The organism is Neisseria subflava, from assembly GCF_003044645.1.
GTDB classification, from domain to species: Bacteria; Pseudomonadota; Gammaproteobacteria; order Burkholderiales; family Neisseriaceae; genus Neisseria; species Neisseria subflava_B.
Window position 1 is genome coordinate 1 of sequence record NZ_POXL01000002.1, and the last position, 57,671, is coordinate 57,671.

The 57,671-nt window shown below is 48.0% G+C and carries 57 protein-coding genes (1 of these 57 running past the window's edge); 27 read left to right on the forward strand and 30 right to left on the reverse strand.

Annotated features, from left to right (window positions below; genetic code table 11):
• Positions 1-390 precede the first annotated feature (390 nt).
• Both DBY97_RS01860 and coaBC read left to right on the forward strand, forming a co-directional pair.
• Complete coding sequence (locus DBY97_RS01860) at positions 391-1,620, forward strand: tetratricopeptide repeat protein (RefSeq protein ID WP_107857242.1); 1,230 nt, start codon at positions 391-393, stop codon at positions 1,618-1,620.
• A 44-nt stretch (positions 1,621-1,664) separates the two neighbouring features.
• Positions 1,665-2,843, forward strand: coding sequence for a bifunctional phosphopantothenoylcysteine decarboxylase/phosphopantothenate--cysteine ligase CoaBC (coaBC, locus tag DBY97_RS01865; RefSeq protein WP_107857243.1), 1,179 nt, complete (start codon positions 1,665-1,667; stop codon positions 2,841-2,843).
• 56 nt (positions 2,844-2,899) lie between these two features.
• On the opposite strand, the gene era is transcribed toward coaBC, so the two are convergent.
• Both era and rnc read right to left on the reverse strand, forming a co-directional pair.
• Entirely contained in the window at positions 2,900-3,829 is a 930-nt protein-coding gene (gene era, locus DBY97_RS01870; RefSeq protein WP_003679342.1) for a GTPase Era, read from the reverse strand.
• Positions 3,830-3,893: 64 nt separating this feature from the next.
• Positions 3,894-4,613: a ribonuclease III gene (gene rnc / locus DBY97_RS01875; protein WP_107857244.1), complete on the reverse strand. Its 720-nt coding sequence runs from the start codon at positions 4,611-4,613 to the stop codon at positions 3,894-3,896.
• Positions 4,614-4,866: 253 nt separating this feature from the next.
• On the opposite strand from rnc, the gene DBY97_RS01880 reads away from it, so the two are divergent.
• From DBY97_RS01880 to nusB, 3 genes are all read left to right on the forward strand, one after another.
• Positions 4,867-5,190, forward strand: a complete 324-nt coding sequence (locus tag DBY97_RS01880; RefSeq protein ID WP_107857458.1) for a DUF2185 domain-containing protein — start codon at positions 4,867-4,869, stop codon at positions 5,188-5,190.
• Between the two features lie 93 nt (positions 5,191-5,283).
• Positions 5,284-5,763, forward strand: a complete 480-nt coding sequence (gene ribH / locus DBY97_RS01885) for a 6,7-dimethyl-8-ribityllumazine synthase (RefSeq protein WP_107697201.1) — start codon at positions 5,284-5,286, stop codon at positions 5,761-5,763.
• A 121-nt stretch (positions 5,764-5,884) separates the two neighbouring features.
• Positions 5,885-6,313, forward strand: a complete 429-nt coding sequence (gene nusB, locus DBY97_RS01890) for a transcription antitermination factor NusB (protein ID WP_003679347.1) — start codon at positions 5,885-5,887, stop codon at positions 6,311-6,313.
• A 108-nt stretch (positions 6,314-6,421) separates the two neighbouring features.
• Here the strand turns inward: nusB and DBY97_RS01895 are convergent, their stop codons facing one another.
• Positions 6,422-6,850, reverse strand: a complete 429-nt coding sequence (locus DBY97_RS01895) for a type IV pilin protein (RefSeq protein ID WP_107857245.1) — start codon at positions 6,848-6,850, stop codon at positions 6,422-6,424.
• A 289-nt stretch (positions 6,851-7,139) separates the two neighbouring features.
• Between DBY97_RS01895 and DBY97_RS01900 the strand changes: the two genes are divergently transcribed.
• From DBY97_RS01900 to nagZ, 10 genes are all read left to right on the forward strand, one after another.
• The gene (locus DBY97_RS01900) at positions 7,140-8,321 is read left to right on the forward strand and encodes an efflux RND transporter periplasmic adaptor subunit (RefSeq protein ID WP_107857246.1); all 1,182 of its coding nucleotides are present in this window, start codon (positions 7,140-7,142) and stop codon (positions 8,319-8,321) included.
• 81 nt (positions 8,322-8,402) lie between these two features.
• Positions 8,403-10,340 carry a MacB family efflux pump subunit gene (locus DBY97_RS01905; RefSeq protein WP_107857247.1) on the forward strand — a complete coding sequence of 646 codons (1,938 nt, stop codon included), beginning with the start codon at positions 8,403-8,405 and terminating at the stop codon, positions 10,338-10,340.
• A gap of 63 nt (positions 10,341-10,403) precedes the next feature.
• The gene (locus tag DBY97_RS01910) at positions 10,404-11,786 is read left to right on the forward strand and encodes a TolC family protein (RefSeq protein ID WP_107857248.1); all 1,383 of its coding nucleotides are present in this window, start codon (positions 10,404-10,406) and stop codon (positions 11,784-11,786) included.
• A 112-nt stretch (positions 11,787-11,898) separates the two neighbouring features.
• Positions 11,899-12,765 (forward strand): DUF808 domain-containing protein, encoded by an 867-nt coding sequence (locus tag DBY97_RS01915; RefSeq protein ID WP_107857249.1) that lies wholly within the window; start codon positions 11,899-11,901, stop codon positions 12,763-12,765.
• A gap of 55 nt (positions 12,766-12,820) precedes the next feature.
• Positions 12,821-14,368 (forward strand): apolipoprotein N-acyltransferase, encoded by a 1,548-nt coding sequence (gene lnt / locus DBY97_RS01920; protein ID WP_107857250.1) that lies wholly within the window; start codon positions 12,821-12,823, stop codon positions 14,366-14,368.
• A 278-nt stretch (positions 14,369-14,646) separates the two neighbouring features.
• Positions 14,647-15,510: an RNA polymerase sigma factor RpoH gene (gene rpoH / locus DBY97_RS01925; protein ID WP_004519690.1), complete on the forward strand. Its 864-nt coding sequence runs from the start codon at positions 14,647-14,649 to the stop codon at positions 15,508-15,510.
• Between the two features lie 147 nt (positions 15,511-15,657).
• Positions 15,658-16,911, forward strand: a complete 1,254-nt coding sequence (gene hemA, locus DBY97_RS01930) for a glutamyl-tRNA reductase (RefSeq protein WP_107857251.1) — start codon at positions 15,658-15,660, stop codon at positions 16,909-16,911.
• A 245-nt stretch (positions 16,912-17,156) separates the two neighbouring features.
• The gene (locus DBY97_RS01935) at positions 17,157-18,656 is read left to right on the forward strand and encodes a DegQ family serine endoprotease (protein ID WP_107857252.1); all 1,500 of its coding nucleotides are present in this window, start codon (positions 17,157-17,159) and stop codon (positions 18,654-18,656) included.
• Positions 18,657-18,789: 133 nt separating this feature from the next.
• Complete coding sequence (locus DBY97_RS01940; RefSeq protein ID WP_107857253.1) at positions 18,790-20,310, forward strand: Na+/H+ antiporter NhaC family protein; 1,521 nt, start codon at positions 18,790-18,792, stop codon at positions 20,308-20,310.
• A 97-nt stretch (positions 20,311-20,407) separates the two neighbouring features.
• Positions 20,408-21,493 (forward strand): beta-N-acetylhexosaminidase, encoded by a 1,086-nt coding sequence (gene nagZ, locus DBY97_RS01945; RefSeq protein WP_107857254.1) that lies wholly within the window; start codon positions 20,408-20,410, stop codon positions 21,491-21,493.
• A gap of 78 nt (positions 21,494-21,571) precedes the next feature.
• Here nagZ and DBY97_RS01950 read toward each other — a convergent pair whose 3' ends face one another.
• Positions 21,572-22,318 (reverse strand): amino acid ABC transporter permease, encoded by a 747-nt coding sequence (locus DBY97_RS01950; protein WP_107857255.1) that lies wholly within the window; start codon positions 22,316-22,318, stop codon positions 21,572-21,574.
• 327 nt (positions 22,319-22,645) lie between these two features.
• Between DBY97_RS01950 and yegQ the strand changes: the two genes are divergently transcribed.
• Positions 22,646-24,001, forward strand: a complete 1,356-nt coding sequence (gene yegQ, locus DBY97_RS01955) for a tRNA 5-hydroxyuridine modification protein YegQ (RefSeq protein ID WP_107857256.1) — start codon at positions 22,646-22,648, stop codon at positions 23,999-24,001.
• A 63-nt stretch (positions 24,002-24,064) separates the two neighbouring features.
• Here yegQ and hemC read toward each other — a convergent pair whose 3' ends face one another.
• Entirely contained in the window at positions 24,065-25,000 is a 936-nt protein-coding gene (hemC, locus tag DBY97_RS01960; RefSeq protein ID WP_107857459.1) for a hydroxymethylbilane synthase, read from the reverse strand.
• A 118-nt stretch (positions 25,001-25,118) separates the two neighbouring features.
• On the opposite strand from hemC, the gene ybeY reads away from it, so the two are divergent.
• The 5 genes from ybeY (at position 25,119) to DBY97_RS01985 (ending at position 28,999) form a co-directional block, all read left to right on the forward strand.
• Entirely contained in the window at positions 25,119-25,634 is a 516-nt protein-coding gene (gene ybeY / locus DBY97_RS01965; protein ID WP_107857257.1) for an rRNA maturation RNase YbeY, read from the forward strand.
• A 1-nt stretch (position 25,635) separates the two neighbouring features.
• A complete protein-coding gene (locus tag DBY97_RS01970; protein ID WP_107737831.1) occupies positions 25,636-26,478 on the forward strand; it encodes an HlyC/CorC family transporter in 843 nt (280 codons plus the stop codon).
• A complete protein-coding gene (locus tag DBY97_RS01975; RefSeq protein WP_049322796.1) occupies positions 26,475-27,212 on the forward strand; it encodes a methionine ABC transporter ATP-binding protein in 738 nt (245 codons plus the stop codon). The genes DBY97_RS01970 and DBY97_RS01975 overlap by 4 nt, the downstream gene beginning before the upstream one ends.
• Position 27,213: 1 nt before the next feature.
• A complete protein-coding gene (locus DBY97_RS01980; RefSeq protein WP_004519678.1) occupies positions 27,214-27,900 on the forward strand; it encodes a methionine ABC transporter permease in 687 nt (228 codons plus the stop codon).
• 187 nt (positions 27,901-28,087) lie between these two features.
• Positions 28,088-28,999, forward strand: coding sequence for a MetQ/NlpA family ABC transporter substrate-binding protein (locus DBY97_RS01985; RefSeq protein ID WP_070826622.1), 912 nt, complete (start codon positions 28,088-28,090; stop codon positions 28,997-28,999).
• A gap of 596 nt (positions 29,000-29,595) precedes the next feature.
• Here the strand turns inward: DBY97_RS01985 and DBY97_RS01990 are convergent.
• From DBY97_RS01990 to DBY97_RS02040, 10 genes are all read right to left on the reverse strand, one after another.
• Entirely contained in the window at positions 29,596-30,615 is a 1,020-nt protein-coding gene (locus tag DBY97_RS01990; protein ID WP_107857258.1) for an FAD:protein FMN transferase, read from the reverse strand.
• 118 nt (positions 30,616-30,733) lie between these two features.
• A complete protein-coding gene (locus tag DBY97_RS01995; RefSeq protein ID WP_070695420.1) occupies positions 30,734-31,228 on the reverse strand; it encodes a nitrous oxide reductase accessory protein NosL in 495 nt (164 codons plus the stop codon).
• Positions 31,225-32,055 carry an ABC transporter permease gene (locus DBY97_RS02000; RefSeq protein WP_070606811.1) on the reverse strand — a complete coding sequence of 277 codons (831 nt, stop codon included), beginning with the start codon at positions 32,053-32,055 and terminating at the stop codon, positions 31,225-31,227. The genes DBY97_RS01995 and DBY97_RS02000 overlap by 4 nt, the downstream gene beginning before the upstream one ends.
• Complete coding sequence (locus DBY97_RS02005) at positions 32,052-32,951, reverse strand: ABC transporter ATP-binding protein (protein WP_070826624.1); 900 nt, start codon at positions 32,949-32,951, stop codon at positions 32,052-32,054. The genes DBY97_RS02000 and DBY97_RS02005 overlap by 4 nt, the downstream gene beginning before the upstream one ends.
• Before the next feature lie 56 nt (positions 32,952-33,007).
• A complete protein-coding gene (locus DBY97_RS02010; protein ID WP_371460289.1) occupies positions 33,008-34,387 on the reverse strand; it encodes a nitrous oxide reductase family maturation protein NosD in 1,380 nt (459 codons plus the stop codon).
• Between the two features lie 198 nt (positions 34,388-34,585).
• Positions 34,586-36,553, reverse strand: coding sequence for a TAT-dependent nitrous-oxide reductase (gene nosZ / locus DBY97_RS02015; protein WP_036493194.1), 1,968 nt, complete (start codon positions 36,551-36,553; stop codon positions 34,586-34,588).
• 107 nt (positions 36,554-36,660) lie between these two features.
• Positions 36,661-38,934: a NosR/NirI family protein gene (locus DBY97_RS02020; protein WP_234394513.1), complete on the reverse strand. Its 2,274-nt coding sequence runs from the start codon at positions 38,932-38,934 to the stop codon at positions 36,661-36,663.
• 488 nt (positions 38,935-39,422) lie between these two features.
• Positions 39,423-40,508 carry a trimeric porin PorB gene (gene porB / locus DBY97_RS02025; protein WP_107857259.1) on the reverse strand — a complete coding sequence of 362 codons (1,086 nt, stop codon included), beginning with the start codon at positions 40,506-40,508 and terminating at the stop codon, positions 39,423-39,425.
• 313 nt (positions 40,509-40,821) lie between these two features.
• Positions 40,822-41,667 carry a tRNA pseudouridine(38-40) synthase TruA gene (gene truA, locus DBY97_RS02035; RefSeq protein WP_107857260.1) on the reverse strand — a complete coding sequence of 282 codons (846 nt, stop codon included), beginning with the start codon at positions 41,665-41,667 and terminating at the stop codon, positions 40,822-40,824.
• A 226-nt stretch (positions 41,668-41,893) separates the two neighbouring features.
• Positions 41,894-43,879, reverse strand: coding sequence for a FimV/HubP family polar landmark protein (locus DBY97_RS02040; protein WP_107857261.1), 1,986 nt, complete (start codon positions 43,877-43,879; stop codon positions 41,894-41,896).
• A 353-nt stretch (positions 43,880-44,232) separates the two neighbouring features.
• On the opposite strand from DBY97_RS02040, the gene DBY97_RS02045 reads away from it, so the two are divergent.
• The 6 genes from DBY97_RS02045 to dtd all read left to right on the forward strand — a co-directional run bounded on the left by DBY97_RS02045 (position 44,233) and on the right by dtd (position 47,629).
• Positions 44,233-44,766: a septation protein A gene (locus DBY97_RS02045; protein ID WP_107857262.1), complete on the forward strand. Its 534-nt coding sequence runs from the start codon at positions 44,233-44,235 to the stop codon at positions 44,764-44,766.
• The gene (locus DBY97_RS02050) at positions 44,766-45,056 is read left to right on the forward strand and encodes a YciI family protein (RefSeq protein WP_107857263.1); all 291 of its coding nucleotides are present in this window, start codon (positions 44,766-44,768) and stop codon (positions 45,054-45,056) included. The genes DBY97_RS02045 and DBY97_RS02050 overlap by 1 nt, the downstream gene beginning before the upstream one ends.
• Positions 45,053-45,325: a BolA family protein gene (locus DBY97_RS02055; protein WP_107857264.1), complete on the forward strand. Its 273-nt coding sequence runs from the start codon at positions 45,053-45,055 to the stop codon at positions 45,323-45,325. Before DBY97_RS02050 ends, DBY97_RS02055 begins: the two co-directional genes overlap by 4 nt.
• Before the next feature lie 69 nt (positions 45,326-45,394).
• Entirely contained in the window at positions 45,395-46,264 is an 870-nt protein-coding gene (locus DBY97_RS02060; protein ID WP_107857265.1) for a peptidylprolyl isomerase, read from the forward strand.
• A 44-nt stretch (positions 46,265-46,308) separates the two neighbouring features.
• The gene (locus DBY97_RS02065; RefSeq protein ID WP_107857266.1) at positions 46,309-47,073 is read left to right on the forward strand and encodes a peptidylprolyl isomerase; all 765 of its coding nucleotides are present in this window, start codon (positions 46,309-46,311) and stop codon (positions 47,071-47,073) included.
• 94 nt (positions 47,074-47,167) lie between these two features.
• Positions 47,168-47,629: a D-aminoacyl-tRNA deacylase gene (gene dtd, locus DBY97_RS02070; RefSeq protein ID WP_049331178.1), complete on the forward strand. Its 462-nt coding sequence runs from the start codon at positions 47,168-47,170 to the stop codon at positions 47,627-47,629.
• A 59-nt stretch (positions 47,630-47,688) separates the two neighbouring features.
• Here dtd and DBY97_RS02075 read toward each other — a convergent pair whose 3' ends face one another.
• From DBY97_RS02075 to hisC, 15 genes are all read right to left on the reverse strand, one after another.
• Positions 47,689-48,207: a gluconokinase, GntK/IdnK-type gene (locus DBY97_RS02075; RefSeq protein ID WP_107857267.1), complete on the reverse strand. Its 519-nt coding sequence runs from the start codon at positions 48,205-48,207 to the stop codon at positions 47,689-47,691.
• A 90-nt stretch (positions 48,208-48,297) separates the two neighbouring features.
• The gene (locus DBY97_RS02080) at positions 48,298-49,683 is read right to left on the reverse strand and encodes a GntP family permease (RefSeq protein WP_107857268.1); all 1,386 of its coding nucleotides are present in this window, start codon (positions 49,681-49,683) and stop codon (positions 48,298-48,300) included.
• A gap of 293 nt (positions 49,684-49,976) precedes the next feature.
• Entirely contained in the window at positions 49,977-50,198 is a 222-nt protein-coding gene (locus tag DBY97_RS02085; protein ID WP_107857269.1) for a hypothetical protein, read from the reverse strand.
• Between the two features lie 43 nt (positions 50,199-50,241).
• The gene (gene tatC, locus DBY97_RS02090) at positions 50,242-51,018 is read right to left on the reverse strand and encodes a twin-arginine translocase subunit TatC (protein WP_049331173.1); all 777 of its coding nucleotides are present in this window, start codon (positions 51,016-51,018) and stop codon (positions 50,242-50,244) included.
• Positions 51,019-51,033: 15 nt separating this feature from the next.
• The gene (gene tatB / locus DBY97_RS02095) at positions 51,034-51,696 is read right to left on the reverse strand and encodes a Sec-independent protein translocase protein TatB (protein ID WP_107857270.1); all 663 of its coding nucleotides are present in this window, start codon (positions 51,694-51,696) and stop codon (positions 51,034-51,036) included.
• Between the two features lie 3 nt (positions 51,697-51,699).
• Positions 51,700-51,903, reverse strand: coding sequence for a Sec-independent protein translocase subunit TatA (gene tatA / locus DBY97_RS02100; protein ID WP_003679438.1), 204 nt, complete (start codon positions 51,901-51,903; stop codon positions 51,700-51,702).
• A 41-nt stretch (positions 51,904-51,944) separates the two neighbouring features.
• Positions 51,945-52,268: a histidine triad nucleotide-binding protein gene (locus tag DBY97_RS02105; RefSeq protein ID WP_049329536.1), complete on the reverse strand. Its 324-nt coding sequence runs from the start codon at positions 52,266-52,268 to the stop codon at positions 51,945-51,947.
• Positions 52,269-52,385: 117 nt separating this feature from the next.
• Positions 52,386-52,709, reverse strand: coding sequence for a phosphoribosyl-ATP diphosphatase (locus DBY97_RS02110; RefSeq protein WP_003679440.1), 324 nt, complete (start codon positions 52,707-52,709; stop codon positions 52,386-52,388).
• Positions 52,710-52,741: 32 nt separating this feature from the next.
• Positions 52,742-53,149 carry a phosphoribosyl-AMP cyclohydrolase gene (gene hisI / locus DBY97_RS02115; RefSeq protein WP_371459853.1) on the reverse strand — a complete coding sequence of 136 codons (408 nt, stop codon included), beginning with the start codon at positions 53,147-53,149 and terminating at the stop codon, positions 52,742-52,744.
• Between the two features lie 44 nt (positions 53,150-53,193).
• Entirely contained in the window at positions 53,194-53,961 is a 768-nt protein-coding gene (gene hisF / locus DBY97_RS02120; RefSeq protein ID WP_003748652.1) for an imidazole glycerol phosphate synthase subunit HisF, read from the reverse strand.
• 40 nt (positions 53,962-54,001) lie between these two features.
• Positions 54,002-54,319 (reverse strand): hypothetical protein, encoded by a 318-nt coding sequence (locus tag DBY97_RS02125; RefSeq protein ID WP_004519651.1) that lies wholly within the window; start codon positions 54,317-54,319, stop codon positions 54,002-54,004.
• A 177-nt stretch (positions 54,320-54,496) separates the two neighbouring features.
• Positions 54,497-55,234 carry a 1-(5-phosphoribosyl)-5-[(5-phosphoribosylamino)methylideneamino]imidazole-4-carboxamide isomerase gene (hisA, locus tag DBY97_RS02130; protein WP_107857271.1) on the reverse strand — a complete coding sequence of 246 codons (738 nt, stop codon included), beginning with the start codon at positions 55,232-55,234 and terminating at the stop codon, positions 54,497-54,499.
• 73 nt (positions 55,235-55,307) lie between these two features.
• Positions 55,308-55,952, reverse strand: coding sequence for an imidazole glycerol phosphate synthase subunit HisH (gene hisH, locus DBY97_RS02135; protein ID WP_070826637.1), 645 nt, complete (start codon positions 55,950-55,952; stop codon positions 55,308-55,310).
• A gap of 168 nt (positions 55,953-56,120) precedes the next feature.
• Positions 56,121-57,077 (reverse strand): imidazoleglycerol-phosphate dehydratase HisB, encoded by a 957-nt coding sequence (hisB, locus tag DBY97_RS02140; RefSeq protein ID WP_107857272.1) that lies wholly within the window; start codon positions 57,075-57,077, stop codon positions 56,121-56,123.
• Positions 57,078-57,096: 19 nt separating this feature from the next.
• Positions 57,097-57,671, reverse strand: partial view of a histidinol-phosphate transaminase gene (hisC, locus tag DBY97_RS02145; RefSeq protein ID WP_107857273.1) — the 3' portion only. It continues 511 nt past the right edge of the window; only the last 575 of its 1,086 coding nucleotides appear in the window; its start codon lies beyond the right edge, outside the window; it ends in the stop codon at positions 57,097-57,099.

Genomic DNA, 57,671 nt, shown 5'->3' on the forward strand with positions numbered 1-57,671 from the left:
GCGAATCGAATTATACAGTACATTTAGCAAATGTCAACTAAAATTATCGAAAATTTTAACTAACTGTGTTATACTGTCTGCTTCGTTTTCTTCACCGCGTCAGCAGCGAAGAACCGAACTATACGCCTCACAACAAAACCAGTCAACACCCAATTTCAAAAAAATTAAAAATTTTTCACAACTATCTGTATTTAAATAATTTAAAATTTATTGAATTTTATCGTTCGATAGATAAAACAGATATCCTAAGATAAATAGTCCTGCGGCTTTGCTCTTAATTTGCCACATTCAGCATTCTTATCTCTATATTACTGGCGCTTTAGCCCTATCTACTCTTACAATCTCTACTTTCTCCAATAAAACAATCATAAATTTAGAATAGTCCCTATTATGAGTAACGAAAAGATTCAACAAAAATTTGAACAAGCATATCACTCTTTTATCGAAGAGGAAAATTACGAGGAAGCGCTAAAACGTGCCGAGATTCTTTGCCTTCTCAATCCCCAATCTGTCGAATTTCATCATAAAGTTGCTTATGCCTATCTGAAGCAATTGAAATGGGAAAAAGCCATTGAGGCTGAAATGAAAACGCTAGAGCTGGATAGCACCTATATTCCTGCTTTGGATTTACTTGCCCATGCTTACGGCGCTCTAGATAACTGGGAAAAAACCGGGTTTTACGGTCATCAGGCTTTGGTTCTAAAAGATAAAGCCATCCCAGACCTAGAACATGAAATCACTCCAACACCAGCTCCAAAAAACGGCAAACGGATTATCTCCTTTTCTTTATTTGGCAATAATTCCAAATATATTGAGCCTGCCGTATTAAATACCCAGCTTGCGCCTGTGCTTTTCCCCGGTTGGACATGTCGTTTTTATGTCGACGATTCTGTATCGGCTAAAGCTATTCAACGATTTAGAAATAACGGAGCAGAAGTGATTAAGGTTGGCGCACCGTTGGACAACTGGCCGGGTACGATGTGGCGCTTTCTTGCTATTAATGATCCCGAGGTTGAATACGTTATTTTCCGTGATGCGGATTCTATTATTTGCTATCGTGATGCTGCAGCCGTATCCGAATGGATAAAAAGTGGCACCCTATTCCACACTATTCGCGACTCAGGCTCGCATACTGCCCTGATTCTTGCGGGTATGTGGGGGGCTAAAGCGGGTGCAGTCCCAGATATGCAGGAAAGAATTCAAAACTTTGTCGATGAGGGCTACCCTTCCAGACATTTTGCCGACCAAGATTTTCTAGAAAAAGAATTGTGGGCCTATATCCGTCAGAATCTGTTTGCACATGACAGATTATTTGATTTCTGTAATGCACACGAAATTCCCGGCGAGTTCTACTCTAATTATCAAATCGCTTTCAGTGAAGGGGTTACCAGCTTTAACGCAACGACTGATTATGAAGACGGCAGTCTGGCAAGATGGACGCTGTACTCCAGTGCTTCTCCTTTGGTCAATCCGGACTACTCGCTCAATGTTGTTCCTGAATTTAAAGTCTGCAGTTATGTGGCTGAAGTGAAAAACGGGGTGGTTTCAGCATTCTTACCGAAGAGATATGGCAATGCGATTAAAGCAAAACTGGCCAGAATCAACATCGAACAAATCTAATCTGATTTGATTCATATATATCTCATTTAATGAACCCGTTATTTATGAGCAAACACATTCTCCTCGGCATTACCGGCGGTATTGCGGCGTATAAATCTTGTGAACTGGTTAGACTACTGAAAAAGCAAGGACATTCTGTATCAGTGGTGATGACGGATTCTGCGACAGAATTTATCTCCCCACTGACTTTCCAAGCTTTAACCGGCAACCCTGTTTTATCGGATACCTATTCAGGTGCTTCCAATAATGGCATGGCGCACATCAATCTGACGCGTGAAGCCGACGCATTTCTTATTGCGCCTGCAACTGCTAATACGATTGCCAAAATTGCCAACGGAGTGGCTGATAATCTACTGACCAACTTGGCTGCAGCCAGAAAATGTCCTTTGGCCGTTGCGCCTGCAATGAATGTCGAAATGTGGAACAACCCTGCCAATCTGCGCAATATTGAGCAACTGGTTTCAGACGGCATTACCGTGTTTTACCCAAACAGTGGCGAACAGGCTTGTGGCGAAACAGGTACAGGTAGAATGGTCGAAGCGGTCGATCTGGCAGATTTGCTAGAGGATTTATGGACACCCAAGCTGCTGAGTGACAAAAAGGTTCTGATTACAGCCGGCGCAACGTTTGAAGCCATCGATCCTGTCCGCGGCATTACCAATATTTCCAGCGGACAAATGGGCATGGCTTTAGCGCGTGCGTGCCGTGCTGCCGGAGCGAAAGTTACGCTGATTTACGGTCAAATTCAGACGGCCTTGCCCGCAGGCTTAACTCATTCTGAACAGGCTGTCAGCGCAGAAGCCATGTATCAGGCAGTTCACCACCATATCCATGAACAGGATGTCTTTATTTCCGTTGCAGCCGTTGCAGACTATAAAGTCAAAAACAGCAGCAACGAGAAACTGAAGAAAAACGGCAATCAGCCTCCGGTTATCGAGCTGACGGAAAATCCGGATATTCTCGCATCCGTTGCCGCCCTGCCTTCCCCACCATTCTGCGTCGGCTTTGCAGCGGAAAGCCATCAAGTTTTAGAGTTTGCTCGGGCAAAACGTTTGCGCAAAAATGTACCGATGCTGGTGGCCAACCAAGTTTCCGTTTCCATGGGTAAGCCAACCAATCAAATCACCATTATTGATGACCTTGACGAAACCTCATTTCCGGAAACATCGAAACGCCAAGCAGCAGATGAAATTGTCAAACGCCTGGCTGAATTGTTGGTTTGATCAAACAAAAGGCCGTCTGAAAATTTTTCAGACGGCCTTTGTTCAAACACATCAAATCATAAACCCAATTCGCGCAGAAAACGAATATCATCTGCCCAACCGGATTTTACTTTCACCCAAATCTTCAAAAAGACTTTGGTATCAAACAATTTTTCCATATCAAGGCGGGCTTCAGTAGAAATTTTCTTCAACTTCTCCCCACCCTTGCCAATCAAAATCGCCTTTTGACTGTCTTTATCGACCAACACCGCGATATAAATGCGGAACAGTCCGCTTTCCTCTTCCTCAAACTGCTCCACTTCAACATTCATCGCATACGGTAACTCTTCGCCCAAATAGCGGAACAATTTTTCGCGCACAATCTCCATCGCCAGGAATCGGCTGGATTTATCCGTCACCATATCTTCCGGATACATCGGGATACTTTCCGGCAGATACGGCTTGAGCAGTTCCAGCAAATTGGCAATACGCAGGCCATGTTTCGCGCTGACTGCCTCGCTGGCAGTAAATTCAAACTCTTGGCGCACTTCATTGATAAATGCCTCAAGCGCAAACTTGTCTTTGGCTTTATCTTTATCGATTTTATTGACCACCAATACCACAGGCGTATGCTTAGGCAACTGCTTCAACACCACGCGGTCGGCATCAGTAAAGCGCATGGCTTCCACCACAAAAACCACCACGTCCACGCCGCTCAACGCTTCGGTTACGTTTTGATTAAGACGGTCATTCAAGGCATTGCGATGATTGGTTTGAAAACCCGGCGTATCGACAAACACAAATTGTGCCGTGTCGTCGGTGTAAATACCGGTTACACGGTTGCGCGTGGTTTGTGCTTTTTTACTGGTAATACTGATTTTCTGACCAATTAAATGGTTCATCAACGTGGATTTGCCGACATTCGGGCGACCCACGATGGCCACAAAGCCGCAACGATAATCCGTCGGGTGTTGCGACTCGTTTTGCAAAAAGGTTTCGATATCCATTTATATATGACTTTCTTGATTGTTTCAGACGGCCTTTGCATTTTCTCAAAGGCCGTCTGAAATATTATTTTTTAGATTTTTTCAAAGGAAACTTCTGTTCCAACCACTCTAAGGCTTCACATGCCGCTTTTTGCTCGGCCACTTTCCGACTGCTGCCGCGTGCATTGCAGATGAAACCGAGTTCGCCCAAATCGCAGGAAATCACAAACATCGCATCAGCCGTCTGCTCCGCCTGCTCTTCGATTCGGTATTTCGGCAAGGCAAAGCGGCGTGCCTGCAAGGCTTCCTGCAAAGCGGTTTTACTGTCTTTCTTGCCGATATTCAAATCTGCACGTTTCACGCGTTCTGCAAACAAATGGCGAACCACTTTTTCCGCTGCAGAAAAATCCGCGTCAAAGCTGACTGCCGCAAACATCGCCTCCATTGCGTCGGCCAAAATCGAAGGCCGTCTGAAACCGCCGCTCTTCAACTCTCCGGCACCCAAATACAAACCGTCACCGACATTCATTTCCAACGCGATTTCAGCCAACACGCCTTCATTCACCAAAGCCGCGCGCATCCGCGACAGCTCACCTTCCGACAATTTCGGAAACGCATCATACAACATCCGCGCCACTGAATAGTTCAAAATCGAATCGCCGACAAATTCAAAACGCTCATTGTGTTTGGCATTGTAGCTGCGGTGGGTCAAAGCCTGCTGGAGCAGATCCATATTGCGGAACTCATAGCCCAGACGCTTTTGAATCGCTCGATGCGCCTGCTGTTTGAGCAAATCAGGTTTCATTCCATACTTTCAAAAAACAGCCGGAAAGCACGCCTCATCCACAGTGAAACAAAATAAAAAGGCTACACCGGCAACTTTTTTATTTTGGCTCATTGTTTCTTGCGTCCCTCAAGCCGATAAACAATCAAAAACCGTCATGTTCAAACCTGACGGCACTTGCCGACATTGTACCATCAAACCGCCCCTGCACACATCCGTGCGGAAAAGCGGCGAATCGTGTAAAATCATGCCAAATCATCTCTTTGTCAACTCCATGAACAAATTTGCCCAAGCATTGGCCGCAGCGCTCGACCGCTGCATCATCACCAACACCGTCGCCGAACAAGGCGAGCCTGTCGGCTTCCTCTACCGCGAAGCCCCCGTATTTGAAAACGACAGCGGCTGGCGTATTTTCAGCGGCGACGAAACCGACGAATACACCGACAATCCCGACAACTTCAGTATTGTCAGCCTCTCCGCCATTACCGCAGACAATCCAGACATTGCGCCCCTGCTGACTCAGGCAGAAGGCAGCGCGTGGGAATTGAACGAAGACGGCGAGTTCCAAGCCGTTGCCGATTGGCAGCCGCAAGAATAATCCATCCCCATTTCGTTTCAGACGGTCTTCTTTATAACAAGGCCGTCTGAAACCGAGCCGAATCCCTATTTCACCAATATTGAAGGAATCATCATGAACATTATCGAACCACGCCTCGATGGCACCAACTTGCGCATCGGCATCGTTCAAGCCCGCTTCACCAACGAAATCGGCAGCGAAATGGTCAAAGTTTGCTGCCGCACCTTAAAAGAATTGGGTGTATCCGAAGACAACATCACGCTTGCCACCGTTCCCGGCGCGCTTGAAGTGCCTATCGCGCTGATGAACCTCGCTTCATCCGAACAATTCGATGCCCTGGTTGCCATTGGCGTTGTCATTCGTGGCGAAACCTACCACTTTGAATTAGTATCCAATGAGTCCGGCGCAGGTGTCAGTCGCGTTGCCCTCGACTACAACATCCCTATCGCCAACGCCATCCTGACGACTGAAAACGACGAACAAGCCGTTGCACGCATCGAAGAAAAAGCCTCTGATGCCGCCAAAGTTGCCGTAGAATGTGCCAACTTGGTCAACCATCTTTTGTCAGAACAATACGAAGACGACGAAGAATAAACTTCTCCCCGTATTGAATACCGCATATTTTCAGACGGCCTCTCAATCATGACATTGAGGCCGTCTGAATCATTCAATATTCAGCCGACAACCATCGGCACTCTCTTCACAAGGAATACCCATGAAAAGCCCACGCCGCCGCGCACGCGAGCTTGCAGTACAAGCTATTTATCAAGCAGGCATCAACAAAACTGCCGCTCCCGAAATCGCCAAAAACATCCACGAACTGTCCCAAACATCCAATATGGATGAAGAGCTGTTCAATAAACTGTTTTTCGGCGCACAAACCCATGCCGCAGAATACATGGAAAAAATCAGCCCCCTGCTCGACCGCGACGAAAAAGACCTCAGTCCTATCGAACGCGCCGTTTTGCTGGTTGCCTGCCATGAGCTGAGCACCATGCCTGAGACCCCCTACCCTGTTATCATCAACGAAGCCATCGAAGTCACCAAAACTTTCGGCGGCACCGATGGCCATAAATTCGTTAACGGCATCCTCGACCAACTGGCTTCCCGCATCCGCCCTGACGAACCGCGCCGCAAAGGCTAAGATTGACTTCGCATCAGGTCGGGATTACCGATCTTTGCCCTGTTTAGGCTCATCTGCTTATACAGCCAAACCATCAAAAAGGCCGTCTGAATTTCAGACGGCCTTTGTTTATTTCTCATCTGTGAGCGTTTCATAGCCGGGACAGTTTTGTTTATTGCTGTTTTTTGCCCAGGTAATACCGCTGTCGTTGTAATAAACGGTACAGGTTTCATTTGCGTTAGTTTCTTGGTTGGGTTCTGCCTTCAAAATATAACCTGAATCGGAAGGATTAGGCGCAGAAGCCGTATCTTTGGAAAAACTAATATCGAAATATTGATTCTGCTGCAAATTTCCATCAGGAAACCCTACAAATGTACTTTTTTGAGTATAGTAGCGTTCAAGTTGTTGGGCATTATGCAGCATCTGTGTGCGGACGGATGCGAGACGCGTTTGGCGGATGTAGTTTTGATAAGACGGATATGCGATGGTAGCAAGAATGGCTGCAATCAAAACGACTATCAGCAGCTCGATAAGCGTGAAGCCTTGTTGATGTTTCATTGTATTTATGTCGTAAATAATTAGAATAAGACATGAATATTATAGTCGTTTTCTTGCGGCTTAAATGTTCAGATTCGGAGGGAGTTTGGGAATTTATGTAAATGAGGTGCAAGTTCTGAAAAATGTTTACTGCCCTTTATTTTTTATTTCAATAAGTTAAACTTCAATTTAAGCCGACCGTCTCTTGGTCAGCCTTGGTCTTTACAGTAAAATCCAGTTGTTTTTTTGTTTCTATCAATACATTTGTTGCTTGTCTGCGACGTTATTTTATTGAATTGGTTCTTTTTATATGTCTAAAGTTTTCAAGTGGGCGGCCGGTACGGCTGTTATCGTGGCTGCGGCTTTCGGCGGCTGGTCTTTGATGAAGCCTGAGCCTCAGTCTTCTTTTATTACGGAAGTGGTCAAACGCGGCGATATCCGTCAAACCGTGTCGGCAACCGGAGAAATCTCACCTTCCAATTTGGTATCCGTAGGCGCGGAAGCTTCAGGTCAGATTAAAAAACTGTATGTGAAACTGGGCCAACAAGTGAAAAAAGGCGATCTGATTGCGGAAATCAACTCAACCAATCAGATCAATACCTTAAATACCGAAAAATCCAAACTGGAAACCTATCAGGCAAAATTGGTTTCTGCCGAAATCGCGCTTTCCAGTGCGGAGAAAAAATATAAACGCGAACTTGCCTTATGGAAAGAACAGGCAACTTCCAAGGAAAACTTGGAATCTGCACAAGACTCTTTAGCCGCAGCCAAAGCGAATGTCGCCGAACTGAAGGCCTCCATCAAACAATCAAAAATCTCCATCAATACAGCCGAATCCGAACTGGGCCACACGCGGATTACCGCCACCATGGACGGCACTGTGGTCGCCATTCCTGTTGAAGAAGGCCAATCCGTCAATGCGGCTCAATCTACGCCGACCATTATCCAGCTGGCTAATCTGGAAACCATGTTAAACAAAATGCAGATTGCCGAGGGCGACATCACGAAAGTCAAAGCCGGTCAGGATATTTCGTTCACCATTTTGTCCGAGCCGGACACCCCGATTAAAGCGAAATTAGACAGTGTCGACCCCGGCTTGACCACCATGTCTTTGGGCAGCTACACCAGCAGCACGGACACGACTTCCAATGCGATTTACTACTATGCCCGCGCACTTGTACCGAATCCAGAAGGCAAACTTTCTATCGGCATGACCACTCAAAACACGATCGAAATCAACGGCGTGAAGAATGTCTTACTGGTACCGACACTAACTGTGAAAAAGCATAACGGTAAATCCTATGTCAGCATTTTGGGTGCAGACAATAAAGCGGTAGAACGCGAAGTGACCGTCGGTTTGAAAGACAGTATGAATACCGAAATCAAAAGCGGCTTGAAAGAAGGCGAAAAAGTGATTGTTTCTGAAATGAGCGCAGATGAAAAGAATAAGAGCAGCGAACGCGCGATGATGGGCGGCGGCCCTCCTCGCTGATTGATTAAGGCCGTCTGAAAGATTTGGCTGTGTTTCAGACGGCCTTAGTTCCTGTATTTCTATTTTTCGCCCGGAAAGATTATGAGTTTAATCGAATGTAAGAATATCAACCGTTTTTTCGGTAGCGGTGAAAACCGTGTGCACGTATTGAAAGATGTCAGCCTTTCTATTGAGAAAGGCGACTTTGTGGCGATTATCGGCCAGTCTGGCTCAGGCAAATCGACGCTGATGAATATCTTGGGCTGTCTGGATACCGCTACCTCCGGCTCTTATCAAATCGACGGCATCGAAACATCGCAAATGCAGCCGGATGAGCTGGCGGCTTTGCGCCGTGAGCGTTTCGGCTTTATTTTCCAGCGTTACAACCTGCTAAGCTCGCTGACCGCCCGGGACAACGTCGCCCTGCCTGCCGTGTATATGGGCATGGACAGCAAAGAGCGCGCGGAACGTGCGGAAAAACTGTTGGGCGATTTGGGTTTGCAAAATAAAGAAGGCAACAAACCCAGCGAACTTTCCGGCGGTCAGCAACAGCGCGTTTCGATTGCCCGCGCGTTGATGAACGGCGGCGAAATCATCTTTGCCGACGAACCGACCGGCGCATTGGATACCGTCAGCGGTAAAAATGTGATGGAAATCATCCATAAGTTACACGAAGACGGGCATACCGTGATTATGGTCACCCACGATCCGGGCATTGCGGCAAATGCGAACCGCGTCATCGAAATCCGCGACGGTCAGATTATTTCGGATACGTCTAAAAATCCCGATATTCCGCCAAGCAAAGTGGAGAGGATTAAAGAAAAAGCTTCCTGGTCGTTTTATTACGATCAATTTATGGAAGCATTCAAAATGTCGGTACAGGCGATTATGGCGCACAAAATGCGTTCGCTGCTGACCATGCTGGGGATTATCATCGGTATCGCATCGGTGGTATCGGTAGTGGCCTTAGGTAATGGCTCGCAACAAAAAATCTTGGAAGACATCAACTCGATGGGCACAAACACCATCAGCATCTTCCCCGGTCGTGGTTTTGGTGACCGCCGCAGCGGACGAATCAAGACACTGACGATTAATGACGCAAAAGCCATCAGCCAACAAAGCTACGTCGCCTCTGCCACCCCTCAAACCAACTCCGGCGGTACCTTGACCTACCGCAACACCGACCTGACTGCCTCGCTTTACGGCGTAGGCGAACAATATTTCGACGTGCGCGGTTTGAAATTGGAAGAAGGCCGTCTGTTTGATGATGACGATGTAAAAAACGATGCCCAAGTCGTCGTCATCGACCAAAACACCAAAACCAAACTCTTCGGCGAAGGCGTCAATCCTTTAGGCAAAACCATCCTTTTCAAAAAACGCCCGCTAACCGTCATCGGCATTATGAAAAAGGATGACAACTCGTTCGGCAATTCCGATTCACTGATGCTTTGGTCGCCTTATACAACGGTCATGCACCAAATTACCGGCGAGAGCCATACCAACTCCATCGTTGTCAAAATCAAAGACGATGCCAACACGCAGGTTGCCGAAAAAAGCCTGACCGAGCTGCTGAAAGCACGACACGGTACAGAAGACTTCTTTATGAACAACAGCGACAGCATCAAAGAAATGGTTGAAAGCACAACCGGCACCATGACGCTGCTGATTTCTTCCATCGCGGTCATCTCTTTGGTGGTCGGCGGTATCGGCGTGATGAACATCATGCTGGTCTCCGTTACCGAGCGCACCAAAGAAATTGGCGTCCGCATGGCAATCGGTGCACGCCGCAACAATATTTTGCAACAGTTCCTGATTGAGGCCGTCTTAATCTGTATCATCGGCGGCCTGTCAGGCGTATTGTTGTCCGCCTGCATCAGCCTGGTGTTCAACTATTTTGTTACCGACTTCCCGATGAGTATTTCCATGACTTCCGTCATCGGCGCAGTTGTCTGCTCCACCGCCATCGGCGTCGCGTTCGGCTTTATGCCTGCCAACAAGGCTTCCAAGCTCAACCCGATTGATGCGCTGGCTCAGGATTGATTATGTTTCAGACGGCCTATTATTTTAGGGCCGTCTGAAATGCTGTTACCCGAAAGATTTTTTATGAAGACGAAACCTTTTTCCCAAGCAGCCTTATCATTGGCTGTTGCCCTTGCCCTAAGTGCGTGCGCTGCACCTAAAGCCAATCCGAACCTGACACTGGAAGCGACCGGCCAAGTTATGAGCGCGGCGGAAACTGCCGAACGCTACGATGTCAACGGCAACTGGTGGGAAATCTACCAAAGCCCGCAACTCAATGCTCTGATGGAGCAAGCGTTGGCCAACAATGTCGATTTGAAACAGACGGCCATCAGCGTCAACAAAGCTTTGTATCAAGCCAATATTTTGGGCGCGGATTTGGTGCCTTCGTTCAGCGGCTCATTGGGCGCGAATGCTTCTAAAAACCTGAAAACCGGCAGCCACGGCAATACCTTCAGCAGCCAGCTTGGCTTGAGCTACGAATTGGATTTATGGCGTAAACTCAGTGCCACTGCCGATGCTCAGGTATGGGAATATCAAGCCACGCATGAAGACATGGCCAATACACGCCTGACTTTGATTAATAATGTCGCCGATGCGTATTTCAATATCGCCTATCTGAACGAAGCCATCGAGTTGGCAAAAAAATCGCTGAAGCAATACCAGGAAATCAACCGCATTGCGAATGCCAAGTTCCGCTACGGCCGGGCCGACTCAAGCCAGCCGACCCAAGCCAAACAGTCATTACTGAGTGCGGAAAACAGCCTGTTGTCTTTGCAAAACAATTTGGATACGCAAAAACAGGTTTTGCGTAATTTGTTGAATTTAAGGCCGTCTGAAAATATGGCCGCCGATCCGGCACAATTCCGCCTGTTGCCGGTCAAGGGTGTAAATTTGGACGTACCGATTACCGTTTTAGCCAACCGCCCCGACCTGCGCGCCGCCGAATACCGCCTTCAAGCGTCGCAACAATCGGTCAATGCGCAAAAACGCAGTTGGTATCCGTCGATTACTTTAGGCGCAAGTTTGAGTACGTCTTCCGATAAAGCGAAAAGTACGTTCAATATCCCCATGTTGGGCGGCTCGGCCACCATCAATCTGCCTTTCCTTAATTGGCAGACCATGAAATGGAAAGACAAAACCGTAGAAGCGGAGATGGACAGTGCCAAGCTGAATTTTGAAAAAGCCCTGACCACCGCGCTCAACGAGGTCAACACCAATTACCTTGCCTACAAAAACGCACAGGCCAGCCTTGCCAATCAAGAACAGCGTTATCAGTTGGACAAGAAAAACAGCCATTACTATCAAGTACGCTACCAGCATGGTAAAAACGAACTGAAAGACTGGCTGGAGGCTTTGAATTCAGAATACAGCTCGGCTCAAAACCTGCTGAACCAACGCTATGAAGCCTTAAAATACGAAAATATGGTGTATAAAGCCATGGCGGGACGTTATACGCCGAAATAGTATTTTCAGACGACCTTTGGTTAATTTCCGTCAACGGCCGTCTGAAAAACATTCAAGCAACTGAATTTTCATATATAATCGCGCGTTTATTTGATTTTATCCGGACAACATTATGGCCTTCGCCTCTCTCTTTACGCTTTTGGACGACATTACCGCCGTTTTGGACGACGTAGCGATGATGACCAAAGTCGCCGCAAAAAAAACCGCCGGCGTGGTCGGTGACGATTTGGCGCTCAACGCCAACCAAGTAACCGGCGTATCCGCCGAGCGAGAATTGCCGATTATTTGGGCGGTGGCAAAAGGCTCTCTGGTCAACAAGCTGATTCTGGTGCCGCTTGCGCTGTTGCTTTCCGCTTTCCTGCCTGCGCTGATTACGCCCTTGCTAATGATCGGCGGTGTGTATTTGTGTTTTGAAGGCGTGGAAAAACTGTTGCACAAATTTCTGCACCGCAATGAACACGAAGACGGACACGATACCGAGCCTGAAGTCACAGACGAAAAAACAAAAGTAAAAGGCGCGGTCCGCACAGATTTCATCCTCTCCGCCGAAATCATCATTATCGCGCTGGGCGTTGTTGAGAAATATGACCTGATGACGCGTTCTTTGGTGATGGCCGCCATCGGTGTCGGCATGACGGCATTGGTCTATGGTTTGGTCGGCATCATCGTCAAACTTGACGACCTCGGTATGATGTTGATGCGCCAAAAAAGCGCCGCCGTACAAAGTATCGGACGCGGTTTGATTTCATTTATGCCTTGGTTTATGCGCGGCTTGAGCATTGTCGGCACGCTGGCGATGTTCTTGGTTGGCGGCGGACTGATCGCCCACAACCTTGGCTTTTTGCACGATTTCCTCCACGCGCAGCATTGGGACAGCGGCATGATGGAACATATCGCCAACTTGGTGGTCGGAGTAGCCGCCGGTGCATTGGCTTGCGCAATCGTCCTGCCTGCAATGAAATTGTTTCAAAAAGACTGATTTTGTTTCCCTGCCGTCTGAAAATTTTTCAGACGGCCTCAATACCATTTAAAGCATGAATATTTTCCGTAAACTCGAACAATATTGGCAACATCCGCTGCTTTACTGGCCGCTGGTTATCTTGATTGCCGCCGCGACACCGTTCACTTTCGCCCCGTATTATCATTTCTGGCTGATGCCGCTGTTGTTTGGCGCGCTAATACGCCTGATTGAGTTACGTCCGCGCTTTGCCGTCATGACAGCCTATCTGTTCGGATTAATCGGTTATACGGCGCAGTTTTATTGGATACACACTGCCTTGCATGATATTTCGGGTTTGCCGGATTCATACGCCATCCCCCTCACCTTCCTGCTGCCGGCTTTTCTCGCGCTTTATCCGGCCATCTGTTTTTGGGTGTGGAAAAAATGCAACCTGGCGCGCTGGGCCAAAACCGGCCTCCTGCTGCCGATTTTGTGGACGCTGGCAGAATTTGCCCGCGAACGTTTCCTGACAGGATTCGGCTGGGGTGCAATCGGCTATTCCCAAATCATCAAAGACAGCCCGTTGGCAGGCTTCGCGCCTTTGGGCGGCATTCATATGGTCACGCTGGCAACCGCTTTCCTCAGCGCATGGCTGGTGTTGCTGATTGACAACCACGGCCGTCTGAAACACCGCCTCCTGCCCTTATTCCTTATCGTTGCACTCTGCTCCGTCGGCTACATTTCCCAACAAACCGAATACACCCGCCCTGACGGCAGCACCAGCACGGTTGCCCTGATTCAAGGCAATATCGAGCAAAATCTGAAATGGAAAGAAGAGCAAATCATCCCAACCATTCAGAAATACTACGAACAAATCAGCAAAACCAGTGCCGACATCGTCATCCTGCCTGAAACCGCCCTGCCGCTGATGCGCCAAGACCTGCCCGAAGGCATCTTGGAACAATTCGCCGAACAGGCGCAAAGCAACGGCAGCGCGTTGGCCATCGGTATCAGCCAATATACGCCCGACGGCAACGGCTACGAAAATGCAGTCATCAATTTGAGCGACTATCACAACAGCACTTCCGATGTCATCCCCTACTACGCCAAGAACCACCTCGTTCCATTTGGCGAATACAAACCCTTGCCCGCCATTACTGAGCGTCTCTATAAAATGATGGATATGCCTTTGGCCGACTTCCAAAAAGGCGGCGACAACCAGGCGCCTTTGGTGATGAAAGATCAAAAAGTCGCCTTCAATATCTGCTATGAAGACGGTTTCGGCGACGAACTCATCGCAACGGCCAAACGCTCCACCCTGCTTGCCAACATCAGCAATATGGCGTGGTACGGCAAATCCAATGCCATGTATCAGCAGCTTCAACAATCCCAAGCGCGTGCAATGGAACTGGGCCGCTACATGGTTCGCGCCACCAATACCGGTGCGACCGCCATTATTTCTCCTAAAGGTACGATTGTTGCCGAAGCCCAACCAGATACAGAAACCGTCCTCGAAGGCCACGTCAAAGGCTATATCGGCGAAACGCCTTATATGAAAGCAGGCGGCTCAACATGGCTTATCAGTATTTTGGCCGTTATCGGCGTATTCCTTATCCTGATTGGCCGGAAGAAACCAGAATAAAAATTTTAAGACCTTGTTATACAAGGTCTTTTTTTATTGAAAAACTATTTACATACAGAAATGTTTGTAATATACTTACCAAAAACCTAGCAAATCACTCAAATTTTCTAAGACAATCAACCCTTGCGATTCAAGCAGTAAAAACTATTGGATCTATCTTTAATTTACAGAAAAAATCCAACCCATAACAAAACAAACCACAGGCAGTGTTATACTGCTTGTCACACAATAAACAAAAAGCCGTTTTCAGACGGCCCGATCAAGGAGAGCATCCTTTTATGAATAAAGCTTTTGCATTACCCGTTATCCACAGCGGCAACGGTAGCCTCGAGCAATACATTCATACAGTCAACAGCATTCCCATGCTGACTGCCGAAGAAGAAACGCAACTGGCCGAACGTCAACAAAAAGGCGATCTCAATGCCGCCAAACAACTTATTCTGTCTCATCTTCGCGTCGTCGTATCCATTGCACGCGGCTACGACGGCTACGGCCTCAACCAAGCCGACCTGATTCAAGAAGGCAATATCGGCCTGATGAAAGCCGTCAAACGCTACGAACCTAGCCGCGGCGCGCGCCTGTTTTCGTTTGCCGTGCATTGGATTAAAGCCGAAATCCATGAATTCATTTTGCGCAACTGGCGTTTGGTCCGCGTTGCCACAACCAAACCGCAACGCAAACTGTTCTTCAATCTGCGCAGCATGCGTAAAAACCTGAATGCCTTGTCTCCAAAAGAAGCGCAAGAAATCGCCGACGATTTGGGCGTCAAATTGTCCGAAGTCTTGGAAATGGAACAACGCATGACCGGTCACGACATCGGCATCATGGCGGAAAACAACGATGACGAGGACAACTTCGCCCCTATCGACTGGTTGGCCGACCACGATGCAGAGCCTAGCCGTCAGTTGTCCAAACAAGCCCACTACGCCCTGCAAACCGAAGGTCTGCAAAACGCCTTGGCACAACTGGACGACCGCAGCCGCCGTATCGTTGAAAGCCGCTGGTTGCAAGACGATGGCGGTTTGACCCTGCACGAATTGGCTGCCGAATACGGCGTATCTGCCGAACGCATCCGCCAAATCGAAGCCAAAGCTATGCAAAAACTGCGCGGTTTCTTGGCAGAAGAAGCTGAAGCCGTTTAAGCCTTTCTTGATAAAAGGCCGTCTGAATCTTTTCAGACGGCCTTTTCGATGGCAAACCTCATTGCATCTTCTCCCCCAACACATTCATTTTAAAGCCCACTTAAGCTATAATACCCACCACACACACTACCCAGTCATACCATAACCATGCAACTTACCGTCGTCGGACTCAATCACCAAACCGCGCCCTTGAGCATACGCGAAAAACTGGCATTTGCAGCTGCAAATCTGCCGGATGCCGTGTCCAACCTCGCGCGTAGTGAGGCGGCGGAAGAAGCAGTCATTCTTTCTACCTGCAACCGCACCGAGCTTTACTGCGTCGGTGAAACTGAAAAAATCATCGACTGGTTGGCGCAATATCACGACCTGCCTGCCGAAGAAATCCGCCCTTACCTCTATACCTTGGATAATAATGAAACCGTCCGCCACGCCTTCCGCGTTGCCTGCGGTTTAGATTCCATGGTCTTGGGCGAACCGCAAATTCTCGGTCAAATCAAAGATGCCGTCCGTGTTGCGCAAGAACAGGAAAGCATCAACACCCACTTAAACGCCCTGTTTCAAAAAACCTTTGCCGTTGCCAAAGAAGTGCGTACCGACACTGCCGTCGGTGAAAACTCCGTCTCCATGGCTTCTGCATCGGTCAAAATGGCAGAGCAAATCTTCCCTTCCATTTCCGATCTGAACGTCCTCTTTATCGGCGCAGGCGAAATGATTGAGCTGGTGGCCACTTATTTTGCCGCTAAAAATCCCAAGCTCATTACTGTTGCCAACCGCACACACCAGCGTGCGCAGGAATTGTGCGACAAACTCGGTGTCAACGCCGAAGCCTGCCTGCTGAACGAATTGCCCGATATTCTGCACGATTACGACGTGGTTGTTTCTTCCACCGCCAGCCAACTCCCCCTCGTCGGCAAAGGCATGGTCGAGCGCGCATTGAAAAAACGCCACAACATGCCCGTTTTCCTGCTGGATTTGGCCGTTCCGCGCGACATTGAAGCCGAAGTCGGCGAATTGGAAGATGCATATCTCTATACCGTGGACGACATGATGGACATTGTCCAAAGTGGTAAAGACGCACGCAAAAAGGCAGCGGCGGCGGCTGAAAGCATGGTGGAAGAAAAGGTTAGCGAATTTATCCGCCAACAGAAAAACCGCCAAAGCGTTCCGCTTATCCGCGCCTTGCGCGACGAAGGCGAACGTGCGCGCCGCCAAGTATTGGAAAATGCCATGAAGCAACTGGCAAAAGGCGTATCCGCCGAGGATGTCCTCGAACGCCTCTCCATTCAGTTGACCAACAAACTGCTCCACTCTCCGACACGCACGCTCAACAAAGCCGGCTCGGACAACAGCGAATTAATCGATGCCGTGGCGCAGATCTACCATTTAGATCAACACAACTGACCTCAATTTAAAGGCCGTCTGAAAGAAGCGAACCGACCGACAGGTCATATTCCAAAGCTTTCAGACGGCCTTTAAACAATAAAATCCCAATTATCATTTTTTCATTTAAAATGAAATGCTTGAAAAAAAACCGTTAAAGTGTAAAAATCCTATCTTATACATTTAAACAGCATTCAAACAATAAAACTGCCTGCCGGGTCAAACGCATGCCGACAATACGATAGGCACCGGCAAAAGGAACTTTCGTGAATATTAAAACAAACACATATCTGACCCTCGCTGTCCTCTCAGCTTCCCTTCTTTCAGGTTGCGACAAAGTCAGCACCTTTTTTGGCAAAGACGAAAACAAAGAACTCGTTCAACGCATAGAAACCAATACCGATGACGGAAAAGTCGGCATGTTGTTGCCCGACTTCGCCCAACTGGTGCAAAACGAAGGACAGGCAGTCGTCAATATTCAAGCGACACCGGCAAAACGCACTGCGACACCGGATGACGACCACAGTATGGACCTGAGCCAATTCCCCGACAACGATCCGTTTTACGAGTTCTTCAAGCGCCTTGTTCCCAATATGCCCGACATGCCGCAAGAAGATACCGAAAGCGACGCTTTGAATTTCGGTTCCGGCTTCATCATCAGCAAAGACGGCTATATCCTGACCAATACCCACGTAGTTGCCGGCATGGGCAACATTAAAGTCCTGCTCAACGATAAACGCGAATACACGGCCAAACTGGTCGGCTCAGACGCCCAATCCGACGTTGCCCTCTTAAAAATTGAGCCGCAAGAAGACTTGCCGGTTGTCAAAATCGGCAATCCGAAAGATTTGAAACCGGGCGAATGGGTAGCCGCCATCGGCGCTCCTTTCGGCTTTGACAACAGCGTAACCTCCGGCATCGTCTCCGCCAAAGGCCGCAGCCTGCCGAATGAAAACTACACGCCGTTCATCCAAACCGATGTTGCCATCAACCCCGGCAACTCAGGTGGCCCGTTATTCAACCTCCGCGGCCAAGTAGTCGGCATCAACTCGCAAATTTACAGCCGCAGCGGCGGTTTTATGGGTATTTCGTTTGCCATTCCGATTGATGTTGCCATGAATGTGGCCGATCAATTAAAAGCCAACGGCAAAGTCCAACGCGGTCAATTAGGCGTGGTTATTCAAGAAGTTTCTTACGATTTGGCCAAATCTTTCGGTTTGGACAAAGCAAGTGGCGCACTGATTGCCAAAATCATGCCGAACAGCGCGGCACAACAAGCCGGTTTGCAAGTCGGCGATATTGTCCGCAGCGTAAACGGCGAAGAAGTCCGCGCTTCCAGCGATTTGCCTGTTATGGTCGGCTCGATTATGCCGGGCAAAGAAGTAACTTTGAGCATTTGGCGCGGCGGCAAACAAACCGATGTCAAAGTCAAACTTGGCAGCGCAGCCGAACAAACGGAAACTTCTGCAAAAGAAGCCGAACACCCGCAACACGACGGCGGCCATGACGGATTCACCGTTGAAAATGCAGGCGTTACCCTGCAGGTTGAAAACGCAGACGGCAAACAACGCTTAATCGTTCTGCGCGTTAGCGGAGCGGCCGAACGTGCCGGCCTCAAACGCGGCGACGAAATTATTGCCGTCAGCCAAATCAGCGTCAATGACGAATCCACTTTCCGAAGTGCCTTGGAAAGCGCAGGCAAAAACGTACCGCTTTTGGTACAACGCGAAGGCAATACTTTGTTCCTCGCGCTAAATCTGCAGTAGTCCGATTTTTCAGACGGCATGATGATGTGTTAGATGATAAAATACCCATCTGTCAGAGGCAGTGGGTATTTTGTTATCCGTCTTCCAACTTAGGCCGTCTGAAAATATTTCACCGCTTATATACAATATAATTATGCAACTTATTAATTATTCAAATTCTATTTTATCCATCGTCCCGGCAGCCATCGCGCTCGCCTTGGCCATTGCCACGCGCCGTGTATTGCTGTCCCTCGGTGTCGGCATTATCGTCGGCTCATTCCTGCTGGTAGGCGGTAATCCACTTGATGCTTTGGTTCACTTGAAAGACATGGCTGTCAGCCTGACTTGGGCGGACGGCGATTGGTCTTTGGGCAAACCCAAAATCCTGCTCTTTTTGGTGCTTTTGGGGATTTTCACTTCCCTGCTGACACATTCCGGCAGCAACCAAGCATTTGCCGATTGGGCAAAACAGCACATCAAAGGCCGTCGCGGTGCGAAATTGCTGACTGCCTGTCTGGTATTTGTTACCTTTATTGACGACTATTTCCACAGTCTTGCCGTCGGTGCGATTGCCCGCCCTGTGACCGATAAATTCAAAGTTTCCCGCGCCAAACTGGCTTATATCCTTGACTCCACTGCCGCGCCAATGTGCGTTTTGATGCCGGTATCCAGTTGGGGGGCATCGATTATCGCTACTTTGGCAGGCCTTTTGGTGACTTACAACATTACAGACTACACGCCAATGGGCGCATTCGTAGCCATGAGCCTGATGAATTACTACGCCGTCTTCGCATTGATTATGGTGTTTGTCGTGGCTTGGTTCTCTTTTGATATCGGCTCCATGGCCCGTTTAGAACGCGCCGCTTTGAATGAAATTCATGATGAAACCTTTGAAACAGGCCATCCCAACGGCCGCGTATTCGCGCTGATTGTGCCGGTTTTGGTACTGATTGTCGCCACGGTTTCTGCCATGATTTACACTGGCGCACAAGCTTCTGAGACCTTCTCTTTGCTCAGCGCGTTTGAAAATACCGATGTAAATACTTCCCTCGTGTTCGGCGGTACTTGCGGCGTATTGGCCGTCATCCTCTGCACCATCGGTACCATCAAAACCAGCGATTATCCTAAAGCCATTTGGCAGGGCATCATCTCTATGCGCGGCGCCATTACCATCTTGATTTTGGCATGGATCATCAGCACCGTTGTCAGCGAGATGCACACCGGCGAATACCTCTCCACTTTGGTGGCAGGCAATATCCACGCAGGCTTCCTGCCCGTGATTTTGTTTCTGCTCGCAGGCGTGATGGCCTTCGCTACCGGCACAAGTTGGGGCACATTCGGCATCATGTTGCCGATTGCCGCCGCCATGGCCGTCAAAGTCGAACCTTCGCTGATTATCCCTTGCATGTCTGCCGTAATGGCCGGTGCCGTATTTGGCGACCACTGCTCGCCAATTTCCGACACCACCATCCTCTCTTCTACCGGCGCACACTGTAACCATATCGACCACGTTACCTCGCAATTCCCTTACTCGCTGACCGTAGCCGCATCTGCCGCCACAGGCTACCTCGCACTGGGCATGACCGGCTCTGCGCCTTTAGGTTTTGTGGTAACCGGCATCGTGATGGTTGTGTTGATTTTCATCTTAAAAGACAAGAAAAAAGCAACTGCCTAATTCAAAACCAATATTCAGACGGCCTGAGATATTCCTAGACTCTCAGGCCGTCTGAACATAACGATTATCCAATATATATATTATTCAGGACAAAACAATGAATACGCCTCATCTTCCACGCGGCCCAGTCATGGCCGATGTCGCCGCCTATCATCTGACCGAAGAAGAAAAACAACGCCTGCTCGACCCTGCCGTCGGTGGCGTTATTTTGTTCCGCCGTAACTTTGAAAACGTTTCCCAGCTCAAAGCTTTGGTTCAAGAAATCAAAGCCATCCGTACACCTGAACTCATCATCGCCGTCGACCACGAAGGCGGACGGGTTCAACGTTTTATTGACGGCTTCACCCGCCTGCCTGCCATGAACGTATTGGGCGAAATTTGGGATAACAAAGGCAAAGAAGCCGCCTGCGCCCAAGCAGAACAAGTCGGTTGGGTTTTGGCTACCGAACTCTCCGCCTGCGGTATCGACCTATCCTTCACACCTGTTTTGGATTTGGACTGGGGTCAATGCGCCGTCATCGGCAACCGCAGTTTCCACCGCGATGCCAACATCGTTACCCAGCTTGCCCTTGCCCTGCAAAAAGGCCTGAACAGAGGCGGCATGAAATCTTGCGGCAAACACTTCCCCGGCCACGGCTTTGTCGAAGGCGACAGCCATCACGTCCTGCCTTGCGACGAACGCAGCCGCGAAGAGCTAGAAGCCGCAGACCTTATCCCCTTCCGAGCATTGAGCCAAGCAGGCATGGCCGCAGTCATGCCTGCCCACGTCGTGTATCCGCAAACCGACAGCCAACCTGCCGGTTTCTCCGAAAAATGGCTGAAACAAATCCTGCGCCAAGAAATCGGATTTAACGGCGTTATCTTTTCAGACGACCTGACCATGGAAGGTGCATGCGGTGTCGGCGGTATTAAAGAACGCGCCCGCCTTTCTTTTGAAGCAGGCTGCGATATTGTACTGGTATGCAACCGCCCTGACTTGGTAGATGAATTGCGAGACGGTTTCCACGCACCGGCAAACGCCGACTTGGCAGCACGTTGGCAATACATGGCCAACACATTGACCGTACAAGAAGCTGCCGACATCATGGCAACCGAAGCATTCCAAGCCGCCCAACAAGCAACTGCCAAACTGGCAACACCAAAAGACATCGCAGGCGGTGTCAAAGTCGGCGAAGCATTCTGATTCAAGGCCGTCTGAAACATTGACGGCAAATAAAAAAAGGAAGACTTGAAAAGTCTTCCTTTTTTTAATTCAAACCGATTAGCGGTGTTGCGGATTGTAGCGGCTTTCCAATCGCAGGAATACCCAACCCAAAAAGCTTGTCAGCACCAAATAAATCAGCGCGATTGTATAAAGCGGTTCTTCATAGACAGAATAGCGGCCGGTAATTGTGCTTTGTACATAAGCCAACTCAGCCACGCCAATGACCGACAACAATGAGCTGTCTTTCAACAACGTAATAAACTCACTGGCCAATGGTGGCAACATACGGCGCAAAGCTTGTGGCAAAATCACATAACGCATCGCCTGAGTATAGGTCAGGCCCAGAGAACGCGCAGCTTCCATTTGTCCTTTATCAATCGATTGAATACCGGCACGGAAAATTTCACAAATATACGCACCTGAGTTCGCAACCAAAGCCAAAGAGCCGGCAATCAGCGCACCATAAGAACGGCGCAGATCAATGGCTGCTTCGCCGCTAATTAGCACACCGTCGGCCGGATGAACGAAAAATGGGAACCAAACATAAGCCCAAATCACAATTTGTACAAACAATGGCGTACCGCGAAACAGCGTCACATACCAAAAAGAAATCTTACGCAACACCCAAGCCAAGACACGCATCGGTGCACCGGCTTTTTCCGGATTGATCAAACGCGCCAATGCCAGCAGCAAACCCAAAACTGAGCCGCCTGCCGTTGCAACAACCGTCAGTCCCAGCGTCGCTAATACGCCGTATAAAAACATCCAGCGGTATTCGTAAATAATGTCAAAACGAAAATCCATAACCCTTCCGTCGGTCAAAATCGGTAATTAATCCGAATATTTTTTAAAATGAAGCTTGATATTTTACAAGAAAATACATTGCTTGAACGGTTTTTTGTTAAATTATTCCGTCCAACCCTACTTTTTTTACATTTCCAATGAATTGCAGCCCCTTTTCACCTTTCATCATATAAGACATTTTCCGTATAAAAAACAAAGCGCAAACCCGACACAAAATTGACCGAAACACAAAAACAGCGGATAATCCGCCCATTCTTCAAACATCTTTCAGACGGCCTTCCCTCTTCTCTTGAGGGCCGTCTGAAAACATTTTAAAAAGCATAAAACATGAAAGCACCCGAACTCTTATTACCGGCAGGCGGCCTTGAACGTATGCGCGCCGCCTACGACTACGGCGCAGATGCCGTTTACGCCGGCAGCCCGCGTTACTCCCTGCGCGCCCGCAACAACGAATTTGCCAAACTCGACGTCCTCGAACAAGGCATTAAAGAAGCGCACGAGCGCAACAAAAAATTCTTCCTGACCGTCAATACGCTGCCGCACAACTCCAAACTCAAAACCTTTGTTTCCGATATGGAACCCTTGATTGCCATGAAGCCCGACGCGCTGATTATGGCGGATCCGGGTTTGATCATGACCGTGCGCGAAAAATGGCCGGAAATGCCGATTCACCTGTCCGTTCAGGCAAATACCACCAACTACTGGGGCGCAAAATTCTGGCAAAACATCGGTGTCGAACGCATTATTCTGTCGCGCGAATTGAGCATGGAAGAAATCGCCGAAATCCGCCAAGAATGCCCCGACATCGAACTCGAAGTCTTCATTCACGGCGCATTGTGCATCGCCTACTCCGGCCGCTGCCTGCTCTCCGGCTACTTCAACCACCGCGACCCTAACCAAGGCACCTGCACCAACTCCTGCCGTTGGGATTACAAGGTTCACAACGCCACTGAAAGCGATGCGGGCGACGCCCAGCTTCTGCAAGGTTTCAACTTTGAAAAAGCCCAAGAAGAAGCCAACCAAAACTTTGAAGGCATCAACGGTCAAAAACGCCATCCCTACGCCGACAAAGTTTTCCTGATTGAAGAGTCCAACCGCCCGGGCGAAATGATGCCGATTATGGAAGACGAACACGGCACCTACATCATGAACTCCAAAGACCTTCGCGGCATTGAAGTGGTTGAGAAACTGGCCAAAATCGGCGTGGACAGCCTCAAAGTCGAAGGCCGCACAAAATCGCTTTATTATGTTGCGCGCGTGGCTCAGTCCTACCGTAAAGCGATTGATGATGCCGTTGCAGGCCGTCCGTTTGATTACAGCCTGTTGAGCGAACTCGAAGGCCTTGCCAACCGCGGCTACACCAGCGGCTTCCTCGAACGCCACCAAACTCAGGATTATCAAAACTACCTGACCGGCCACTCCATCGCCAAACAAAGCCAATATGTCGGCCACGTTACCGAAATCGATGAAAACGGCTGGGCGACAATCGAAGTCAAAAACCGCTTTGCCATCGGCGATTCACTCGAAATTATCCACCCGAGCGGCAATCAAACCATCAAATTGGAACAAATGACCCGCAAAGGCCAGCCTGTCGATGTAGCACCCGGCAACGGTATTCAGGTCAAAATCCCCAACATGCAGGGCAAAGAAAAAGCTTTGGTTGCGCGAATTATGAATCCTTAAGCGTCAACAAAACAAAGGCCGTCTGAAAATTTCAGACGGCCTTTTTAAATTATCTATGCTATTTTAAGCCTGTTCTTGTAATACGGCGGCAATTAATTCTTCCGCACCATCATCTGCCAGTTTTTTAGCGACTGCACGACCCAAGGCATCGGCGTATTCGGCAGGGGCTTGCGCGTCCGCCTGCAAAATGACCGAACCGTCAGGATGACCGACCAAGCCGTGCAAGGTCAGCAAGCCGTTTTCTTCAGTGCAATATGCGGCCAGCGGCACTTGGCAGCTTCCGCCCAAAGCGCGCGCCAACGCGCGTTCGGCCGTAACGCAGGCGTGGGTGGTATCGTGGTTCAAAGGTTTTAAAATTTCGTACAAATCTTCGCGATGCGCTGCAATTTCGATACCCAATGCGCCTTGTCCGGCGGCAGGCAGGCTGTCGGATTCCGACAAAATCATGCGGATGCGCTCGTCCAATTCCAGGCGCTGTAAACCGGCGGCGGCCAAAATAATCGCGTCGTATTCGCCGTTATCGAGTTTGGACAAACGGGTTTGCACATTGCCGCGCAAAGGTTTGATAACCAAATGCGGATAGCGTGCACGCAACTGGGCTTCGCGGCGCAGGCTGGATGTACCGACGATGGCGCCTTTGGGCATTTCTTCCAAACGCGCGTATTGGTTGGATACAAACGCGTCAAACGGATTGGCGCGTTCGCCGATGGCTGCAAGCGCGAAACCTTCAGGCAAATCCATCGGTACGTCTTTAATCGAATGCACGGCCAAGTCGGCCCTGCCGTCATACAAAGCCTGTTCCAACTCTTTGACAAACAAGCCTTTACCGCCGACTTTTGACAAAGTTCTGTCCAAAATCTGGTCGCCGCGCGTGGTCATGCCCAAAATCTCGACTTCGCAATCGGGATACAGGGCTTTCAGACGGCCTTGGATATGTTTTGCCTGCCACATGGCAAGCAGGCTTTCGCGACTGGCGATAACGAGTTTTTTCGGGTTCATAATGGTTGCCTGAAAGATGGAAAACGGCATGAAGTCTATCATATTTTGGGCGGTTTTTCAGACGGCATGGGAGTGAATATGTTATATTTACACCTAAAAACCAAATTTTCCGGACAACATGAAACGCGCCAAACAATATCCTTTTTTATCCTTACAGCGGCAACGTTTTCATCTGAACTTTGAAAACGCCTCTTCCGCCGCCAACCTTCCAAGCGAACGCGACTTCTACCGCTGGGCGTGGTCTGCCTTGAAAAACGAATACCGCCGCGCAGACATCAGCCTGATTCTTCTGGACGAAGAAGAAGCCCGCGCTTACAACCGCGACTACCGCGGCAAAGATTACGCCACCAATGTATTGAGTTTCGCGCTCAACGAAGGAGAAATCCTACCCGACCAGTTTTCAGACGGCCTGTATGGCGATTTGATGATTTGCCCGCAAGTGGTTTTGAAAGAAGCCGCCGAACAAGGCAAAACACCTGAGCAGCATTTTGCCCACCTGACCATACACGGTACTTTACACCTGATGGGCTACGACCACATCGAAGACAATGAAGCCGAAATAATGGAAGCCGAAGAAATCCGCCTGATGCTGGCGGCAGGCTTCCCCAACCCCTACCAAGAGGACGAATATTAAAATGGACGGTACGCAGTCGAAACCCAAGTTTTTCGAACGCCTGATCTCCCGACTTGCCGGCGAGCCCGACTCCGCCGAAGACGTATTGACCCTGTTGCGCCAAGCGCACGAACAGGAAGTTTTTGATGCCGACACACTGACCCGGCTGGAAAAAGTATTGGACTTTGCCGAGCTGGAAGTGCGCGACGCCATGATTACGCGCAGCCGCATGAACGTATTGAAAGAGAACGACAGCATCGAGCGCATCACGGCCTACATCATCGAAACCGCCCATTCGCGTTTTCCCGTCATCGGCGAAGACAAAGACGAAGTTTTGGGTATTTTGCACGCCAAAGACCTGCTCAAATATATGTTTAACCCCGAGCAGTTCCACCTGAAATCCGTCTTGCGCCCTGCCGTTTTCGTTCCCGAAGGCAAATCACTGGCCTCCCTTTTAAAAGAATTCCGCGAACAACGCAACCACATGGCGATTGTCATTGACGAATACGGCGGCACATCCGGCCTGGTCACCTTTGAAGACATCATCGAGCAAATCGTCGGCGACATCGAAGACGAGTTTGACGAAGACGACAGCGCCGACAATATCCACGCCGTTTCTTCCGAACGCTGGCGCATCCACGCAGCTACCGAAATCGAAGACATCAACACCTTCTTCGGTACGGAATACAGCAGCGAAGAAGCTGATACCATCGGCGGCCTAGTCATTCAAGAGTTGGGACATCTGCCCGTACGAGGCGAAAAAGTCATCATCGGCAGCCTGCAATTTACCGTCGCACGCGCCGACAACCGCCGTCTGCACACCCTGATGGCCACACGAATTAAAGAAAACACGGATAAACCATGATTATTCTGGATCACGTCTCCAAACACTATCAAACACGCGACAACAAAGACTTTGTCGCCGTTGAGCCGACCAGCCTCGAAATTAAACAAGGTGAAATCTTTGGCCTGATGGGCTATTCCGGCGCAGGCAAATCCACCCTGCTGCGCCTGATTAACTTATTGGAACGTCCGGATACAGGTACCGTCAGCGTATGCGGCCAAGAGCTGACCGCGCTCAACGCCACGCAACTGCGCCACGCCAGACAAAACATCGGCATGGTGTTCCAACAGTTCAACCTATTGAGCAACCGTACCGTTGCCGAAAACGTCGCCTTTCCTTTAGAAATTGCCAAATGGCCGTCTAAAAAAATCCAAGCGCGTGTTGAAGAATGTTTGGAAATCGTTGATTTGCAAGACCGTGCCAACCATTACCCGTCCCAACTTTCCGGCGGTCAAAAACAACGTGTCGGCATTGCCCGCGCGCTGGCGCCGCAACCTCAAGTCATCCTCGCCGACGAACCTACTTCCGCCCTCGACCCTGCCACTACGCGCAGCGTTTTGAAGTGTTTGGAAGACATCAACCGACGTTTCAACGTAACCATCGTCATCGTTACCCACGAAATGAGCGTTATCCGCCGCCTGTGCGACCGTGCCGCCCTCTTGGACAAAGGCCGTCTGCTGGAAATCGTTGAAGTACACGGCAACCAAATCCATGCCCAATCCAAAATCGGGCAAGAGCTGATTCGAGAGGACTAATATGGCAGATTTAACATTTGAAAGTGCTGTTGCGACCATCGTCAGCATGAAGGGCGAAATTATCCAAGCCTTGGGTGAAACCTTTATTATGGTCGGCCTATCAACTACTTTCGCCGTTATCTTCGGTACGATTTTGGGCGTATTGCTGTTTGTGACGTCAAGTCATCAGTTGCACTACAACAAACAGCTGAATTTGTTTTTGGACAACCTGGTCAACCTAATGCGCGCATTCCCTTTCGTCATCCTGATGATTGCCATGATTCCTGTTACTCGCGCCATCATCGGCACGACCATCGGCCCGGTGGCCGCCTCATTGGTATTGAGCGTATCCGGCCTGTTCTACTTCGCCCGTCTGGTCGAGCAAAACCTGCGCGAAGTACCCAGAGGCGTGATTGAAGCGGCCTCCGCAATGGGTGCTTCCCCCATGAGCATCATCTGCAAAGTGCTTTTGAATGAAGCGCGCGCAGGTATGGTTTCCAGCATTACCGTACTGGCTATCGGCCTTCTGTCGTACAGCGCGGCGGCAGGTATGATTGGCGGCGGCGGCTTGGGCGACCTTGCCATCCGTTACGGCTACTACCGCTATCAAATGGAAGTCATCATTTTCATCGTCGCCATCCTGGTTTTACTCGTTATCCTGATTCAAGGTATCGGCAACAGATTGGCGCGCAAACTGGACAAGCGTTAAGCAAACAGGCCGTCTGAAATGGACTTACTATTTTTCAGACGGCCTGTTATCTATTTAGGGCATATATTTCAAATAAATTTACAAAAAACGTCCTCATATTTCCAAAATAGATTTACAATCCCTCTTTTTTTAACGGCGGCAGATTGAGGCCGTCTGAAACCGTTTTATCATCCATCAGGAGCAAAATATGCAAATCAACACATTCTTCAAAACTCTTTCAGCCGCTGCGCTCGCCATCGTACTGGCTTCCTGCGGCGGTCAAAAAGACAGCGCGCCTGCTGCTTCTGCCGCTTCTTCTGCCGACAACGGTGCAGAGAAAAAAGAAATCGTCTTCGGTACAACCGTCGGCGACTTCGGCGATATGGTAAAAGACCAAATCCAACCGGCTTTGGAGAAAAAAGGCTATAAAGTCAAACTGATCGAGTTCACCGACTATGTGCGCCCCAACCTTGCTTTGGCTGAAGGCGAATTGGACATCAACATCTTCCAACACAAACCTTATCTGGACGACTTCAAAAAAGAACACAAACTGGACATCGTTGAGGCCTTCCAAGTACCGACCGCACCTTTGGGCCTGTACCCTGGCAAACTGAAATCTTTGGACGAAGTGAAAGACGGCGTCAGCGTTTCTGCACCTAACGACCCATCTAACTTTGCCCGTGCATTGGTTATGTTGAACGAATTAGGCTGGATTAAACTGAAAGCCGACGTTGATCCGCTGACTGCCTCTAAAAACGATATTGCCGAAAATCCAAAAAACATCCAAATCGTAGAACTTGAAGCCGCCCAACTGCCGCGCAGCCGTGCCGACGTTGACTTTGCCATCGTTAACGGCAACTACGCCATGAGCAGCGGCATGAAACTGACCGAAGCCCTGTTCCAAGAGCCAAGCTTTGCCTACGTTAACTGGTCTGCCGTCCGCACCGCCGACAAAGACAGCCAATGGCTGAAAGATGTAACCGAAGCCTATAACTCTGACGAGTTCAAAGCCTACTCACAAAAACGCTTTGCCGGTTACAAATATCCTGCTGCATGGGGTGAAAACGCAGCTGCAGGTGCTCAAGCCGAAGCTGCTTCTACTGCTTCTGCAACCAAATAAGTAACTTTTTAAAAAAAGGCCGTCTGAACATTCAGACGGCCTTTTTCTATTGATTATCTCTTCTCAAAGCTCAAAACAAGTTTTTTGATTAACGCCAAATACTTACGTAATTCCCTTTTTAAAACCAAATCAATATGTTGTAAAAAAGTTCAATAAGAAATCATGTTTTTATTCAATATAATCAATCACTAAATGAATTATTCTACTTTTTTATAATATTCACTAGTAATGTTCCGCTTATCCTGATATTATACCGTTCATCTAAAGACATCCGGTTGTCCGCATTACAGACCGTTCATCTGAATTGCTTCAAACCACTTTGTCGGGTTTTCCCATATATGTTGTGTTTCTCCGTATCGAAGGGGTTTGAGCGGTCGAAATACCGTTTTGCTTAGATATTAAAGCTTCGTGCTTTGAAATGAGTGAATTTTTGTTTTAAGTGTCGTAATCTCTTGCTAATTACTCCCAGCTGCAAGAGTTTCAGGGTTGCCCCCTTGGGCAGCCCTTCTTTTTTTATATTTCATTATTTCAATATCTTAGACTTTCCCTTATTCATATATTCAAACCAACTGGCAAAACCATTCTTTTTCTCAATCTCAAATCTTCTTCAATTCATTATTCGGCATCACCAGCCAAACCTGTGCCTTTTTAACTTGGGCCGCTGCTCGGATGGCCGCTTCATCCATAATAGAAAATGCGGTAGAAAAGGCATCGGCAACCGCCGCACTCTCTGCTATGACGCTCATGCTTTTATAACGCGGTTGGCTTCCGCCTGTGCGCGGATCAAAAAGATGGGTAAATTTGCCTGCCTCGTCCATTACCGTGCCATAGCCGCCCGATGTGGCAAACGCTTGATTTTTCATGGCAATGGTGGTCAGGATTTGGTCTTCTTGGTCAGGATTGCGGATGCTGACATTCCACTCGCGCTGGTTGGCATTATCAAAGCCATAAATCTCCCCCATATCAATCAATGCCTGAGAAACGCCTTGCTGCTTCAACAATTCAGCTACTTTGTCGGTGATATAGCCTTGGGCAATGCCGTTAAGCGACAAGCCCATGCCTTTTTGGGCAAAACGGATTTCTTTAGTATCAAAGTCGACTTTATTGAAGTCCACCAATTTAAGCGTATCTTTGATGCTGCGTTCGGACGGCGGCGTTTCGGTTTTCGGATTTCTTCTGAAATGGTCGGCATACAGATTCCACAAAGGCTGAATGCTGGGATCAAATGCACCCCGCGTCAGCTGATGGATATCTCGACTAATACTGAGCAGCTGCAAAAAATCGGATGGCGGATTTTTCAGACGGCCTTCTCGGTTTAAGCGGCTAATCAGGCTGTCGTCCCTATACAGGCTGAAGATTTTTTCCAACCGTGAAACTTCCGCTAATACTTTGTTGACCAGTATTTCTGCCTGTTTGCGCTCAACGCCGAACAAACGCAATTCCGCACCCGAACCCAACGCAATGCCTCTCCAAATAACTGGCTGCTCTTCTTGATTTGGGCTGGCCGGACGAGTCGGCTGATTGGTTTTGCGGCTGATGGCAAAAGGAATGCCGACACCGGCGACAAGTGTGGCGGCGATGGCAAGAAAACGGCGGCGCGTTAAAGGGGTGGACATGGAGTATTCCTTGGATTTTTTATCTTTACATTGAAAGCGGCATTCATTAAATCATCAATCGACAGCTTCCAACACAAAGGCCGTCTGAAACTGTTTCAGACGGCCTTTATTGGTTGTTTTATTTGAAAATGTATTCGTCGGGCATCTCTGCAAAACCGACTACTCTGCCGCCTTTTTCTTTGGCGAATTTTTCAGCCTGAGCCTTGTCGGCAAACGGAAGCGCGTCTTCCGCACCCATGCCGCCGATAAAGCTGCTTTCGATGACGTAATAGGCTTTTTTCGCATCTATCCATTCGGCGTCAGCATTGGGTTTTTCCCAATCTTTGACTTTGCCCATATCGGTAACATAGATGACATGAATGCCTTTAGGCTCTTCGGGCAGCTTTGTATAACCGAACATCTGCTTGATGGTGGAAAACCAAACTGGTTTGTCAGGTTTGCCGTTCAAGAAGATTTGCGCTTTAGGGCCGTTGTGTTCAGTCAAATTCATGCTGCAGTAATGACCCACTGCGCTGTCGCTGATTTGTTGGGGCGCAGGCGGAGGGCTGTTGTCCTGCTTGCTGCAGGCTGCCAATGCGATGAGTGTGAAGGTTGTCAATAATATTTTTCTCATATTTGTCGCTTTCCGAAAATCCAGGCGGCTAAGACCAAAGGAATGATAACCCATAATACCTGAGCCGTCAGCAAAACAGGCATACTCAGGCTGATTTGTTCGCTCAAACCAGCCATACCTGCGTACATCGCGGTGTTTTCATAACCGGTCAGGTTGAGCAGACGGTAAATGTCTGCGGGGTTGAACAAAAGAACGGTTTCTACTACAGGCGCGGTAATGACTTGTTCGGTATCAGCAACCAAAACACCTAAAAGCGCCATATCGAAAATAACGACAAAAAACAGCCATACGCCGATGGCGATACCGGCGGCGGTACCGCGTTCTTTAACTTTTGCGCTGATCAAATAGCCCATGGACAAAAAGGCTGCGCCAAGAATCACGCTGGCAGCAATCAAGAGGGCGAAAGGCTGCCATGCGGCAATATCAAAACCGCCGTTGGCAAGCTGAAGGGTAATACCTGCCAATCCGTAGCCTGCCGTGGTAGCAAGGGCAAGAATGATGAGGTGGCCGATAAATTTACCGGCAAGGATTTGGTTGCGCGAGATGGGGTAACTTAGCAGCAACGCCATTGTACCGCGCTCGATTTCGCCAATCAGTGCATCATAAGAGAGCAACATCGCAATCAGCGGAATCAAGAAGATAGACAGGCTGGACAGGCTGACTACAGTTACCGTCAAGGGATCAACCTTGACCGAACCGGTAGGCGAGCTGCCGAGAAAGCCTAATGACAGTGCCAATGCGGCAAGCAAAAGTGCGGCGGCAAGAACCCAACGGTTGCGCAGGCTGTCGCGGACTTCTTTGCCGGTAATAATCCAAACGGGGTTCATACGTCTTCCCTCTTCAAGAATTGCGCGTACATATCGTCAAGTGTAGGCGTGTGGATATCGATATAGGCAAGACTGCCCAAATCACCCAATTCGCTCAAAAGAGCCATGCGCTCTTCGGCTTTACATTGCGCTTTATACGACAGGCCGTCTGAAAGCGGCTGCCAACGCTCGCTCAACGGGCGTGCTTCTTTCAAGCGGACGTTGACGGTCAGCGGCAGGCCGCTTTGAACATGCAACTCATCCATGCTGCCGTCGGCAACTTTCACGCCGTTTTTCATGACGATGATGCGGTCGGCGTGGCCGTCAAGCTCGGCCAGTGCGTGGGTGCTGAGCAATACGGTCGCACCGCGTCCATTCAGTTCGCGCACGACTTCGTAAAACATTTGGCGTGAAGCCGGGTCAAGGCCTGTGGTCGGTTCGTCAAACAATAAGACTTTAGGCTCACCCAACAAGGCCTGTGCCAAAGCGAGACGCTGGCGCATACCTTTGGAGTAAGTGCCGACACGGCGGCGTGCCGCTTGAGAAATGCCGACACGCTCGAGCAATTCACGGTTTTTACTCAGGGGCTGTTTTTTAAGTTTGGCATAGAAATCCATGGTTTCGATACCGGTCAATGAAGGGTGCAATGCAACCGTTTCAGGCAGGTAACCGATTTGGCTGCGACGCTGCGCGCCTGCTTTACTGCCGGTCGGCTCTCCCAAAAGCATCACTTCGCCCTTGGTCGGCGTAATCAGGCCGAGTATCAGCTTCATAATGGTAGATTTGCCTGCACCGTTGTGTCCTGCCATGCCGACGCTCTCGCCTGCCTTGAGAACCAGATCGACTTGGTTGACGGCCTTTTGGCTGCCAAACTGCTTGGTCACGTTTCTTAATTCAACGTGGTTGGTACTGCTCATGGATATTCCTCTAGTGAATGTTTCAGACGGCCTTTGATATTAGGCCGTCTGAAAGGTTACATATTGGCATTTCCGCCTGTCAGCGCACCGTTTTCGGCATTACCCCATTCGGATTGGTGCGTTTTTGCTTCATGCAGCAATTCGTCCTTCATGGCTTCGTATTTGGTTGTCGTTTTATTACGGACAGGGTTCATCAAAGGCTTGCTATCAATTACGCCACCAGGCAGGATGGCGGGAAATTGCGATTGCGCCCATTTGACAATGCTGATGGCAGGGCTGTTCATCAATAACCGGGCGACGGGTGCGCGCCAGATGATTTGGTCGATAATCCCGTTGGGACGGTAGGCACTGTCGCCGAAGCCGTCGCCGTCAAGGTCAAAGGCACTGTTATCGCTCCAATAGTTGCCGCGACCACCCTCGCCCCAATCGAGGAAGCGGGTGCTGACATATTTAACCTGGCTTTCGTTGTTAATAAATGAATTTTCGTACAGGGTTGTGCCTTCGATGGCTGCGGTGAAGTGGATACCGATTTGGCAGTTCTCGAAATGATTGGCAAAGATTTTATCGTAGTTGGCATTGTAGGCAAACACGCATTTGCCTGCCTTATTGATCACATTATCGTGAATTTCAGAATAATTGACGTAGTTGAGCATAATGCCTTGGTCGCGACTGCCAACGGCAATGTTGCCATACACTTTCAGGCGTTCGGAAAACATCAGCACATAACCCATATTGTTGCCGACGGAGATATTGTTGCTGACTTCGCTGTCATTGGTGTACATATAATGGACGGCAAAGCGCAAGTCGCTAAAACGGTTGCCTTTGTAGGTATTATGAGTACTGGTATTTGAAAAAATACCGTCACGGCCTTTGGAAATATCGTTATCGACCACTTGCGCACCGGGCGCATTCCAGACGGTTACGCCGTTGCCGCGTTCGTTGACGCGCAGGGTTGCATCGCCGATGATTTTATTTTCCCGCACCATGGATTCTGCCGCACCGTGAATATACACGCCGACGGAATTGTCGATGATGTTGTTATGCTCCACCAGCGCGCGCGTTGCCGTCTCTTCTAAATAGATACCGGCATCCATTGCCGGCAAACTCATGCCGGAATGGGAAACGGTCAGATTGCGCAAAGTTACATCAGGCGCATGAACGGCAACCGTCCTCCCGCTCCGGTCGCCGACAATCTTGGCGGAACGATCGGCAGGGCCTTCGATGGTAATGGGTTTGTCGATATAGAGTTTGGTTTTGTATGTACCGGAGGCAAGCTTGAGCGTATCGCCGGCTTGGGCGCGCGCCAAAGCATCATTGAGATTGTCTTGTGCGGATACGTTGATGACTGCGGCAAAGGCCGTCTGAACCATGCTGCCAAGCAGCAATACGAGTGCGGCACGTTGCCATTTGGAACGATGGATTTGTGTGTGCGTCATAATCATATCTCTGTTTCAGACGGCCTGCTTGCCGCATGATAAACCGATGCGGAAACAGGTATTTTGGTGTTATAGCAAAGCTGCCTGATGATGGCTTTCATTTTGTGGCCATATCGGCCGACAAACAACTTTGCTATAAAGGCCGTCTGAAAGAATGTTTTTTCAGACGGCCTGAAGAATTAAATCATCAAACCGAAATTATTTTGGTTTAACAATCATTTGGCCAGACATTTCCATGTGCAATGCGTGGCAGAACCATTGGCAGTAGTACCAGTGTACACCTGGACGGACAGCCTTGAAGGTTACAGAAGATGTAGCTTGCGGGCCAATCTCCATAGCAATGCCATAACCTTCCAAAGTAAAGCCGTGAGTCAAGTCTTCAATGGTCTCAACGTTGGTTACATATACGGTAACTTCGTCGCCTTGGTTCACTTCAAATTGAGGAACGCTGTAAGCAGGCGCAACGGCAGTCATGTACACGCGTACTTTGTTGCCTTCACGTACGACTTTGGCAGCTTTTTCCAGCTCAACACCGTCTTTTTGAGCTTGTTCCAAAGCTTCTTGCCAGAACCATGGGTCTTTGCGGTCCCAAGTTTTGCTTGGGTTCACTTTAGACGCGGCAACCAAGCACAAGTCGTGTGGTTCGGCAAAAGTCGGATTGTCATGCACCAGACGCATTTCGTCGCCGGAGATGTCGATCAATTGGTCACACTCAGGTTTCAAAGGACCGGCATTCAAGAAGCGGTCTTTAGAGAACTTGTTCAAAGATACCAACCATTTACCGTCGGCTTCTTTGGTTTCGCCCATGGTAGTGTGGTTGTGGCCCGGTTGATAGTGAACGTCGAGTTTTTGTTTGATCGGATCGATTTTCTCGCCTTTATAGGCTTTAATCGCATCGTCAATGTTCCATTTCACCATTTGGCTGTCGATAAACAATGTAGTATAGGCATTGCCGCGACCGTCAAATGCAGTGTGTAATGGGCCAAGACCCAGTTGAGGCTCGGCTACGACAACATCGCGCTCTTTGATTTTACCTGCAAACAAGTCATCCAGTTTGCTGACATCCAATACGGTAACGGTTGGAGACAGTTTACCGTTGAGCATAATGTATTTGCCGTCAGGGCTTGCATTACAGCCGTGAGGAGAGTTAGGAACCGGGATGTAACGAGTGTATGGAGAGTTGGCTTCCGCACGACCGTCCAACATTTTCACGCCGTTAACTTCTTTGAAGTCGCCTTTTTTGATGCCTTCTTCGATGGCAGCCAGGTTAAATACCACACACCAGTCTTGTTCGTTAGAAGATGCACCTTGTACAGTCAGAGCGCGCTCAGAGTTATAGCAGGTAGAGAAAGAGTATTTACCTTGGTAGTCGGCATCGCCATTATCCAAGTTACCGTCTACCAATACTTGCCATGCGATGTCCATGGTTTCGCCGTCAACTGCAGTATAAACGGCATTCCAAGTTTTAGGATCATCCCATTTGCCTACGCCGTCAACAGGAACGATATGCTCGCCATTGGCAAATACGTAGCCAGTTTTCGGATAGCGTTGAGGACGCAGACCGTGAACACCTGAAACGTTTGGAATTTCAACGATTTTATCGGTTTTCATCACATCCAAGCGGATACGGCAAACGCGGTTGTTTGCTTTATCGTTGGCATATGCATAGCGGCCGTCGTAAGTTTGATCGGTAAAAGACAAGTGCGGGTGGTGCAAGTCGCCGTTAGGGTAGCAGCGCAGACCGCTGTCTTGCAGGAATTTACGGGTTTCCGGCGTAATTTTTTCATTCAAAATACGCAGGCTCTCGTTGGTACGGCCCCAACCGGTAGCGCTGTCCATATTGAACACAGGGATACGCATCAACTCACGCATAGAAGGTACGCCGATCAAGCGCATTTCGCCTGATTGACCGCCTGACAAGAAACCGTAGTATTGGTCAAGTTCGCCTGGACCGACTTCGGAAGTTTGTTTGCCCGGTTCGGCAGAATGAGCAGCGGCTTTTTCGGCAGGTGCAGCACCTGAAGCAGCAGCTTTATCACCCTCGCCGTTAGAGCAACCGGCCAAGCCCAACAAACCAGCACCGGCAATACCTGCACCGGAAGCAGCGGCAGTACCTAAGAATGAACGACGGCTTAAGCCGTTTTGTTCTAATTTTTCGTCTGACATACGACACTCCTTGGATAAAATCCGGCGGCCGATTTTTCAGACGGCCTGCCGATGAAAAACTTTCTAAGTCAGGCTGCCGATACAGCCCTCTTTTTTATTTAAAATTACTACTTGTCGACACTGATTACCGATTCTTTTTTAACAAACTGGACGACTTGTTCTTGGGCACTTTGCGTCGCTGCCGCATCATGCTGTTCAGCTTTTGCCGCCGCTTGTTTTTGTTTTTTCTTATTCGTTGCCACTACTTGAGGACAACGCGTATCGTGATGATACATTACCTGACAATGCAGACATTGGATACATTCGTTCGGATGAATGTCGCCTTCAGGTGCGATTGCCTGTACTGGGCATTCGTGTGTACAAATCTGGCATGGGTTACCGCACATTTTATAACGGCGCAGCCAATCAAACACACGGAAGCGGCCCGGCAATGCAATACCTGCACCCAAAGGACACAGATAACGGCAGAAGAAACGTTCGATGAACAAGCCTGCAATCAGCAAAGCGGCGGCGAACAGAACAAACCACCATTCACGCATGAATTTCAAAATAATTGCAGTTTTGAAAGGCTCAATTTCAGCAAATTTTTCAGCCGTACCCAAATCGTACAGGGAAATTGCCAGCAAAGCGAAGAAAATTACATATTTAATCGCACTCAGACGGGTATGCAACAAATGTGGCACTGTAATTTGTTTCAGACCCAATTTTTTAGCGATACGGTTGGTTAACTCTTGCAATGCACCGAAAGGACACAGCCATCCACAGAATGTACCGCGGTTCCACAACAGCATGGTTGCCGCTGTAAAGAGCCACAGAATGAATACCAGCGGATCCATCAGAAAAAATTCCCAGTGGAACTCAGTCAAAACAGCTGAGAACAACGTCAAAGTATTCACTACCGATAATTGTGCCTGAGCATACCAGCCGATATAAAACAGCGTAAAAGTCAGGAAACAGAGACGGAATCGGTCATACCATTTTTCGTAACGGACAATCCAATCTTGGAACAGGAATACCAACAGAAGAATTGTCAAAGCAATACCGACAACCACGATTTGACCTTGTTTGGCTTTCCAAACCTGTTTCCAAAGTTGGTTGGATACACCTTCCTCAGCTGTTGCATCTTCTGCAATACCTGTACTTTCTTCCGGAGCAGAGGCTGCCGCAGCTACCGGCTCAACCGGTGCACTAATTTCAACCGGCGGTGCTTTAGGATCGTCAACGTAATAGCCTTTTGGCAACTCATAATCCAAATCGGCAGTTACAAATGCCTTATCATTTACGCTCAATACGCGTTGAATCATCAATTGCAAACGCCATGGCTCAGCACCATCAAATTCCACACCTTCAGGAATGGTAAACCAAGAAACCTCTTTAAATGCAGGCGCACCTTCCGCTGCCAAAGCAACCACACGCTCATGTTGTGCATCGGTAAAACGGAAGCTGGTATCGCCCTGAATCATTTCGATACGGTCGAAGATACCGCCGCGGACATAACCCGAACCTTTCCAAGAATAGCGACCCTCGCCGGCCACCATCACGGCTTCTTGGCCAGGTTTCAAACGTTTTTGCAGGTTGTTCCAACCTGCTTCACCTAAAAGGCTTTTACCGATGGAAGGTTGGCTGACCAAGGCAACATACAGATCAATAAATGTATCATTACCATCGCCCTGCTCCGCATGATCTGCCACACCTGCCTTACCGCTTTTCTCAAACAGTTTATTGATTTCGTCGATAGAAATATGCAGATGGCCGACGGCTTTTTGTTCCAAAAGCGCATTCCATGACAGGATATCTTGTTTGTCTTGATTAGCAACACGACGCGGACGAGTCTGAACGGCAGGTTCGGCAGACTGTTCGCCGGAAGCAGCTGCCGTACCGGCTTGAACTGCTTTATCTGTACCCAAATGATATTGATGGATTACTGCTTTAACAGAGCGCTGAATACTGTCATTGATGACCATCAGGGTTACAGTCGCACCACTAATAATATCCCCTGGTGCAACACCTGGTTGAGGTGGGTTTTTAATAAAATTTAAGCCAATATATTTATCAATGAATTTATCGACACGAGATTGCGGGATACCGATCAGCATAATCGGCTCATGGTGCTCAACCAATTTTGCACCAGCAATAGTGCCATCATTGGCCAATGCAACCATCGTATCGATCGGTTTACTCGAATAACCGCGCGTATTGACCACATCAGTCGTGATATAAACCAAGCCAAGTTGCTCTTCACCCTTGTACACGCGAGCAACCAAAGGCTTACCTTCCGGTTTGCCATAGCGGTCAGCACCTGGGAAAATTTCAGACGGCTGAACTTTTGCCAAGAAATCAGGCAAGCGCTCCGCGTAAGCAGGCAGGCTTACTATCATCATAGAAAACACAGCAAAAAGCACAAGGATTCGTTTCCAAATGCCACTTAAGCACTTCATTTCAAGACAGGACATGGCTATTCCCGATATATCGATACTCTAAACACTTATATTATATGAATCATCTATCGGCAATAATTTGATTAAAATCAAGTTTACAAATCTTAAAACCAGATTCTACATACTAATAATACTTTAGAACTACATTAGATGAACCTTTTATTATTAGGCATGAAACATAGGAAAATCAACTCAATCCAAGAATCATCCCTATATTATTAACTTATTTATAATAATACTCAAAACAATTTCTGAAATTTCATTTAGCATATATTAAATAGAATGGAACCTGACTTAAATTTCCATAGACCGTCTGAAAACGAATATCGAAAATACTTTAACCTACCCCTGCAATGACAAAATACATTTCTTATAAAACAAAAAGAGCCTGTATAAAACAGGCTCTTTTTTCAGACTAATCTTAAGTCAGATTAGAATTTGTGACGCAGGCCAACAGTACCAGCAGTTTTCTCGTATTTGTAGTCGCCTTTGCCTTCTTTCAACCAACCGGCAGACAACAGGGCAGAAGTACGTTTAGAGAAGTCGTAGTCAGCACCAACGATAACTTGGTTGTAAGCGCTGTTCTTTTGTTTCACGCCTTCTTCTTTAGCTTTGAAACCGTGAGCGTAAGAAACACGAGGAGTTACGTTACCGAAACGGTATGCAGCAGTTGCACCAACTTCAGTACGTTCGTTTTTCTTAGCATTAGCAGCATCTTTTTTAAAGCCTTCGTATTGACCTACAACAGCAACCATCAGGTTGTTAGCATCGTAACCAGCAGTCAGACGGTGAGCCTGATGGTCTTTGTAAGTAGCACCAGCAGCCAAAGTAGTGTTGTAGCGGAAAGCTTTTAAGTGATCATCGCTCAAAATTGCACGTTTAGCATAAGAACCAGCATAGCGACCGAAGAAACCAGAGTTTTCATAGTTCAAGCCCAAGTCGTAAGAATCGCGGCTTTTTTCTTTGTGAGTATATTTGTCTTTAGAGTTAGCATTATCGCGAGGTTGGTATTGTACGCTTGCGCTGAAACCACCCAATACAGGAGTGTCGTAACGTACAGATACTTTGCGATCATCTACACGTTTGATTTTACCCAGTTGCAGAGCGTCTTCGTTAGCTGCACCAGATTCCCAAGGGTCGAAGCTATCGCTGCTGTCGTTCAGAGCAGTATTCAAGTTACCGGCACGAACTTTACCGAAACCGCCTTCCAAGCCCAAGAAAGATTCACGGTTAGCGAAACCAGAGTCAGTACCGGCGATAGAAGTTTTTTGTTCAACTTGCCAGATAGCATTCAAGTTACTACCCAAGTGTTCGTGACCTTTGAAACCGATGCGAGAACCGTAGTCAGCGATTTCAGTAGCAGTTTTCTTACCAACTTGTTTTTTAGATACTACTTTGTCTCCAGTTTTTACTTTAGAAATATCCACGCCGGCTTTGATTTGACCGTACAGAGTCACATCAGCCATAGCTGCAACAGGCAGAGCTGCCAAAGTCAGAGCAATCAGAGATTTTTTCATTGCTGTATTCCTTTTCTATTGTGAAGAAATAACTTAAGCAGACCGGACAATCCGCTTAGGCTTACTTTATCGCTGGAATCAGCGATTCCATGACTGTCACTATAATTGTTCCTCTCTAAAAAAACAAACTTTATTCAACTCCCTCCCACTACCGCAGAAACCAAATAAAGGTAGAGACAACCCAAATAATGGAAATTTATTATTTAAAATCAATGATAAATTTCTTTAAAACCAAGATTTGCATTTTTACAACACTTTATCAATTTACACATCAATCACGCTATTTTGTTGCTTTTATACCAACAATCCGCAGTTAGGCCGTCTGAAAATCATTATCCAGAACGCTCATCCACTCGGGTAGAGATAGTTGCGTCATGCCAAATTCACCAGGATAGTCAACACCGGTTAAATACAGACCATCAGACATAAAAGTTGGCGGAGCCATCAATCTACTTTTTGCGTGAAAGACCGACTCAAACTCATCTACACTGATTCTGCCACTACCCACATACACTAATGCCCCCATAATATTGCGTACCATATGATGTAAGAATGCATTCCCATGCAAATCAAGGCACAGATAGCGAGAAGTTCCACTAATACTTGTACTATATAGTGTCTTTACAGGGGATTTCGCCTGACATTCAGCTGCTCGAAAGCTGGAAAAGTCATGTTCACCCTCCAATAAGGCAGCAGCCTGCCTCATCAGATTTAAATCCAATTTCAAATGCGTCCACCCTACCCTGCCAACCAATAATGGAGAACGAACCGGTGAAGATTCCAATAAATAACGATAATGGCGACCATAAGCATCAAATCGGGCATGGAAATGAGGTGCAACTTTTTGCGCAACCAATACAGCAACACCATCAGGCAAATGTGCATTGACACCCCGCACCCATGCTTGCTCCAGACGACTTACTGATGTATCAAAATGCACTACCTGGGCAGTTGCATGCACACCCGTATCCGTCCTTCCCGCAACAATAGTATTAATTTGCTCCCCTGCTATTGAAGACAATGCCTGCTCCAAGGCCGTCTGAACAGTCGGCAAATCTCCAGCCTGTTTTTGCCAACCATAAAAACGGCTACCATCATAAGAAAGGGTCAAAGCCCAGCGCTGCACCAGATGCCCTGTTGTATTTGCTTGTTCAGTCATTTCTTATACTTCTTGTAAATTGATATTATTGCCTACGCTCAAGTAACGAATATTAAAAAGGCGTGATCAACACACGCCTCCATTATGTATTTCAGACGGCCTTCATCTTCAACCATCATATAAAGCTGAAATCTTACCCAACTGACAATAGACTCAGCCAAAATCTTGCTTTTTAATTTACCATAAAAAAGATGCCGTCTGAAACGGCATCTTCATTTACTGGTACTTATGCGCCAAGTTCTTTCATCAGTTTTTGGGCTTTATACAGAATATCGCCTTCAGCCTCTTCAATCAGCGCTTGCAATGTTTCTCGAGCCGCTTCAGGATCACCGATTTCGATATACATCTTAGCCAAATCATATTTGGCTTCAAGCGGTGCAGTCATGCCGACTGATTCTGAAACAAAGCCTCTTTCACTATTGCTTTTATCGGCAGCCACTGAAACATCTTCAGCTCCCCATTCCAATGCACCTTCTTCAATCACAAACTCAGAAGCAGCTTCTTCTTTCTCTACTTCTTCTTTGGTTTCTTGAATTTGCAAGTCTTGATCTTGCTTGACATCAAATGGCAGCACATGGCTATCTGAAGCCTCAGGGGTTTCTACCGTAAACTCGAGTGGCTCTTCATTTCTTGACTCGGAGACTTTTTTCTCTGCCGCCAAATCAAACTCAGCAAATGTATTTGCCTGCTCTTCTTTACGTTCCGGCATAACAACAGATACCGGCTGATACGGATTTTCCGGTTCGGGCTCGTACACGCTTTCTGTTGATTCGATACTATCCCAATCGGCATGGCGGCGTTGCTCTGTCTCAACATCATGCGTTACCGCACCTGAAAGAATACCTGCCTGACTATTGTCAATCTTACCTAAATCAAGTTTGACATCATCGATATTGGAAGATTCTTCTACTTCATTGATAACCACATCATCTTCAAAATCGTCTTCAATAAGCAGGCCATCTTGAGTTTTTTCAGACGGCATTACTTTAGTTGAAGCAGCCGCAGCAGCTGAAGCAGCAACATTTTTCTGTACAGCCTTCTTTTCATCCTTACGGCTTACAGGCGCTGCTTCTGGATCATCTTTGCGTTTACCGGCAGCTTTCAACAACAACCAAGCAGCAATAAGGGCTGCACCACCTGCCAACAACCATTTCCATAAATTGCCGTCTGATTCGCTTTCTGTTTGCTCCGCGACAGAATCAGTGGTTGCAACAGGCTCAGAAGCCACTACGTTCTCTTGAGCATCAGAAGCCATAGCTTCTTGAATATCGGACGTAGGAACAGTCGATGCGGCATTTTCATTAACCGCTGCAGATGCTGCTTGTTCTGTTTGTTCAGCTGAAGCTTGTTTCACTTCTTCCTGCTGCTGTGTATTTACGCCAGTATCTTTAACCTGGGCTTCAGTTTGAGCCTCTGGCTGAACAACAGGTTTTTCTATTTTAGCTTCTGTTGCATTGAAGGTTTCATTGCCTTTTTCTGCCGCTGTATTGGTTTTAACAGGAGCAGAAGCAGCTAAGCGTTGCAATTCACTACGATTTGGAATATTCAGCACTTTACCTGCCAACATACGGTTGGCATTATTATTGATAAACACATCCGGGTTGGCATTTACCAAAGCCTGGATGGTTTGATCCAAGGTCATACCTTGCGGACGGATGCTGGACGCAATGGCAATCAGGGTTTCACCCGTACGTACCAAATGCTGCCTGCCTGAACGTGCAGCCGTATCGTTTTTAGCAGGGGCCGTCTGAACTTGTTTTTTCTCAGCCTTACGCTGCACATCCTTACGCGCTTGAGTTGCCTGATTACCTACTGCTTTATTGTTTTTCGTTGCAGGCTGTTGGGCATTGCGTGTCGGCTCGGAGGATTGAGATTCAGCGACCGGACGAGTACGAACAGATGCAGCATCTTTAGAATCATATCCGGCCGGATCGATAATAGCGGTGTACTCACGAGATTGCGCGCCAACACCAACTTGGAAAACTAAAACAGGATCTTTGATGGCTTTAGAAGAGCGGATGGTAACGACTGCCTTATCGCCTGATTTGCGTACCGCCGCGCGCAAATTGCCATTTGAAATAGTGGCCTTGCCGCCATTAAGCAGAGCCTGAGCTTCCTCGCCAGTCACAGTGATACTGCCTGTAAAAGGCTCACCCAAATGAGATTGGACGTTCAAGCCACCCAAACCTGCAGAGGCACTGAACGATGTCATTAAAGCGATAGAAGCTGTAATTAATTTAATATTGTGATGTTTTTTCAAAACTGATCCCCTGTTCGGAAATTATGGTACAAACCAATGTGCGCGCATTTAACCATATATTTAGTAGATATTACGTCATGATATATTTTTAACCCACTCCTGCCAAGCAATAGAGGCTATTCAGCCTAAAATTCCTTAGCAAATCTATTACTTTTGCATGCTTGTGTTTCTTTTTTACAAATTTCACCAACCCAAAACAAATATTTTATATGGATATATGTGGTATTAAAGTCATAGGGAAAGGTGCAAAAAAACACATCTCCCTGTATGATTAGCATTTACTCAATTAGTTTCATCATTAATATATGAAGGTTTTGAGCGACTTATTCGCCGTATTCTTATTTTTCATCACATACATCATCACCAAAGACATGATTGCCGCAACAACTGTTGCGGTTATAGTCGGTATTGCCCAAGCTGCACTGACCTTTTGGAAACACCGCAAACTGGACACCATGCAATGGGTCAGCCTGATTTTGATTGTCTTTTTTGGCGGAGCAACAATTCTGCTGAAAGACAACCGCTTTATCATGTGGAAATCAACCGTTCTGTTTTGGATTGGCGCAATCGTCATGCTGTTCAGCCACCTTGCCGGTAAAAACGGGCTTAAAGCCGTCATGGGCAAAGAAATGCAGCTTCCTGATTTTGTATGGACGCGCCTGACTTATGCATGGATTGGCTTCCTGATTTTTATGGGGGCTGCCAACCTCTTTGTCTTTACGTATTTTCCAGACCAATGGGTCAATTACAAACTGTTCGGCACATTGGGTTTCACAATCATTTTTTCCATCGCACAGGGTATGTATCTGATGCGTTTCCAGTCTAAGGAGGATCAATAATGGAATATTTCATGCTTTTGGCCACTGATGCCGAAGATGTCTACGAAGCACGCATGGCGGCCCGCCCTGCTCATTTGGCACGCTTAGAAGAATTGAAAGCGCAAGGCCGTCTGCTGACTGCCGGCCCCAATCCTTTACCAGATAATCCGGAACGCGTTTCCGGCAGCCTGATCGTGGCTCAATTTGAATCTTTGGACGCTGCACAAGAATGGGCTGAACAAGACCCTTACGTCGATGCCGGCGTATACGCAGAAGTATTGATTAAACCCTTTAAAGCCGTGTTCAAATGAGCAATATGCGTCAAATGATTGAAGAACGCCTGCAGGCACTTGAGCCTGAGTTCTTTGATTTTGAAGATGAGAGCCATCTGCATGCCGGCCATGCCGGTAATAAAGGCGGCGGGCATTACGCCATAGTGGTGGTCAGCAACGCATTTGAAAACATTAGCCGCCTCGAGCGGCAACGTATGATTAAGCAGCTTTTACAAGACTTGTTTTCAGACGGCCTGATTCATGCACTCAGTATCAAAGCGGCCACGCCGGACGAATACTTCCATTAAGATTACTGCCCGAACTTTGATTTCCAATCATTAATTTATTTTCAATCATTAATTTAAACGAGAAATACGATGAAAAAAACCTACTTTGCTTCAGCCTTGATGCTTGCCCTGACTACCGGCACCCTGTTTGCCCAAACTTTGGTTACCGTCAACGGTCAAGCCATCGACAGCAGCGTTATCGATGACCAAGTTGCTTCCGTACGCGCCAGCAACCCGAACGTTCAAGACACTCCTGAATTGCGTCAAATGCTGACTGAACGCCAAGTTATCAGCACTGTTGTTACCCAAGAAGCTAAAAAATTAAAACTGGATCAAAGCGCTGAATTCAAAACTGCATTGGAGCAAGCGCGTGCCGATGCCGCCAAGCAAGGTGCAGATAAAAAAGCCACATTCAAAACCGAATGGGCAGTTTTCGAAAATGATTTGTTAGGCCAAGCCTTCGCAGCGCATATCGTCCGTCAATATCCTGTTCAAGAAAAAGATGTCAAAGCCGCTTACAACGACTTCAGCAACTTCTATAAAGGTACTCAGGAAGTCCAACTGGGCGAAATCGTGACCGACAGCAGCAACGCCCAAAAAGCCATTGCCGATTTGGATGCGAAAAAGAGCTTTGTTTCGGTATTGAACCAATACTCAATTGACGAAGCGGCCAAAAAAGCCGGCGGCATCCCTAAAGCTTATGTTCCGCTTAAAGATTTGCAAGAATCAGCGCCTCCGCTTTACGCTGCTGTCAAAGACCTGAAAAAAGGGGCACACACTAAAACGCCGCTGCAAAACGGCAATCTGTACGCTGTTTTCTATGTCAATGACCGTCGTAACGTTACCGTACCTTCTTACGAAATCGCTAAAAACGAGATTGGCAGCGACTTACAGGCAGCCCGTGTTGATGCGGCCATTCAATCATTACTGAAAAAAGCCAGCATCAAAGTCAACAAATAATATAACGTGCCCGCCGTGATAACGGCGGGCAATAAGGAACTCACATGAACATCAAGCCCAAAACTGCCGTTTTGGCTATCCTCGCCCTATCAACCGTCGGCTTGGCAACTGCCAAAGCACCTGAAATCGATCCCGCGCGTATCGACAGCATGGTTGCCGAAGTATTGAGACAGGCCGATCAACATCCCAACCAGACTGCCAAACCCGATGGTCAGGCAATCCGCAAAGATGTGGTTACACGTTTGCAGACTTTGGAAGTTTTGAAAAATGAAGCCATCAAGGCTGGTTTGGACAAAGATGCGGAAGTGCAAAATCAGTTAAAAAACGTCGAAGCTGAATTCTATGCCAACCAATACGCTGCTTATCTAGAACGCCAAACCGCGGTTGACGATGCCGAGTTGCGCCGTTTCTACGACCAGCAAACACGCGTTATCAAGCTGCAACAAGTCAACTTTGCGTCAGCCGAAGAAGTACGCGCCGCGCAAGAACTGCTGCTCAAAGGCTTATCATTTGAAGAACTGATGAAACGCTATCCCAACCCCGAACAAGAGTTCGATGGCTTCATCTCTCCACAGCAGCTTCCTCCTCAACTGGCTACCGCTTTTGCCGACATGAATCGAGGCGATGTAACACATGAGCCGATTCAGATGGAAAACCGTTTTTATCTGTTTAAACTCAGTGCCGTAGAGCGTAATCCTAATGCCGAACCTTTCGAACTGGTACGCAATCAGATTGCCCAAGCTGTCAAACGACAAAAAGTCGAGAATCAGATCGAAGGTATCTTGAAAGACAACGGCATTAATCCGTAAATTAATTCAATGGTTTCAGGCCGTCTGAAACCATATTTGAACACAGAGGGCGTATCTTACGCCCTTTTACAACTCATTGTATTCACAAAACATTATGCGCGCTGTTATCCAAAAAGTTACCCAAGCCAAAGTTGACGTTTTGTCCGAAGATTCCCGAGAAACCTGCGGCGAAATCAACAACGGATTTATGATATTGCTCGGTGTTACCCACACCGATACAGAAGCGGACGCCAAATACATTGCGGATAAAACCGCCAACCTACGTATCTTTGAAGACGAAAACGGCAAATTAAATTTATCGCTCAAAGATGTCGGCGGCTCAATATTACTGGTTTCCCAGTTTACCCTTTACGCCGATGCGCGCAGCGGCCGCCGTCCTTCTTTCTCTAATGCCGCACCCGCAGAACAAGCCGATAAGCTTTATCAATACACCGCACAACTTCTACGCGAACATGGATTGACTGTCGAAACCGGCAGATTCCAAACCCATATGCAGGTCTCCCTTTGCAATGACGGGCCGGTTACCTTATTGCTTGACTCGCAAAAAACATTCTAAATCCCATCAAAAAAGGCCGTCTGAAATATTTCAGACGGCCTTTCCATTTCTGATCATTACTAAATCAAGCCTTGCGCTTTCACCCAGTTCACAATATCTGCCTCAACGGCTTCAGGCGAACCCGGATTGTCGATTTTGACACCGTACTCATCCGCACCCAGCTCTTCCAAAATCTCCAGCTGCGAATCCAGCATTCCGGCTTTCATATAATGCCCCTGACGCGACAGCATACGCTCGAGATTGATTGCTTGAGGCGGAGTCAGATGGATAAAAGCTACCTTCCCTTCTGCACCACGCAGAATATCGCGGTATTGGCGTTTGAGCGCGGAACAAGTAACGATGGAATATTTTTCCCCACTTTTTGCCTGCTCCGTCATCCAGTCACGCAAATTGCCCAGCCATGGGTAACGGTCTTCATCCGTCAACGGAATACCGGCACCCATCTTGTCGCGGTTGGCTTGGGTATGGAAATCGTCGCCTTCGGCATACGGGCATTGGTTGAGATGTTTTTGCAAAGACAGCGCGGCAGTGGTTTTACCGCAACCGCACACGCCCATCATGACAAAATGTGTCGTCATTTTTCTACTCCTTGTTTATCTAGATTTTAACGGTATTTAAAAACGGGCGGATTGTGTTATCTCAAAGACACTATCCGCCCATTCTTCCGATTAAACCAAAACAAACAACACTGACGATAAAGCAAAACCGATGAGTGCAATAAGTGTTTGGTTGACCGTCCATGTCTTCAAGGTCGTCGGCACATCCATATTCAACAGACGGCCAACAAGCCAGAAACCGGAATCGTTAAAGTGGCTGCAACCAACGGAACCTGCCGCCGTAGCCAATACCACGCAAGTAATCTGCCAATCGCTGAAACCTGCCGCCTCAACGGCCGGTGCCATCAACGCGGCAGCGGTAGTCAGGGCAACAGTTGCAGAACCTTGCGCAATACGCAAAGCCAAAGCCACTAAGAAACAGCCCAGTATAACGGGAATATACAAGTGGGCCATGCTGTCGGCCAAAGCCTTACCGATACCGGAAGCACGCAACACACCGCCGAACATACCGCCTGCACCGGTAATCAAAATGACCGAGCAAACCGGACCCAATGCACCATCGATGGTTTTCTCCAAAGCGCTGGCTTTTTCGCCACGTTTGCCACCCAATACATACAGGGCTACCAAAACGGAAATCAGCAAAGCAATCGGGGTCGAACCAAGCATTCGTGCAAACTGCACCCAGCCTTCTTCCGCACTGACCATTTTCTCGCTGATCAAAGCAGACAAACCGGTATTCAAGAAAATCAACAACATAGGAATCAGCATAATACCGACGACGGTAGATGCTTTTGCAGGCGCTTTCGGTTGGTCGTTATCTTGCGTACCGCCGCTGAGCAGATCAGGAACGGGTACATGAATGCTGCGACCCAAAACTTTACCCAATAAATAGCCGCTGAAATACCAAGTAATCAAGGTAACAGGCAAACCCAAAATCAGCAGTTGACCAATATTTGCGCCATAAAATTCAGAAGCGGCAATCGGGCCGGGATGTGGCGGCAGGAAGACGTGCATGACCGAAAATGCGCCAATAGATGCCAACGCATAGGGCAAAACAGTTTGCTTCATGCGGCGTGCCGTTGCAAACACAATCGGCAACATCACCACCAAGCCGGCATCAAAGAAAATTGGAAAACCAAAAATCAAAGAAGCCACGCCTAAGGCAAACGGCGCACGTTTTTCACCAAAAATCCGAATCAGCGCATCCGCCAAAGATTGGGCCCCACCGGAAGTTTCCACCAAACGGCCGAGCATTGCGCCCAAACCGACCAGCAACGCCACGCTGCCGAGCGTGCCGCCAAAGTTTTTGACCAACACATCATTGACGATACTGCCCATAGGCAGGCCTGTTACGATAGCAGTCAGCAAACTGACCAATACCAACGTCAGCAAAGCATGAACACGCAGTTTCACAATTAAAATCAAAATCAGCAAAATTGCCGCCGCCGCAATACCGAGCAAGGTACCGGCACTCAGCGTTTGAGTCCAACCATCCATATTGAAGCCTTTCTCTGTAAGAAAAATACAAATTTATTAATGTTTTTTAACATATATGAATACGATAACACATTTACCCATGAAATCGTACGGCTGAATCCGACCAAAATATAAGCACCTATTTTTCCAAACCCTTTTTGTAAGATGCTTGAAAAATAAGGAGGACAAAGAAAAACAAGAACAATAAAAAGGCCGTCTGAAAAGTAGTTTATTTTCAGACGGCCTGACATCATACTTTTTAATAAAATAGAAACGAATATTTTTTTAATTACCTAAAATCAAGTATTTTCAGCTTATGTATTGGTAAAAATCACCCCATTTCCCAAACTTAATTCCGGAAGTTTGGTATTAAAATCCAGCCCATTGAGGCATGAGGGACTGTTACGCATTACTGCTTCGATTTTGGCAAAATCCTCGGTCGAAATTTTTAGTCGCATCAAAAGAATCTGGGGAGGCAATGTTTTACGATTCCCCAAACATCCATCATGCTTTTTCTTAAAAACTGAAAGTGCCATGATACAAAGGCCGTCTGAAAAATTCTTCAGACGGCCTTAATTCTTAAACTTCTGCCGGTGGTTGCGGTGTATCCTCATCTTCCTGCTGCGTTTTGGCCTTGGCAAAACGGCTGAACCAAATGCCTGCTTCGTAGAGCAGAATCAGCGGAACAGCAAGCAGGGTTTGAGAAATTACGTCAGGCGGCGTAATGATTGCGGCTACGACAAACGCACCGACAATCACATACGGACGGGCATTCTTAAGCTGTTCAGTCGAAACAATACCCATTTTTGCAAGCAACACCACAACGACAGGAACTTCAAACGTCGTACCGAATGCCACAAACATGCCCAAAATAAAGGACAGGTATTTGTCGATATCGGTCGCCATATTGACGCCGACAGGGGTTACACCGGCCAAGAATTTGAAAATAACGGGAAACACCAGGAAATAGGCAAACGCCATACCGACGAAGAAAAGCGTTACGCTGGACAACACCAGCGGCGTAATCAAACGTTTTTCGTTTTGGTATAAGGCAGGAGCGACAAATGCCCAGACTTGATACAGCGTGTGCGGCAACGACAGCAGAAACGCCGCCATCAGAGTAACCTTGACCGGCACAAAAAACGGCGCGATCACATCGGTCGCAATCATGCTGGTATCTTTAGGCAGATTGGCCATCAATGGTTCGGCAACAAAAGTATAGAGCTGCTGGGCAAACGGCATCATGCCCAAGAAGCAGACGACGATACCGATGACGATCCACATCATGCGGCGGCGCAGCTCGAGAAGATGCTCGATAAGCGGTTGGACGGGTTGTTCGTGTTGAGGTTCGGACACCGGTTGACTCACTTTTTACTTACGGACGCGCAGTTTGGGCTTGGCGTGGAATTTCGGGCGCATATCACGTTTGCGGCTCATCGCCTGCTTACGCAAAGAAGTCGTATGCGGCGGAGGAACATCGGCAACAGGGGATTCGATATAGCTGACTTCAACTACAGGAGCAGGCGAAACCGAAGCCGTCAAATACTCACGCCAAGCGCGGTCTTGCTCGGACTCGGCATTTTCAGCCTCGACAAGCTCTTGGGTTTGTACTGCCCCACCCTCTTCAGGAACTTGGGCCGCACTTTCATTTTCAGTGCTGCTTGGCGCCAGATCAGGCAAAGGATTGCCAAACTCATCTACACCAAAATCGGCAGGTGTTTTTTGTTCAGGCAGGCGTTCCCACGGCTTGAGGCCGTCTGAAATATCGCTCAGATTTTTTTGTGCATCGTTGCCCAAGTCTTTGATACCGTCGCGAAACTCAGATGCGGCAGTTTCAAATTCCTGCTTCACCTTGCGCAATTCATCCAACTCAGCCTGAGTGTTGAATTCCTGCTTGACGTTATTGACGAATCCTTGCAATTTGCCGACCAAACGCCCGGCCGTGCGCGCGGCTTGCGGCAGACGTTCGGGACCAAGCACTATCAGGGCGACAACGCCGACCAGCAGCAGCTCGCCCAAACCGAAATCAAACATGGATTATGCTTTGTCTTCGTCTTTTTTGTGTTCGATGACTTCGTCTTTTTTGGCATCTTTGCCGTCTGTACCTTCGTTCAGGCCTTGTTTGAAGTCATGCACTGCACCGCCGAGATCTTTGCCGACGTTGCGCAATTTTTTGGTACCGAATACCAAAACGACGATAATCAGTACGATAATCCAGTGCCAAAGAGAGAAGCTACCCATGATAAATCCTTGAATTTGTTTAATTTAAAAAGAGATAATAACTATGCGGGCGTACCCATGATATGGATATGCAGGTGGAAGACTTCCTGTCCACCGCCTTTACCTGTGTTGATCAGGGTTTTGAAACCGTCGGTCAAACCTGCCTCATGGGCGATTTGAGGAACTTTCAACATCATTTTGCCCAACAGGGTTTGATGTTCGGCAGTTGCGTGTGCCAGTGAATCGAAGTGCACTTTCGGAATCAGCAGCAGATGCACCGGAGCGGCAGGACGGATATCTTTGAAACAAAGCATCTCATCGTCTTCGTAAACGGTTTGTGCCGGAATATCTTTGGTTGCGATTTTGCAGAAAATACAATTATCCATAATGGCTCCAATGGCCGTCTGAAAACGGGCATAACGGGTTTCAACCCAAAAAGTGAAATCGTTTTGCCCCAAGAGACGGATTCTGAAACAGGTCAAATGCGAGATTGTAATATAAATTCAAGATTCTTTGCGAGAAGCTTTTTCCACCAACCCCGACAAACCTTGACGGCGCGCAAGCTCATTTACCACATCTTCAGCGCGCAATCCGTGATGCGCCAATAAAACCATGGTATGAAACCACAAATCCGCCACTTCGTAAACCAAATGTTCGCCACCGCCATCTTTAGAGGCCATCAAGGTTTCACCCGCTTCCTCGATGACTTTTTTCAAAATCTTGTCTTCGCCTTTGTGCAGCAGTTGGGCGACATAAGAAGCATCAGGATCGCCGCCTTTGCGCGAATCGATGACGTTTTGAATTTGGGTAAGGATAGTATCGGTCATGGTCGGTTTCTCTTATTTTCTTTCAGACGGCCTTAAGAATGTTTATGTCCGTAAATTGCTTCTTCGTCTTTCAACACAGCATCCACTATCTGCCATGCGCCGTCTTGCCAAACTTTGTAAAAGCAGCTTTCGCGCCCAGTATGACAGGCAATGCCACCGTTTTGTTCAATCAGCATGACCACTGCGTCGCCATCGCAATCCAGGCGCAATTCGTGTACTTTTTGCGTATGTCCGGACTCTTCGCCCTTCATCCATTGTTTTTGGCGGGAACGGCTGTAATAGTGGGCAAACCCGGTTTCTACGGTTTTTTGCAGGGCTTCGGCGTTCATCCAGGCAACCATCAGCACACGTTGTGTCTGCCAATCTTGGGCAATCGCGCAAACCAAACCTTTTTCATCAAATTTTACGGCATTCAGCAGCGTTTCGTTTATATTCGACATTCGCGTTTTTCTCCCATATTTTTCAGACGGCCTTTGGATAGCAATCACAAACGCACTTCAATTCCTGCTTCACGCATGGCCAGTTTTGCTTCGCGGATACTCGCTTCGCCAAAGTGGAAAATACTGGCGGCCAATACCGCATCTGCTTTTCCTTCTTTAATGCCGTCCACCAAATGCTGAACCGAACCGACACCGCCGGAAGCAATGACCGGAATATCGACCGCTTCGCTGACCGCGCGTGTCAAAGGCAGGTTGAAACCTTGTTTGGTGCCGTCCCGGTCCATACTGGTCAGCAAAATCTCGCCCGCACCGCGCCGCTGCATTTCGACAGCCCATTCCACCGCGTCCAAACCGGTCGGATTACGTCCGCCGTGGGTAAAGATTTCCCAACGGGTGTTTTCAGGGTTGACCGCTTTGGCATCCACGGCAACGACAATCGCTTGCGAACCAAAAAAACCGGCCGCTTCATTTACCAAATCAGGATTGGTTACGGCAGCCGTATTGATGCTGGCCTTATCGGCACCGGCATTAAGCAGACGACGGATATCGGCAACCGTACGCACACCGCCGCCGACCGTCAATGGAATAAAAACTTGCGAAGCGACTGCCTCAATAACGTGCAAAATAGTATCGCGATTGTCGCTGGAAGCGGTAATGTCCAAAAAGGTCAACTCATCCGCGCCTTCATCGTTGTAGCGTTTGGCAACGTCAACCGGATTGCCTGCATCGCGTAAACCCAAAAAGTTGACACCTTTTACCACGCGACCGTCTTTTACATCCAGACAAGGAATAATTCGTTTTGCCAATGCCATACTCAATACCTCTTATCCGTTATCAGGCCGTCTGAAACCGTCAGGCCAAAAATTTGCTCAACCAATCCGGCAAATGTTGCAACAGCTGAAAATAACCAATGCCGGCTATCATCGCCAAAACACAGGAAATAATGAAATTGCTGTCGATGCGGCCGACGATGGAAAAAATCAAACCAGCAAATGCCCATATTATCCCGTTGAAAATCATCCAATAGGTATCGATAATCGGCAAATCAAACGCCGTCAGCTGCCGCAGTATCACTGCAATCAGTGTAAACCACAAACTTTCGCTTAGCGGATACACTTCGCGATCGGATGACCAGATAATCCAAAAACCCAAAACAAACGCTTCAAGCATACCAATCCCTTAATAAAATAAGATATTGAGTGAGTTGTTTTTTATAATTATTTCAGACAGATTTTAAGTCTAAGGACTTTGCAAAATGCCGCTTTTGAAGGTATTTTCAGCTATACGCCAACTCCTGCGCTGTTACACCTTGCAAAGCCTTAATCTGCATAATTAAACGCACTTAGGTCAAGCCAAAGAATCGGCCAGTTTTTGAGCCTGTGCGAAATCAATACTTCCCTCATAAATTGCGCGGCCGGTAATCGCACCGCTCACACCCTCTTTTTCAACGGCACACAATGCGTGGATATCGTCCAAATTCGTCAAGCCGCCGGAAGCGATAATCGGGATATTCACTGATTGGGCCAATTTGACGGTAGCTTCGATATTCACGCCGCTCATCATGCCGTCGCGACCAATATCAGTATAAATAATGCTGTTGACCCCATCGTCTTCAAAACGCTTGGCCAAATCGACGACATGATGCTCCGTTACCGTTGCCCAACCGTCTATCGCCACCATACCGTCTTTGGCATCCAAGCCGACGATAATCTGCCCCGGAAATGCCTTACATGCTTCGCGCACAAATTCAGGATTTTTCACCGCGGCCGTACCGATAATCACATCGGTCAGACCCAAATCCAAATACTTTTCAATGGTGCCCAAATCACGGATACCGCCGCCAAGCTGTACCGGAATATCTTTGGCTACGGCGGCCAAAATTTCTTTAATTGCCGGAAAATTTTGAGGAACGCCTGCGAATGCACCGTTCAAATCAACCAAATGCAAACGGCGTGCGCCTTGATTGCGCCAATGCAAAGCCATCTCTGCCGGCGAATCGGAAAACACCGTCGCCTGCTCCATCAAGCCTTGTTTTAAGCGAACACAGCGTCCTTCCTTCAAATCAACGGCAGGTATCAACAGCATTTTTTTCTCCTCTATTCAATTTCAGTATATTTTACACAAATTAGCGATTTTTAGCAGATTTATGTTAAAAGCCTCAAATCTGCCAATTTAAAAAATTACGTAGCAGCAGCAATCCTGCCTGATGGCTTTTTTCCGTGTGGAATTGTGTGGCAAACACATTATCTTTACCGACAATGCAGGCAAATTCATTCGGATATTCGCTAACGCCTAAAACAATCTCTTCATTTTTCGGCGCAAAATAATAGCTGTGAACAAAATAAAAATACTCGTTCTGCCCAATGTCTTGAAATAAAGGGTGCGGACGGGTTTGGCGCACTGTATTCCACCCCATATGCGGCACTTTCAGACGGCCTCCTTGTGCATCGGTTTGATTGGGCAAAAACCGTTTTACTTGCCCTTCAAACCAGCCCAAACCATCTGTATCGCCTTCTTCACTGTGTTCAAACAATAATTGCGCACCTACGCAAATGCCAAAAAACGGCTTGTTTTTCAGGCCGTCTGAAACTGCCTCGCCCAAACCGCTGGCCTTCAGCGCAGACATACAGTCCGGCATGGCACCCTGCCCCGGAAAGATAACCTTATCCGCCGCCATCACTTCTTCGGGCCGCGAAGTTAGATAAATTTCGGCATTTTGCTTGGACAAGGCCTGCGCCGCCTGAACAGATTTCAATACTGAGTGCAGGTTTCCCATTCCATAATCGACAATCGCTACTTTCATTGCTTCTCCTCAGGCCGTCTGAAAACATTTAATGATTAATATAATAATAAGAATGATTGTAGCAAAAGATGGTTTAAAACAAAATATTGCCACCATACAAGATGAATAATAAAGGCCGTCTGAAATTCCAATCGGTTTCAGACGGCCTTTATTCATTCACACGATGCCTTATTCTTCAGACGCGGCTTCTGCTTCTTCTTGAACAGACTCTTCACTCAACGTGCCTTTTGTAGAAGGCGTTTGACCAATCATACGTGGATCGTATTCGACCGCCATACGCAAGGCGCGGCCGAAGGCTTTGAAAACGGTCTCGGCTTGATGGTGCGCATTACGGCCGCTCAAGTTATCGATGTGCAAGGTCATCATGCTATGGTTCACAAGACCGTGGAAAAATTCTTCAAACAAATCAACATCAAAACGGCCAATCAGGGCGCGGGTAAAGTCGATGTTGTACACCAAACCAGGACGGCCGGAAAGATCGATAACCACACGGCTCAACGCTTCATCCAGCGGAACATAGGCATGACCATAACGGGTAATGCCGGCTTTATTGCCAAGCGCCTGTTTCAGAGCCTGCCCCACCACGATACCGATGTCTTCAACCGTGTGATGGTCGTCAATGTGCAAATCGCCTTTGCAGGTAATATCCAAGTCAATCAAACCATGGCGCGCCACTTGGGCAAGCATATGCTCAAGGAAAGGAACGCCGGTATCCAGACGATATTTACCGGTACCGTCAAGATTGAGGCTGACGGTGATTTGGGTTTCGCTGGTATTACGGGTAACGGTAACAAAACGGCCTTCGGTTGAAACACCAGCTTCGGCTGCTTCGACAGTTTGTTTTTCCAAACGCGCCGCTTCAACCGCTGCTGCTTTTTCTTGGTCTTTGCTGTGGTCACGGTTCAGCCAGCCTTTGCGTTTGTGCATGCCAGATTCCAACTTCGCAGCCAGGCTCGGACGAATGCCGCGTGCAGACTCATCGCCTGCTTGTTGTTCCAAACGGCGTTTGAGCTGAGACAAAGAGGCGGAGTTTTCATAACCGCACGCACGTGCAAGCTTGGTTAATGAGCCTGCTTCTTCAACCAGTAACAGAAAATTGGTCAAATGCAGTTGAGCTTTGTTCATGATGGTAGTTTCCTTGAAATTAAAGATTGGGATAAAGATTTTTAATAACGGCCAAGACAGCATCATTTTGCGCTGCCGAGCCTACGGTTATACGGACACACTGATCCAAAAGCGGATGGCTGCCATGCAGTTTTTTAATCAGTATGCGGTTTTGCTTCAATGTTTCAAACAGCCCGTTCGCATCAGAAACGCGAACGGTAATAAAGTTGGCTTCGCTCGGAAAAACTTCCAAACGGTTTAATTTCAACAATTCATTCATCACACGCGAACGCTCGTTTTTTAATGTATCAATGTTTTGCTGAATGATTTGATGATGTTTCAATGAGAATTTTGCCGCCGCCAAGCTTAATTGATTCATATTGTAAGGCGGAAGGATTTTAGCCAGTTCACCCATAATGCTTGGGCTTGCCGCCGCATACCCCATCCGTAAGCCGGCAAAGCCGATTTTACTGATGGTGCGCATTACGACCAGGTTTTCGACTTCGCCCGCCCACGGAAGGAAACTGTCATGATGAAACGCACCATATGCCTCATCGACAACCACAATGCCGGTAGCCGCACGAATGACCGCCTCTACTTCTTCTCGCTTAAAGC

Bases quoted from the DNA above. Each gene is read 5' to 3' on its own strand.
- ybeY (WP_107857257.1), top strand. From the start codon at position 25,119: ATGAAACGCGCCAAACAATATCCTTTTTTATCCTTACAGCGGCAACGT.
- nagZ (WP_107857254.1), top strand. From the start codon at position 20,408: ATGAATACGCCTCATCTTCCACGCGGCCCAGTCATGGCCGATGTCGCC.
- coaBC (WP_107857243.1), top strand. From the start codon at position 1,665: ATGAGCAAACACATTCTCCTCGGCATTACCGGCGGTATTGCGGCGTAT.
- DBY97_RS01900 (WP_107857246.1), top strand. From the start codon at position 7,140: ATGTCTAAAGTTTTCAAGTGGGCGGCCGGTACGGCTGTTATCGTGGCT.
- DBY97_RS02005 (WP_070826624.1), bottom strand. From the start codon at position 32,951: ATGAGCAGTACCAACCACGTTGAATTAAGAAACGTGACCAAGCAGTTT.
- hisH (WP_070826637.1), bottom strand. From the start codon at position 55,952: ATGAAAGTAGCGATTGTCGATTATGGAATGGGAAACCTGCACTCAGTA.
- DBY97_RS01990 (WP_107857258.1), bottom strand. From the start codon at position 30,615: ATGTCCACCCCTTTAACGCGCCGCCGTTTTCTTGCCATCGCCGCCACA.
- DBY97_RS02110 (WP_003679440.1), bottom strand. From the start codon at position 52,709: ATGACCGATACTATCCTTACCCAAATTCAAAACGTCATCGATTCGCGC.
- DBY97_RS02065 (WP_107857266.1), top strand. From the start codon at position 46,309: ATGAACATCAAGCCCAAAACTGCCGTTTTGGCTATCCTCGCCCTATCA.
- lnt (WP_107857250.1), top strand. From the start codon at position 12,821: ATGAATATTTTCCGTAAACTCGAACAATATTGGCAACATCCGCTGCTT.
- hisB (WP_107857272.1), bottom strand. From the start codon at position 57,077: ATGAACAAAGCTCAACTGCATTTGACCAATTTTCTGTTACTGGTTGAA.
- DBY97_RS02055 (WP_107857264.1), top strand. From the start codon at position 45,053: ATGAGCAATATGCGTCAAATGATTGAAGAACGCCTGCAGGCACTTGAG.
- yegQ (WP_107857256.1), top strand. From the start codon at position 22,646: ATGAAAGCACCCGAACTCTTATTACCGGCAGGCGGCCTTGAACGTATG.
- hemC (WP_107857459.1), bottom strand. From the start codon at position 25,000: ATGAACCCGAAAAAACTCGTTATCGCCAGTCGCGAAAGCCTGCTTGCC.
- tatA (WP_003679438.1), bottom strand. From the start codon at position 51,903: ATGGGTAGCTTCTCTCTTTGGCACTGGATTATCGTACTGATTATCGTC.
- ribH (WP_107697201.1), top strand. From the start codon at position 5,284: ATGAACATTATCGAACCACGCCTCGATGGCACCAACTTGCGCATCGGC.
- DBY97_RS01915 (WP_107857249.1), top strand. From the start codon at position 11,899: ATGGCCTTCGCCTCTCTCTTTACGCTTTTGGACGACATTACCGCCGTT.
- era (WP_003679342.1), bottom strand. From the start codon at position 3,829: ATGGATATCGAAACCTTTTTGCAAAACGAGTCGCAACACCCGACGGAT.
- DBY97_RS02125 (WP_004519651.1), bottom strand. From the start codon at position 54,319: ATGCTTGAAGCGTTTGTTTTGGGTTTTTGGATTATCTGGTCATCCGAT.
- truA (WP_107857260.1), bottom strand. From the start codon at position 41,667: ATGACTGAACAAGCAAATACAACAGGGCATCTGGTGCAGCGCTGGGCT.
- DBY97_RS02045 (WP_107857262.1), top strand. From the start codon at position 44,233: ATGAAGGTTTTGAGCGACTTATTCGCCGTATTCTTATTTTTCATCACA.
- DBY97_RS01860 (WP_107857242.1), top strand. From the start codon at position 391: ATGAGTAACGAAAAGATTCAACAAAAATTTGAACAAGCATATCACTCT.
- DBY97_RS02105 (WP_049329536.1), bottom strand. From the start codon at position 52,268: ATGGATAATTGTATTTTCTGCAAAATCGCAACCAAAGATATTCCGGCA.
- rpoH (WP_004519690.1), top strand. From the start codon at position 14,647: ATGAATAAAGCTTTTGCATTACCCGTTATCCACAGCGGCAACGGTAGC.
- DBY97_RS01995 (WP_070695420.1), bottom strand. From the start codon at position 31,228: ATGAGAAAAATATTATTGACAACCTTCACACTCATCGCATTGGCAGCC.
- DBY97_RS02060 (WP_107857265.1), top strand. From the start codon at position 45,395: ATGAAAAAAACCTACTTTGCTTCAGCCTTGATGCTTGCCCTGACTACC.
- DBY97_RS02085 (WP_107857269.1), bottom strand. From the start codon at position 50,198: ATGGCACTTTCAGTTTTTAAGAAAAAGCATGATGGATGTTTGGGGAAT.
- DBY97_RS01880 (WP_107857458.1), top strand. From the start codon at position 4,867: ATGAACAAATTTGCCCAAGCATTGGCCGCAGCGCTCGACCGCTGCATC.
- hisI (WP_371459853.1), bottom strand. From the start codon at position 53,149: ATGTCGAATATAAACGAAACGCTGCTGAATGCCGTAAAATTTGATGAA.
- hisF (WP_003748652.1), bottom strand. From the start codon at position 53,961: ATGGCATTGGCAAAACGAATTATTCCTTGTCTGGATGTAAAAGACGGT.
- rnc (WP_107857244.1), bottom strand. From the start codon at position 4,613: ATGAAACCTGATTTGCTCAAACAGCAGGCGCATCGAGCGATTCAAAAG.
- DBY97_RS01985 (WP_070826622.1), top strand. From the start codon at position 28,088: ATGCAAATCAACACATTCTTCAAAACTCTTTCAGCCGCTGCGCTCGCC.
- hisA (WP_107857271.1), bottom strand. From the start codon at position 55,234: ATGCTGTTGATACCTGCCGTTGATTTGAAGGAAGGACGCTGTGTTCGC.
- DBY97_RS01975 (WP_049322796.1), top strand. From the start codon at position 26,475: ATGATTATTCTGGATCACGTCTCCAAACACTATCAAACACGCGACAAC.
- nosZ (WP_036493194.1), bottom strand. From the start codon at position 36,553: ATGTCAGACGAAAAATTAGAACAAAACGGCTTAAGCCGTCGTTCATTC.
- tatB (WP_107857270.1), bottom strand. From the start codon at position 51,696: ATGTTTGATTTCGGTTTGGGCGAGCTGCTGCTGGTCGGCGTTGTCGCC.
- nusB (WP_003679347.1), top strand. From the start codon at position 5,885: ATGAAAAGCCCACGCCGCCGCGCACGCGAGCTTGCAGTACAAGCTATT.
- DBY97_RS02040 (WP_107857261.1), bottom strand. From the start codon at position 43,879: ATGACATCGTTCAGTGCCTCTGCAGGTTTGGGTGGCTTGAACGTCCAA.
- dtd (WP_049331178.1), top strand. From the start codon at position 47,168: ATGCGCGCTGTTATCCAAAAAGTTACCCAAGCCAAAGTTGACGTTTTG.
- hemA (WP_107857251.1), top strand. From the start codon at position 15,658: ATGCAACTTACCGTCGTCGGACTCAATCACCAAACCGCGCCCTTGAGC.
- DBY97_RS01905 (WP_107857247.1), top strand. From the start codon at position 8,403: ATGAGTTTAATCGAATGTAAGAATATCAACCGTTTTTTCGGTAGCGGT.
- porB (WP_107857259.1), bottom strand. From the start codon at position 40,508: ATGAAAAAATCTCTGATTGCTCTGACTTTGGCAGCTCTGCCTGTTGCA.
- DBY97_RS02020 (WP_234394513.1), bottom strand. From the start codon at position 38,934: ATGATGATAGTAAGCCTGCCTGCTTACGCGGAGCGCTTGCCTGATTTC.
- DBY97_RS02000 (WP_070606811.1), bottom strand. From the start codon at position 32,055: ATGAACCCCGTTTGGATTATTACCGGCAAAGAAGTCCGCGACAGCCTG.
- DBY97_RS02075 (WP_107857267.1), bottom strand. From the start codon at position 48,207: ATGACGACACATTTTGTCATGATGGGCGTGTGCGGTTGCGGTAAAACC.
- DBY97_RS02080 (WP_107857268.1), bottom strand. From the start codon at position 49,683: ATGGATGGTTGGACTCAAACGCTGAGTGCCGGTACCTTGCTCGGTATT.
- DBY97_RS01895 (WP_107857245.1), bottom strand. From the start codon at position 6,850: ATGAAACATCAACAAGGCTTCACGCTTATCGAGCTGCTGATAGTCGTT.
- DBY97_RS01980 (WP_004519678.1), top strand. From the start codon at position 27,214: ATGGCAGATTTAACATTTGAAAGTGCTGTTGCGACCATCGTCAGCATG.
- DBY97_RS01950 (WP_107857255.1), bottom strand. From the start codon at position 22,318: ATGGATTTTCGTTTTGACATTATTTACGAATACCGCTGGATGTTTTTA.
- DBY97_RS01970 (WP_107737831.1), top strand. From the start codon at position 25,636: ATGGACGGTACGCAGTCGAAACCCAAGTTTTTCGAACGCCTGATCTCC.
- DBY97_RS01910 (WP_107857248.1), top strand. From the start codon at position 10,404: ATGAAGACGAAACCTTTTTCCCAAGCAGCCTTATCATTGGCTGTTGCC.
- DBY97_RS01940 (WP_107857253.1), top strand. From the start codon at position 18,790: ATGCAACTTATTAATTATTCAAATTCTATTTTATCCATCGTCCCGGCA.
- DBY97_RS02010 (WP_371460289.1), bottom strand. From the start codon at position 34,387: ATGACGCACACACAAATCCATCGTTCCAAATGGCAACGTGCCGCACTC.
- DBY97_RS02050 (WP_107857263.1), top strand. From the start codon at position 44,766: ATGGAATATTTCATGCTTTTGGCCACTGATGCCGAAGATGTCTACGAA.